Genomic DNA, 41332 nt, shown 5'->3' on the forward strand with positions numbered 1-41332 from the left:
ACCGCCACCGGCTTCTGGCCGCTGTACCGCTTCGATCCGCGCCGCAGCGCCGAGGGCAAGGCCGCATTGGCGCTGGACTCCCGGCCGCCGAACAGCAGCCTGTCGGAAACGCTGCTGAAAGAACAGCGTTTCCGCCGCCTGAACTCACAGCAGCCGGAAGTGGCCAGCGCGCTGTATCAGGCCGCCGAGAAAGAGCTGAAGGAGAAATACGACTTCCTCAGCCTGCTGGCCGGCAAGGCGGAAAAATCCGCCGCAGAGTAATCCCTTCAGGGCGCGAGTGATTCGCGCCCTGTTCTTTTACCGCCGGCGTAAGCCGCAGCAATAAAACCCGCTGGCATTCCTGCTCGCAATCCGTACCATACAGGCCTCGCGTCGGGCGCGTGGAAGCTGGATGATGAATAATGATCAAAATTGGCCGGTTGAATGGTAAACTCGCGGTCTACAACGCCATGCCCCTAGTGCCCCCCATTGAGAATGAGCACGATTTAAATGTCAGAAAAGCAATCCGTTAGCCAAAAAGAGCAGTACAACCTGAATAAATTGCAAAAGCGCCTGCGCCGCAACGTGGGCGAAGCGATCGCCGATTTCAATATGATTGAAGAAGGCGACCGCATCATGGTCTGCCTGTCCGGCGGTAAAGACAGCTACACCATGCTTGAGATCCTGCGCAACCTGCAGCAGAGCGCGCCGATTAACTTCTCGTTAATCGCGGTGAACCTCGATCAGAAACAGCCCGGCTTCCCGGAGCATATTCTGCCCGCCTACCTGGAAAGCCTGGGGGTGGAGTACAAGATCGTCGAAGAGAACACCTACAGCATCGTCAAAGACAAGATCCCGGAAGGCAAAACCACCTGTTCACTGTGCTCGCGCCTGCGTCGCGGCATTTTGTACCGCACCGCCACCGAACTGGGTGCCACCAAGATCGCGCTGGGCCACCACCGCGACGACATTTTGCAAACGCTGTTCCTCAACATGTTCTACGGCGGCAAAATGAAAGGCATGCCGCCCAAGCTGATGAGCGACGACGGCAAACACGTGGTCATCCGCCCGCTGGCCTATTGCCGCGAGAAAGACATCGAGCGTTTCTCTATCGCCAAAGCCTTCCCGATCATTCCGTGCAACCTGTGCGGCTCGCAGCCTAATTTGCAGCGCCAGGTGATCGGCGACATGCTGCGCGACTGGGACAAGCGTTACCCTGGCCGATTGGAAACCATGTTCAGCGCCATGCAAAACGTGGTGCCTTCGCACCTGAGCGATATCAATCTGTTCGATTTCAAAGGCATTCACCACGGTAGCGCCGTGGTAGACGGCGGCGATTTGGCCTTCGATCGCGAAGACATCCCGATGCAACCGGTCGGCTGGCAGCCGGAAGACTCAGACGACGCGGTGCCAGCGCCAGAGCGGTTGAACGTGCTGGAAATCAAATAAGCCCCTCTCGCCGCTTGCCCTCTGCAAGCGGCGACATTCCCCGCTCTCGACGATCTCGATCCTGTTCACAGTTTGCGCAAAATTTACTGGGCAGTGCCGTTTTTACCCTATACTGTTTATTTATACAGTCAATTGGAGAGCGCGCAATGAATATTACCCCCTGCCTGTCCCACGTCTCGCTAGGCTCCAACGATTTCGAGGCCGCCGCGGCCTTTTACGATCGTGCGCTGGCCGCCTTGGGTTGCCGACGCGTGTTGGAACATCCCGGCGCCATCGGTTACGGCCGCGACTACCCGGAGTTTTGGCTGCAGATGCCGATTGACGGCCGGCCTGCCGCGCCCGGCAACGGCACGCACGTCGGCTTTTTCGCGACCAGCAAGCAACAGGTGGATGAATTCCATCGTCAGGCGCTGCTGGCCGGCGCCGTCGATGAAGGCGCGCCCGGTTCGCGGCCGCACTACGGTGAGGCTTACTACGGCTGCTTTGTTCGGGATTTGGATGGGCACAAGATTGAAGCCAGCTTCTGGGATGAAAGCGCGGCCTGAAACAGAGTAAAAGCCGAATAAAAAAATGCCGGTGATTAAACCGGCATTGTACGAATCAAATGTGCTATGCAGTAATTCAAAAATAAGAAAGTAAGACAATTATGGAGCGCAACGCCCATCGCTTGACGTTGCATTCACCTGCGAGAGAGATCATGCCCCATTTCCCCCGGCTAAATGTTGATATTGCTCAATGTTAACCGGGTTTTCGTCATTTTTGCCTACAGCCAGCGGCTGCGCTTCAGCCACCAGGCGACGCCGCCCACCAGGGCCAGCAGCATCAGGCAAAAAGTGCCGAAGCCAAACGGCGCACTGTTGCCCGGAATGCCGCCGAGGTTGACGCCAAACAGCCCGGTCAGGAAGGTGGTCGGCAGAAATACCATCGCTAACAATGACATGGTGTAAGTGCGGCGGTTCATCGCGTCGGCCATCACCGTGGTGATTTCGTCGGACAAGATGGCGGTGCGCGCGATGCTGCCGTCCAGATCGTCCAATCCCCGCCCCAAGCGATCGGCGATGTCCTGCATGCGGCGGCGATCGTCGTCGCTCATCCACGGCAGGCGATCGCTGGCCAGCCGAGCGAAGACGTCGCGCTGGGGCGCCATGTAACGGCGCAGCACGATCAGCTGTTTACGGATCAATGCCAACTGGCCGCGCTCCGGCACCTGCTGCTCCAGCAAGGCGTCCTCCAGATCGATAATCTTGTCGTGCAGATCCTCGATAAATTCACTGGTGTGATCGGTCAACGCATCGGAAATCTCCACCAGCCAGCTGCCGCTGTTGGTCGGCCCGGCGCCGCTCTGCAGATCGTTCACCACCTGATCGATGGAGTACACCTTGCGGTGCCGGGTGGAGATAATCAGTTTATCGGTGATGTACACGCGGATGGTGACCAGTTGATCCGGCCGGGAGTTGGCGTTGAAGTTAATGCTGCGCAGGGTGATCATGGTGCCTTCACCCTGGCGGCTGACGCGCGGCCGCGAGCTTTCGCCTGAGAGCGCCTCGCGCACCGAATCCGGCAGCAGCGGCGTGGTGCTCAGCCATTCGGCGCTGGCCGGGTGCGCATAATCGAGATGCAGCCAGCACGGCGCGTCGCAGGTGATCTTGTCATCCTGCTCGATCGGCGTTACGCCCCCCTTGCCGTCCAGCTGGTAGGCATAAACCGCATCAGCGACCTGCAGCTCGCTCCCCTCAATCACATCCATTCATTTATCCCCTCAGTCTTGCTTATGTTGCTGAGTCTAGCGTTAACACCTTGGAGATCAAAGGCCAAGCTGTAACGCCAGTTTTCACGCCGGACAAAAAGCGTGCTCTATACTTCAGGCGAAGCCACATTTGCGACCGGGTGAGGAACGACGATGGCGGGAAGTAGTGAATCAGGCGCAAGACATTTTGCATTGAACCTGGCTGTGCTGCGGTGCCTGTTCTGTACCATGGCGGCGCTGCTGCTGTTCGCCAGCCAACCGCTGCGCGCGGAGCAGGCGCTGGAACGCATGTCTACCCCTTTACGGGTCGCGACGGCCGGCGGCAATTTTTCTTACTATGTCGCCCAGAAGCACAGCGCCCAGCCGCGTAACGCACTGGTGGTAATGCACGGTCATCCACGCGACGCCGTTAAAACGCTGCAAGCGGCGATCGACGCCGCGCAAGCGGCAGGAGCGGGAGGTGATACTTTACTGGCCGCCCCGCTGTTCCAGGTGCCGGAAAAACTCGCCGTCCACTGCCATTCCGCCGGTCTGCCCCAGCCGCAAGGCGGCGACGCCCTGTGGCGCTGCGGCTCCTGGATCGAGGGCGGTTTGGATAATGCCGGGAAGACCGGTTCATTCAACGCCATGGATAACCTGCTGGCCGATATGAAACGGCGCTGGCCGTCGCTGCAGACGATCACCGTGGCCGGTTTCTCTGCCGGCGCCCAGTTCGTGCAACATTATGTCGGCTTTGCCCATCCGCCAGGCGGGGTGCGGCTGCGCTATGTGGTGGCCGATCCTGGCAGCTGGCTCTATTTTGATAATCTGCGCCCCCAGCCAACATATGGGGGGAGCTGCGGCAGTGAAACAGCCTGCCGCTTCCGTTGGCAAACGCAGAACGCCGACCAGTGTCCACAGGCCAACCGGTGGAAATACGGCCTGGAATCGCTTCCCGCTCACCTGCAGCGCACTGCCGATGCGGCCCGCGGGCGCTATGCCGCTGCGGATATCTCCTACCTGGCCGCCGCCGGTGATACCGGCACCGCGCCGGGCGCCTACTATCGGATACTCGACAAATCCTGCGCCGCCCAGCTGCAGGGCCCCTATCGATTGCAACGTGCCCTGGCCTATGCCGACTATGACCGGCGTTACCTGGCACCGGATAAGCCGCATCGGTTAACGATCGTTCCCGGCTGCGGGCACAACGTCGCCTGCGTCTTTCCCGCCCCGGCGGCCAGGCAGGCGCTTTTCCCCATTAATGCAGACTAATAATAACGGCAATGAAATAAACCTTTGCCGACAAATCAGGCAATATCGCCGATAAAGCGCTGGCAATGCCGTTATTATTATGACTTAACATATTGCTATCATTTTTAATTCAAAATGATAATAATAAATCAACACAAAGCTGTTTCAGCGCAAATTTTAGGGGCATATACTTTTCTCACTACGAGGAGGTAGTTATGTTACGCGACCATTTAAAACTAAACGCCAGCGATACGCTGGAAAAAATCAGTAATATCCATTTGCAAAACCAGGGCCAGGAAGAGATCAGTGAGTTTGTGGTGAAGAACGCCGCCGGCCTGCAGATTGGCAAGGTCTCCGTCCACGATCGTTTCAGCACCCGACGCTCGTACCCCACCAGCTACCGCATCACCCAGACCGACATGAGCGGCCGCGTGGTGGTGGATGCCATGCGGGACTGTCTATAAGCGTAACCTCTCTCTGAAATAACGAACTAATCATATGATGATGGCAACCCTGTTTATTATTAAACGGGGTTTATCGCGTGGGAAAATTAATTATCGTCTTCGTTGCATCGTCGATACAATAAAGCCCCCGCATTAGGCGGGGGCGATAAATAAATCGACTCAGTGTTTGATGATATACATCGTCTGGCTGTAGGCCACGTCTTCCGGGTTGGTGATCGGGTAGCCTTTTACCCACGGTTTGATCAGGCGGCCGTTGGTGTACTGGTAAATCGGCGCGATCGGCGCCTGGTCGGCAATGATCTGCTCCATCTTGTTGTAATCGGCGGTCACCGCCGCCGGATTGGTTTCCCGCCCCGCCTGCGCCAGCAGCTTGTCGTAGTCCGCGTTCTTGAACTTGGCGATGTTGCCGCTGTGGGTCGAGGTCAGCAGTGACAGGAAGGTCGACGCTTCGTTATAGTCACCCACCCAGGAGGCGCGGATCACGTCGAAATTGCCGGTGTTGCGGCTGTCGATATAGGTTTTCCACTCCTGGTTTTGCAACTTGACGTCAATGCCGAGCTTCTTCTTCCACATCGAGGCCACGGCGATGGCGATCTTCTGGTGGCTTTCCGAGGTGTTATACAGCAACGTCAACTTCAGCGGGTTGTTCGGGCCGTAGCCGGCAGCCAGCAGCAACGCCTTGGCCTGCGCGTCCAGCTCCGCCTGCGATTGCTCTTGCAGCAAACTCGCCTCCGGTTTGAACCCGGCGGTCACGTCCGGCGTGAAGTGATAGGCCGGTTTTTCGCCGGTGCCCAGCACTTTTTCCGCGATAATCTTGCGATCGATGGCGTAGGACAAGGCCTGGCGCACCCGCACGTCGTTGGTCGGCGCGCGCTGGGTGTTGAACGCGTAGTAATAGGTGCCGAGCTGATCCGGTGTGTACACCTGCCCCGGAATGTCTTTCAGCAGCTTCTGATACATGTTTTTCGGGAAGGATTCGGTGATATCGATGTCACCTGCCAGGTAACGCTTGGTGGCGTTGGATTCCTGGTTGATGGGTACGAAGGTCACTTTGGTCAGCACGGTATGCGCATGATCCCAGTAATGATCGTTAGGCGTCAGCACCAGCTTCTCGTTCACCACCCGCTCCTGCAGTTTGAACGCGCCGTTGCCCACCAGATTGCCGACCTTGGTCCAGTCGTTGCCATATTTTTCCACCACCGCCTTATTCACCGGGAACAGGCTGAAGTTGGCCGTCAGGCTGACGAAATAAGGCACCGGCTTGTCCAGCTGCACTTTGAGCGTGTAGTCGTCCGGCGCCGACACGCCCAAGCGATCGGCCGGCAATTTGCCGCTGATGATCTGCTCGGCGTTCTGGATCCCCGCCAGCTGCGCGAACCAGGCGAACGGCGACAGGTTTTTCGGCTCTACCAGCCGCTGCCAGCTGTAGACGAAATCCTTCGCCGTGACAGGGTCACCGTTTGACCACCGCGCGTCTTTACGCAGATGGAAAATGTAAGTCTGGTTGTCGCTGGTCTGCCAGCGCGTGGCGACGCCGGGGATCACTTTCCCGTTGGCGTCCTGATTGACCAGCCCTTCGAACAGAGCGCGCGCCAGCTGGGCCTCCGGCAGGCCAACCGCTTTGATCGGATCGAGCGAGGCCGGTTCGTCTTTAATGTGGCGCACGATTTCCTGTTTGGCCGCCAGCGCGGTGCCCGGGGGAACCTGCGCCGCCATGGCGCTGCTCATACAGGCGCCGATCGCCGCCGCGCAAAGCGCCAAACGAAAACCTCGTTGCATTTTTCTTCCCGTCATTATGATGTTCCCCCCGTTAACCATCTGAATTTTTTATCATATAGCACAAGATCCGTCCGGCCTAGCGCTCACGGCCGAGAAGTTGCAAAAAGTGCGATTCAGGCGATAAAAAAACCCGTGCGGCGCAGGGCGGCACGGGCGGTGTTTGCAGCAGCGACCGCTAGTCGTACAGGTGGATGCTGTTGATGCGGTAGCTGAACTCTTCGCCTTCTTCTTCATCGAACACGGTGAAAAAGCCTTTCTCGGCCAGCGGACGGGCCGAAATATCGGTTTTTTGCAGCTGGCGCGCGTCGGCGTCGTCGTAGCCGTAATCAAGGTAGAAGACATCTTTCTGGTAATCGATATGCAGGGTGAACGGATAATTCGATTCGTCCCCGCGCCCGTCGTCGTTTTTCACCACGCCGAACCACTCCCCCTGACGGATCTGGTTTTCAGCGTCCACGCCGCACAGCAGCGTGATGGTGTCATTTTCATTTTCGCTATAGCTGGCGATGATTCTGGCTACTGGCATGTTAAATCCTCTTGCGGGTGATTGGCTTAGCACTGCCGTTAGTATAACAACAGCGTCAGGCCAGGTGCGGTTTAATTGGCGTTTTCGCCGCCCCCCGCGTCACAGATCGCGCAAACGCCGCACAATTGCGATGGGAAAGATGCCTCAAAGCGTAATACACTGAATAAAATGACAATGACTCTCGGCCTTTTACTCAGGGACAACACCATGACCGAACATCGACCGCGCAGTGAACGTGGCCAGTTGGCCGTCGCAGGAGAGAACTACGGCAGCTCGCTGCTGGGCGCGCCGCTGCTCTATTTCCCGGCGGCGGTCAGCGGCCCGGAGACCGGCCTTATCATCGCCGGCACCCACGGCGATGAGAGCGCCGCCATCGTGACCCTGTCCTGCGCGCTGCGCAGCATCGCCCCCGAGCGGCTGCGGCACCACGTGGTGCTGGCGGTCAACCCCGACGGCTGCCAACTGGGGCTGCGCGCCAATGCCAACGGCGTCGATCTGAACCGCAACTTCCCGGCCGCCAACTGGCGCTCCGGCGACACCGTCTACCGCTGGAACAGCGCGGCGCCGGTGCGCGACGTCAAGCTCTCCACCGGCGGGCGCCCCGGTTCCGAACCGGAAACTCAGGCGCTGTGTCACCTGATCCATCGCCTGAAGCCGCACTGGGTGGTGTCGTTCCATGAGCCGCTGGCCTGCATCGAAGATCCCGCCAGCTCGCGGCTCGGCGTTTGGCTAGCGCACAAGTTCGAGCTGCCGCTGGTGACCAGCGTCGGTTATGAAACGCCCGGTTCGTTCGGCAGCTGGTGCGCGGATCTGTCGCTGCCGTGCATCACCGCCGAATTCCCGCCGATCTCCGCCGATGCCGCCAGCGAGCGCTACATTGACGCGATGACCGAGCTGCTGACCTACCCGAATTAATCCCTACGGGGCGATATCGACGATCGCCCCGCATTCGAACGCCAGGCCCGGTTCGACGTCCCGCGCCAGCCAGGTCGGGCCGTCCAGATCGACGAAGCGCGCCGCCGGCGCCAGCGGCAAGGCGGCGGATATCGCCCGCGACGTACACAACATGCAGCCGAGCATGATGGCGAACCCTTGTTCGCGCGCGGCCTGCGCCAGCGCCAACGCCTCGGTCAAGCCGCCGGTTTTGTCCAGTTTGATGTTGACCATCTGATAGCGCTGCGCCAGCCGAGGTAGATCGGCGCGGGTGTGGCAGCTTTCATCGGCGCAGATCGGCAGCGGATGAATAAAGTGCTCCAGCGCGGCATCGTCACCGGCCGGAAGCGGCTGCTCCAGCATCGCCACACCGAGATCGGCCAGCAGCTGGCAGCGCGCCGCCAGCCCTTCCGCCTGCCAAGATTCATTGGCGTCGACGATCAGCGTCGCCTGGGGTACCGCGGCGCGGATCGCGACCAATCGTTCGCTGATATAGTGATCGTCGAGTTTGATCTTCAGCAGCGTAGCGCCCTGCTGCTCCAGTTCACGCGCGGCGAAGGCCATCGCTTCCGGCGTGCCGATGCTGACGGTCTGCGCCATACGGATATGCGCCGGGGCCGTCACGCCGCTGAGATGCCACAGGCTCTGCCCGTGAAGGCGGCACTCGAGATCCCACAGCGCCGAATCCAGCGCGTTGCGGGCGGCGCCCGCCGGCATCTGCACCCGCAGCTGTTCGCGGGTCATGCCTTGTGCGATCGCCGGCGCCATCTCCGCCAGCTGCGCCATCACCGACTCCTCGCTTTCGCCGTAGCGCGGGTACGGCGTGCACTCACCGATGCCGCGCACGTCCTGCTGTTCGATTTCGACCACCACCACCCGGGCTTCGGTGCGGCTGCCGCGCGCAATCACGAAGGCGGTATGCAGCGGCCAGGCTTCCGGGTAAAAACGCATGTCTCTCATAACGGCTCCTGAGCGAAAACTGCGCATTCAGCCAGGCTGATGCGCCGGTGATGTTTTATAGAACAGCCTAATATATACAACTATTTAGCAAACTTTGATATCCAATCCGCCCCGGTTGTCATAAACTGGCGCCAGGGTGTGAACCTGATGTTAAATGCCGTTGCCGGTGCGCCGTTTCATCAGGTTCATACCCTTTGTATAAACACCTGTAAAAGGAATCTAGCAATGACTCAGACAGTACATTTTCAAGGCAATCCGGTCAGCGTAGCGGGCAAACTGCCACAGCAGGGCGAACAGGCCAAGGCCTTCTCACTGGTTGCCAAAGACCTGTCAGACGTAGCGCTGAGCAGCTTCGCGGGTAAACGCAAAGTCCTGAACATCTTCCCAAGCATCGATACCGGCGTCTGCGCGACTTCGGTGCGTAAATTCAACCAGCTGGCCAGCGGCCTGGATAACACCGTGGTACTGTGCATCTCCGCCGATCTGCCGTTCGCGCAGTCTCGCTTCTGCGGCGCGGAAGGCCTGAGCAACGTGGTTACTCTGTCCACCCTGCGCGGCGCCGAGTTCAAGCAGGCGTACGGCGTTGAAATCGCCGAAGGCCCGTTGGCGGGCCTGACCGCGCGTGCGGTCGTGGTGCTGGATGGCCAGGACAACGTGCTGTACAGCGAGCTGGTGAACGAAATCACCACCGAGCCGGACTACGACGCAGCGCTGGCTGCGCTGAAATAACAAAGCCGGCGAGCGCCGGCTTTGGAAACCCGTTAAAGGCGCCACAAGGCGCCTTTCTTATTCCTCGCCCTCGGCGCCACCCTTGCGGCTGCTTAGGCCATACTCGCGCAGCTTGTTGGCGATGGCGGTATGGGAAACGCCCAGGCGCTTCGCCAGCTTGCGGGTGCTGGGATAGGTGCGATACAGGCGCGTCAGCACCGAGCGCTCGAAACGTTTGCTGATGTCGTCCAGCGAGCCGTCCAGCACCTCGTCGCCCAGCGACATTTCCACCTCGAACTCCGGCAACACGATATCCTGCGGCCGCAGCTCGTAGCCTTCGGTTTGCGTCAGCGCGCGGTAGATGGCGTTTTTCAGCTGGCGCACATTGCCCGGCCAGCCGTACTTGCTGAGGAAGCCGCCCAGATCGCTCGCCAGCTTGGGCCGCGCCACACCCTGCTCATCGGCGAAGCGCGCCACGAACAGCTCGGTCAGCGGCATGATGTCCTGCGGACGCTCGCGCAGCGGCGGGATGGTGATGGTCAGCACGTTGAGGCGGTAATAGAGGTCTTCGCGGAATTCACCGCGCTGCACCAGCTCGGTGAGGTTTTTCTGGGTGGCGCAGATCACGCGCACGTCAACGTGCACCTCATGCTCTTCACCGACGCGGCGGAAGGTGCCGTCGTTGAGGAAACGCAGCAGTTTGGTCTGCATGCGCGGCGACATTTCGCCGATCTCATCCAGCAGCACCGAACCGCCATTGGCCTGCTCGAAGAAGCCTTTCTTGCCTTCCAGCGCGTTGGGATAAGCGCCCGGCGCATGGCCGAACAGCTCGCTCTCCACCACGTCATCCGGCAGTGCAGCGCAGTTCAGCGCCAGGAACGGCTGTTTGCCGCGCGGGCTGCGCAAATGGCAGGCGCGGGCCAAAATATCCTTGCCGGTACCGGTATCGCCGACGATCAGGAGCGGCGCATCGAGCATCGCCAACTTGCGCGCCTGCTCCAGCACGTGGCGCATCTTGGCGCTTACCGCGACGATGTGGTCGAATTCGGTATCGTCGTTCACCGACAGATTTTGCAGCTGGCGGCCCATGCGCGCGGTGGACTTCAGCATCACCACCGCGCCGACCGCGGCCGGCTGCTGCTGTTCGTCTTCCAGATAGATGGGCGTGATGTCCATCAGGAAGTCCTGGCTGCGAATCACCACCCGTTCGGAGTGCGGCGCCGTATGCTCGCTCTCCAGCCAGCGGCTGAAGTTATAGCCGCCGATCAGCGCCCCGGCGGTCTGGTTGCGGATCTTGTCTTCGTTCAGGCTGAACAGCGCCTGTGCCGCCGGGTTGGCCAGCTCGACCTTGCCCTTCATATCGATAGAGAACACCGGTTCCGGCATCGATTCCAGCAGCGCACGCAGCGCGCGATGCTCGCGTTCGGAAGGCATAAAGCTGACGGTGCGCACGTCGGTTACGCCGGCGATGCGGCGGATCTCCGCCATCAGCGCGCGGAAAGTATCGAAATCCAGCTGGGAGAAATTGAGGTAAATGCGGCCGATGGGATCGATCTCGATGCCACGTAAGTCAATGCTGCGCGATACCAAAAGATCGAGTAATTCTCGAGTGAGACCGAGGCGGTCTTCGCAAAATACTTCCAAACGCATCAGTGTTGGCCTTATCTCTGCAGGTGCGGGGATCGTTGACAATGATGATACTCCCTCGCACCGGGCGGTAGAAGCGATCTGTCAGCAAAAGTTGACAGAACTCTGATTTATTGCCGTGGTTGCTGATTTTAAACGCAAGCGGATAACAGCATCGGCGTCATTTTAGCCTACAAACAGAGAGTTATCACAACCAGAATTAATTTTGCAGAGATTTATCATGCACTCACAGGGGGATCGACTGTCGTCAAGTCTCGATTACGTTCGGCGTCGGCGCCGTTGAGAAAACGGCGCTCCTGAGAGCGCCGTCGTGGGGTCATTTGGCCTTGCCGTCGCTCTTTTTCAGCGTGTCTTTCAACTGGCCGATCAGCTGGCTGCGGAAATCGCCAAGCTTCGGCTTTTCCCCTTCCAGCCACGGCAGCGGGCGGCACAGTTCCATCGCCTTGATGCCCAGCCGTGCGGTCAACAACCCGGCGCCGATGCCCTGCGCCGCGCGCGCCGACAGCCGCGCCGCCAGATCCTGCGACATCCAGTCCATGCCCACTTCGCGCACCAGCTCGGAAGCGCCGGCGAAAGCGATGTTCAACAGCACCAGCCGGAACAGACGAATGCGGCTGAAGTAGCCCAGCTCGATGCCGTACAGCGCGGCGATGCGGTTGATCAAACGGATGTTGCGCCAGGCGATAAACGCCATATCCACCAGCGCCAACGGGCTGACGGCGATCATCAGCGTCGACTCGGCGGCGGAGCGGCTGATTTCGCGCCGCGCCTGGTTATCGAGCACCGGCTGCACCAGTTTGGCGTACAGCTCCACCACTTCACGATCGTTCTGCGTTTCATGCAGCGACGCCTGCCAGCGCTGTAGCGCCGGATGCCCCTGATCCAGCCCGGCCTGACGCGCCAGCTTCTCGCAGAATTCGCGCCCTTGCCCCAGCCCGTGGCTATGCAACAGCTCGCGCGCCACGTCGCGCTCTTCCGCGCGCTGGCGCAGCCGATACAAACGCCGCCACTCGGTGACCACCGAACCGACGCCGGCGAACACGATAAGGCCGCCGGCCACGCCGCCGCCCATGGCGATCCAGTCCTGCTGCACCCAGGCGGTATGCACCCACTGCACGCCCTGCGCCACCACGCTGACGCCGAACAGCGCCAGGCCGGCGGTGACCATTTTGCGCCACAGGCTGCGTTTAGGTTTCAGCGCGGCATTGATGATGCCTTCGGCGCGCCCTTCTTCCTCTTCCTGCTGCAGCTCCGGCGCCGCCGGGAAAAAGCTTTCTGCCTGTTCGGCATCGAAAGCGACGCCGGCGCGCAACGCCGGCTCCTGCGGCGGCTGCAGCGGCTCGTCAAAATCGATACGCGGTTTGATCGGCTCGCTCATCGCAATTTGTCTCCCAATAAAAACTCCATCACCGCATCCAGACGAATGTGCGGCAACGGGGTGTCCACGCTCATGGCGCGCGGACGGAACTCATCGAAGTGGAACCCCTGGCTCTGCCAGAACGCCGGCCCCGGCAGGCGGGCGGGCACTTCGCCGGGGAACACCGTCAGCGGCGCGCCGTCGCTCAGGCGGTTGCCCTTCAGCGCCGGAATGCGTTGCCCCTGATGATCGACGATGCCGCTCTCGGTCGCCTGCACCGAGGCCAGGCCGACGCAATCCATGCTGATGCCCTCGAACGCCGCGTTCTGCCACGCCTCTTGCACCAGCTGTTGCAGCAGCGACACCAGATTGGCGTGCTGATCGGCGGTGATATGGTCCGCCTTGGTGGCGGCGAACATCAGTTTGTCGATGGTCGGCGAGAACAAGCGGCGAAACAGCGTGCGCTTTCCGTAATGGAAGCTCTGCATCAGTTGGGTCAACGCCAGACGCATGTCGTTGAACGCCTGCGGGCCGCTGTTGAGCGGCTGCAGGCAGTCGACCAGCACGATTTGCCGATCGAAACGGACGAAGTGTTCTTTGTAGAAGTTTTTGACGATCGACTGGCAGTAGTAGTTGAAGCGAGCGCGCAACATGCCGATGTTGGTGTGTTTGTCGGCCTGCGCCAGCTTCGATTCGCCGATCGCGGCCACATCGGGCCATGGGAAAAACTGCAGCGCCGGCGCGCCGGCCATATCGCCCGGCAGCACGAAACGCCCCGGTTGAATGAAGTGCAGCCCTTCGCTTTTGCAGCGTAGCAGGTAATCGGTGTAGGCCTGAGCGATCGCCGCCAGGCGGTTTTCATCGGCCGGGGCCAGCGGATCGCAGGCCTTGCACAGCTCAAGCCAGGGCTTGGCCCATTCGGCGCGTTCGCCCTGCAGCAGCCCGGTCATCTGGCGCGACCAGGCCAGGTAGTCCTGCTCGAGCATCGGCAGATCCAGCAACCATTCGCCGGGATAATCGACGATCTCCAGGTACAGCGTGGAGGTGTCTTTAAAGTGGCGCAGCAGTGAGTCGTTGGAGCGATAACGCAACGCCAGACGAATTTCGCTGACGCCGCGCGTCGGCGTCGGCCAGGCCGGCGGCGTGCCGTACAGCTGCGCCAGCCCTTCGTCATAGGTGAAACGCTGGATGCCGAGATCGCGCTGCGGGATGCGTTTGACGCCCAGCAGGCGCTCTTCACGCACCGGTGAAAACAGCGGCATGCGCGCGCCGCTGTGCACATGCAACAGTTGGTTGACGAAGGCGGTGATAAAGGCGGTTTTGCCGCTGCGGCTCAGGCCGGTCACCGCCAGGCGCAGATGGCGATCCATTCCGCGGTTGACCAGCGAGGTTAACTCATTTTGCAGTCGTTTCATTGCTCTCCTTGACGTAACGCCCGAATGCCTTGTTCAGGCCTTTACGGAACAGCGGTTCCAGCACCAGCGCCAGCACGAAGCGCACCGGTTTGCGGCCGACGGTCTTCAACAGCCAGCCGGCGGCGCCCGCAGGGCCATAGTTCAATAACGCTATGATGATGACTTTAGCCAATGTCTTCAACATTGCCGCCGCTCCTCGTTTAAATCCACCCGTTTTGGCGGTGTTCGCGACATCGATTTTATTCATGACAATGCCCTCCGGCACAAGACGATTAAGGTTACATTTATGGGATAACGGCGGCGAAGGTACCCGGCCTGTGCAGGCCGGGTATCGCAAGTAGGGTTACAGCTTGCGGAAACGGCTCTGTACGCCGAAGGTATCGGACGTCACGTAGCGCTCGACCTGGCGCAGCTGCTGCTCGCCGCTGCCCAGCTCATACTCCAGCTGATCGAGCAGCTGGCGCGGCGTCTTCTGATGCTCGCCTTCGAAACGGCTGGCCGGCGCTTCATCCAACACGAACACCAGCGCGATATAGGCCACCAGCGTGAAGAAGAACAGCCCGAAGAACAGCGACAGCACCACCATCACGCGGATCAGGCGCACCGGCACGTCGAAATAGTGGGCCAAACCGGCGCAGACGCCTTTCACCATGCCTTCTTCGGGAACGCGATAAAGCTTTTTACTGCCCAGCGTCGTGCTCATCAGGACTGTCTCCAGTTCGGGTGTTCCGTATCGAGGATCTCTTCCAACGCCTGAATGCGTTCACGCATGCGTTTGGCGTCTTCCGCCAGCTGCGCCAGGCGCTGCATTTCTTGCTGACTCAGCTGGATGCCGGTCTGTTGCCGATTGCTGTAATGCAGCCAAAGCCAAATCGGCGCGACAAACAGCACGAAAATTGTCAGCGGAATGGCAAGTAATAAAGCACTCATTGTTATTCCTTCTTATCGGGTCCTGGATAGGCGGCCACCTCCGGCGTGTGGCCGCGGTTCGCCTTACTCTGAGCGGTTCATTTTGGCTTTCAGCGCCGCCAGTTGCTCACTGATGGCGTCGTCGGCCTTCAGTTCGGCAAACTCTTGGTCCAGCGACTTCTTTTTACCGATGCTGATGCTTTCCGCCTCGGCTTCCATGTGGTCGATACGGCGCTCGAACTGTTCGAAACGCGCCATCGCCTCATCCAGCTTGCCGCTGTCGAGCTGGCGGCGCACGTCACGGGAAGAAGACGCGGCCTGATGACGCAGCGCCAGCGCCTGCTGCCGCGCGCGGGTTTCGGTCAGCTTGTTTTCCAGCTCGCCAATTTCGCTCTTCATGCGCGCCAGCGTTTCTTCTACGGTCGCCACTTCCTGCGTCAGCGTGGCGATCAGATCGGCCACCTTTTGTTTTTCGATCAGCGCCGCACGGGCCAAGTCTTCTTTATCTTTGCGCAGGGCCAGTTCGGCTTTTTCCTGCCAGTCGCTTACCTGGTTTTCACCCTGCTCAATGCGACGCAGCAGCTGCTTTTTCTCCGCCAGCGCGCGCGCCGACGTAGAGCGAACTTCAACCAGCGTGTCTTCCATCTCTTGGATCATCAACCGCACCAGCTTCTGCGGATCTTCCGCCTTGTCCAGCAGGGTGTTGATGTTGGCGTTCACGATGTCGGCAAAACGAGAAAAAATACCCATAATTCACTTCCTCTTGGTTCTGATGGCGTCTGAAGCGCCGCGTTAAGTCGTACAGCTTGCCCAAAGATATAATCAAAACCCGTGCCAACTTTTATATCATTGAAAAATAACGAATATTATTTTTTGACTCTCTGCGCGCTTGCTGTAGAGTGATTATTTTCACCAAACATTGGCGAATTTCATCATGAACGAACAGCCAGAGAATTTGTTGGGCGAGGCAAACGCCTTTGTCGAAGTCTTGGAGCAAGTCTCCCAGGTCGCCAAGCTGAACAAGCCGGTGCTGGTGATCGGCGAGCGCGGCACCGGCAAGGAGCTGATCGCCCACCGTCTGCACTACCTCTCCAACCGCTGGCAAGGGCCGTTCATCTCGCTTAACTGCGCGGCGCTGAATGAAAACCTGCTGGATTCCGAGCTGTTCGGTCACGAGGCCGGCGCGTTTACCGGCGCGCAAAAGCGCCATCTGGGGCGCTTCGAGCGCGCCGACGGCGGCACGCTGTTTCTCGATGAGCTGGCGACCGCGCCGATGCTGGTGCAGGAGAAATTGCTGCGGGTGATCGAATACGGCCAGCTGGAGCGCGTGGGCGGCAGCCAGCCGCTGCGGGTGGATGTGCGCCTGGTGTGCGCCACCAACGACGATCTGCCGGCGCTGGCGGCGGCGGGCAAATTCCGCGCCGATCTGCTGGATCGGCTGGCGTTCGACGTGGTGCAGCTGCCGCCGCTGCGCCAACGGCGGCCCGATATCATGCTGCTGGCCGAGCATTTCGCCATTCAAATGTGCCGCGAGCTGGCGCTGCCGCTGTTTCCCGGCTTTACCGAGCATGCCAGGCGAACGTTGCTCGAGTATGGCTGGCCGGGCAACGTGCGCGAACTGAAAAACGTGGTGGAACGCTCGGTTTATCGCCACGGCGACAGCGACAGCCCGCTGGACGACATCGTCATCAACCCGTTTGCACCACGCGAGGCCACGCCGGTCGCGCCCGTTCCTGAAGACGCCGGCGCGTTACCGCCGCTGCCGCTGGATTTGAAACACTGGCAGCTCGAGCAGGAGAAGGCATTGATCGAAGCGGCGCTGCAGCAGGGGCGCTTCAATCAGCGCAAGGCGGCGCAGCTGCTGGGGCTCACCTATCACCAGCTGCGCGGCATGCTGAAAAAGCATGCGCTGCTGCAAAACGGCGAAGCGGACGAGGAATAACAGGCAAAAAAAAAGCCAGCACCCGAGCTGGCTTAAAAAACACTGGAAGCAATGTGAGCAATGTCGTGCCTTCCACATCAGAGCCGCAAACTGTGGCCTTCCGTGAACTGCCAGGCGATGATAATAGTTATCAGTATCGTCTGTAAAGCACTTTGTTGAGAATTTTTCTCATTACCACACGAAGATTGCGCAATTACCACTCAGGGAACGGGTCTGCCATGTCCAGCCAATAGTCCACGCCGGCGGCCATTTCATCGTCGCTCAGCAGGCAGTCGTCCAGCAAACGCACGATCGTCGCCTGCTGCAAATGCTGGCCGATAAACACCAGTTCCTAGCGCATATCGCCGAACGGCTCCACCCATTTTTCCTGAATGTGCGCCCGCGCTTCGGGATCCTGCGGCCAAATATCTTGCGGAATGGCGCGCCAAAAGGTGCCCGCGAGGCCGTAGTGGGCGATGCCCCCTGCCTGGCTCCACTGCCCGGCCTGCCGCGGCCGCGTCGCCAGCCAGAAAAAGCCTTTCGAGCGCAGCAACTTGCCGCCGCCCCAATCGCCGTTGATCACGCGGTAAAACTTGTCCGGCGCAAACGGCCGCCGCGCCTGGTAGACGAAGCTGCTGATGCCGTAGTTTTCCGTTTCCGGTACGTGTTCGCCGCGCAGCTCTTTCAGCCAGCCGGGCGCCTGCTGCGCCTTTTCAAAGCTGAAGCTGCCGGTATTCAGCACCGCCTCCAGCGGCAGTTTGCCCGGCGCGATCGGCACAATGCGGGCATCGGGGTTCAGGCTGGCCAGCAGCGCCATCACTTCGCCTTGCTGGGATGGCGTCAACAGATCGGTCTTGCTGACCAGGATCACGTCGCAGAACTCAATTTGCTCAATCAGCAGATCCGCCACGCTGCGCAGATCGTCCTCGCCCAGGCTTTGGCCGGCCTCCTGCAGGCTTTGCGCCTGCTGGTACTGCTGGATGAAATTCACCCCGTCTACCACCGTCACCAGGGTATCCAGCCGGGCGAACTGCGACAGGCTTTCGCCCTTTTCGTCCTCAAAGGTAAAGGTTTCCGCCACCGGCAGCGGCTCAGAGATGCCGCTCGATTCGATCAGCAGGTAATCGAAACGTCCGTCCTGCGCCAGCTCACGCACCGAGACCAGCAGGTCTTCGCGCAGCGTGCAGCAAATGCAGCCGTTGCTCATCTCCACCAACTTCTCTTCCTGGCGATCGAGATGCACGGCATTTTCCACCAGCGCGGCGTCGATGTTCACCTCACTCATATCGTTGACGATCACCGCCACGCGCATACCCTGCCGGTTGTTCAGGATGTGGTTCAGCACCGTGGTTTTGCCGGCGCCGAGAAAGCCGGAAAGCACGGTCACGGGAAGTTGTTTCATGGGAGCCTCATTAAAATTCATTGCGTAATGCCTGGTAACCGCGCACCAGCTCAACGTTGGTGGCGGCCACTTCTTCCGAAAACTGCAGCGCGCCGCGATCGACCTGGCGATAGCGCGACAGGTCGCTGTCCGGCCCTACGCGCTCGGTCGAGGGGATATAGCGGTTTTCAGGCAGCGTCACGCCGTCCACCACCGCGTTGTAACGCACCACGCAGCCGGACTGGATGTGGCAATTGAACAGCACGCTGTTGAAACCGATAAACACCCGATCGTCGATGCGACACGGGCCGTGGACGATGGCGCGGTGGGCGATCGAGCTGTAACGGCCAATGGTGACCGCCGCCCCGCTCTTGGAGTGGATCACCACGCCGTCCTGAATATTGGAGTGCGAGCCGATGACGATCGGCTCCATGTCGCCGGCGGCGTTCAACTCGTCGGCGCGGATCACCGCATAAGGGCCGACGTAAACGAAATCTTCGACGATCACCCGGCCGCAAATAATGGCGGTGGGATCGATGTAGGCCAGCGGCGAGACCTGCGGCAGATGGCCGCTGGGATTTTTACGCAACATGATTTTCTCCCCGCCAGCTCAACTCCGCCACCGCATTGTGGGCATGCAGGCTCTCCTGATGCTCGACGCGCAGCGAGAAAGCGCGGTAATCGCACTGGCTGCGCAGCATGCGATACAGACGGCGCGCCGCATCTTCGCAAAACATCAGGTTCTGACCGTTGGCCAGCGCGAAGGCCTGCTCGTCGCAGCGTTTCACCAGCGTTTGTACCGGCGTGCCTAGCGCGTGTTCGATGCGGTCGATCAATTTCACCGGTTCGAACGCCCGTTCATTCTCGGGCGTCACGGTGACCCAGGCCCAGCTGCGCTGGCTGTGAGGGGTGGCCGGCATTCCCTGCTCCAACAGCCACTCGCTCACCTGGCGTTGGCTGACCCGCTCCGCCGCCTGTTCAAAATCAAACTGAAACTGTTGCTGCGCCAACTGACGGCTGAGCGCCGCCGAACTCGGGCAGGTAGAGGAGTAAGGCACACCGACGGTCAGCGCCAGCGTCAGCGTGTTCCTCAGGGTCGCCTCGATGCGCAGCGGGTAAGCCTTCCAGCCGCGCTGCGGCGACAGCAACGCCGGGCGCGACAACAGCAGCTCGCCGCCGATCGCCAGTTTGGCGCGATCGCTGTGTTCCGGCTGCGAATCCAGAAAGGCCTGCAGCGTTCGGCCGATGCGCTGCGGCGTCAGCTCGCCCTGCGTCAATTCATCCAGCGCCAGATACAGGCGCGACATGTGAATACCGCGTTCGCCCGCCGCTTCGGCGCGCAGGTTGATGCCGGCGTCGACTTTGGCCATCAGTGGCTTGCCGGCCAGCTCCAGCGGCAGTGCGATCCCTTGCATCCCGACCCAATCGAGCCCGACATCACTCATTTCGCCGCGCCATGCCTGAGCGTCCGGCAGCGAACGGCGTGGTGGAAGTGCAACTTCGTTCATACATCCCCTTGCGTTATTGTGACTTTGCCGGGGAACGGTATCATGATTTTGTTATGTTATAACATATCAAATCAGATTTTTTTCACGCCGTTGGGCGGCCTGATTAATCAAGTAGCAGAAAACTCAGCGATTTTGCTCAATGGATTGGGCTGCCGGTCAGAGTGCGATACACTAACGCTATTGCTGATTAACCCATGAGCCCCTATGCGTGGTTTACCCCTTTGGATAGTGTCGTTGTGCTTTACCGGCTCCGCCTTGGCCGCGACAACACCGCCCGCGCCCGCCGCGGCGCCGCTGCCGGACATTCGCCAGAGCGGCTTTGTCTATTGCGTCAGCGGCATACTGAATACCTTTAACCCGCAAATGGCCAGCAGCGGCCTGACGGTGGATACCCTGGCCGCCCAGCTGTACGATCGCCTGCTGGATGTCGATCCCTACACCTACCGGCTGATCCCCGAGCTGGCGCAAAGCTGGGAAGTGTTGGACAACGGCGCCACCTACCGCTTCCATCTGCGCAAGGACGTGCCGTTCCAGACCACCGCCTGGTTCACGCCCACCCGCAAGATGAACGCCGACGACGTGGTGTTCAGCTTCGCGCGCGTATTTGACCAAAAACACCCGTATCACGACGTCAACGGCGGCGAATACCCCTATTTCGACAGCCTGCAGTTCGGTGATTCGGTGCAGAGCGTGAGAAAGCTCGACGACTACACGGTGGAGATCCGCCTGCAGTCGCCGGACGCCTCGTTCCTGTGGCACCTAGCGACCCACTACGCGCCGGTGCTGTCCGCTGAATACGCCGACACGCTGACGCGCGAAGGCCACCAGGAGCTGATCGACCGCGAGCCGGTCGGCAGCGGCCCGTTCCTGCTCAATGAATACCGCTCGGGGCAATATATTCGCCTGGCGCGCAACGCCGCCTACTGGAAAGGCCTGCCGCGCATGCCGCAGGTGGTGATCGATCTGGGCGCAGGCGGCACCGGCCGCCTTTCCAAGCTGCTGACCGGCGAATGCGACGTGCTGGCCTATCCGGCGGCCAGCCAGCTGTCTATCCTGCGCGACGATCCGCGCCTGCGCCTGACGCTGCGCCCGGGGATGAACATCGCCTACCTGGCGTTCAACACCCGCAAACCGCCGCTCGACAACCTCAACGTGCGCCAGGCGATCTCGCTGGCGATCAACAACCAGCGGTTGATGCAGTCGATCTATTACGGCACGGCGGAAACCGCCGCCTCAATCCTGCCGCGCGCCTCCTGGGCCTATGACAACGACGCGCACGTCACCGAGTACGATCCGGCCAAATCGCGCGAAATGCTGCGGCAGGCCGGCGTCGGCCAACTGAACCTGAAGCTGTGGGTGCCGACCGCCTCGCAATCTTACAACCCGAGCCCGCTGAAAACCGCCGAGCTGATCCAGGCCGATCTCGGCCAGGTGGGCATCAACGTCACCATCGTGCCGGTAGAGGGGCGCTTCCAGGAGGCGCGCCTGATGGAGATGAACCACGATCTGACCCTGACCGGCTGGGCCACCGACAGCAACGACCCGGACAGCTTCTTCCGGCCGCTGCTGAGCTGCGCGGCAATCCGTTCGCAAACCAACTATGCTCACTGGTGTGACCCGGGCTTCGACGAGGTGTTGCAGAACGCGCTGTTGTCGCAGCAGCTGTCTCAGCGCATCGACAACTACCGTAAGGCGCAGAAGATCCTCGAGCAGCAACTGCCGGTGCTGCCGCTGGCCTCTTCCCTGCGGCTGCAGGCCTACCGCTACGACATCAAGGGATTGGTGCTAAGCCCGTTCGGCAACGCCTCGTTCGCCGGGGTGTACCGTGAATCCGCGCCGGAGGTGAAAAAGTGATTATCTTTACCCTGCGCCGCATTCTGCTGCTGCTGATCACGCTGTTCTTCCTGACGCTGGTCAGCTTCAGCCTGAGCTATTTCACGCCGCGCGCGCCGCTGAACGGCGCCGCCCTGCTGGACGCCTATCAGTTCTACTTCGTCAGCCTGCTGCACTGGGACTTCGGCGTCTCCAGCATCAACGGCCAGGCGATCAGCGAACAGCTGCGCGAAGTGTTCCCGGCTACCATGGAACTGTGCCTGCTGGCCTTCGCCCTGGCGCTGTTTATCGGCATTCCGCTGGGCATCATCGCCGGCGTGCTGCGCGGCAAATGGCAGGACACCGCCATCAGCACCTTCGCGCTGCTGGGCTTTTCGATGCCGGTGTTCTGGCTGGCACTGCTGCTGATGCTGTTCTTCTCGCTGCACCTGGGCTGGCTGCCGGTTTCCGGCCGTTTCGACCTGCTGTATCAGGTGAAGCCGATCACCGGTTTCGCGCTGATTGACGCCTGGCTGTCGGACTCGCCATACCGCGCCGAGATGATCGGCAGCGCCCTGCGCCACATGATCCTGCCGATCGCCGCGCTGGCGGTGGCGCCCACCACCGAAGTGGTGCGCCTGATGCGCATCAGCACCGACGACGTGCTGAGCCAAAACTACATCAAGGCCGCCGCCACCCGCGGCCTGTCGCGCTTCACCATCATTCGCCGCCACGTGTTGCACAATGCGCTGCCGCCGATCGTGCCCAAGCTGGGGCTGCAGTTCTCCACCATGCTCACGCTGGCGATGATCACCGAAGTGGTGTTCAGCTGGCCGGGCCTCGGCCGGTGGCTGATCAACGCCATTCGCCAGCAGGACTATGCGGCGATCTCCGCCGGCGTCATGGTGGTCGGCACGCTGGTGATCACCATTAACGTCCTGGCCGACATTCTGGGTGCGGCAACCAACCCGCTGAAACATAAGGAATGGTATGCCCTTCGATAACGTATACCGCGAGAAAAAGATGCCGAGCCCGCTGCGCTACACCTGGCGGATTTTCTACGGCGACGCGCTGGCGATGATCGGTTTTTACGGCGTGATCGCCCTGCTGCTGCTGTCGCTGTTCGGTAGCCTGCTGGCGCCCTACGCTCTGGATCAGCAGTTCCTCGGTTATCAGCTGCTGCCGCCTTCCTGGTCACGCTACGGCAACGTGTCGTTCTTTCTCGGCACCGACGATCTCGGGCGCGACATCCTCAGCCGGCTACTGACCGGCACTGCCGCCACCTTCGGCTCGGCGCTGGCGGTGACGCTGGCTGCGGCGTTCTGCGGGGTGATCCTCGGCGTGTTCGCCGGCGTCACTCACGGGCTGCGCTCGGCGGTACTCAACCACATTCTCGATACCCTGCTGTCCATTCCCTCGCTGCTTCTGGCGATCGTGGTGGTGGCGTTTATCGGTCCCAAACTTGAACACGCCATGCTGGCGGTATGGCTCGCCTTGCTGCCGCGCATGGTGCGCACCATCTACAGCGCGGTGCACGACGAGCTGGATAAAGAATACGTGGTGGCGGCGCGGCTTGATGGCGCTTCCACGCTGCAGATCCTGTGGTACGCAGTGATGCCGAACATTGCAGCGGTGCTGGTGACCGAGTTCACCCGCGCGCTGTCGATGGCCATTTTGGATATTGCCGCGCTCGGCTTCCTCGATCTCGGCGCGCAGCTGCCTTCGCCGGAATGGGGAGCGATGCTCGGCGATTCGCTCGAGCTGGTGTACGTCGCGCCCTGGACGGTGATGCTGCCCGGCGCGGCCATCCTCGTCAGCGTGCTGCTGGTTAACCTGTTAGGCGACGGTATGCGCCGCGCAATCAATGCCGGGGTGGAATAATGCCGTTACTCGATATCCGCAATCTAACGATTGAATTTATGACCGCCGAAGGGCCGGTCAAGGCGGTCGATCGCGTCAGCATGACGCTGACCGAGGGCGAGGTGCGCGGCCTGGTGGGCGAATCGGGTTCCGGCAAGAGCCTGATCGCCAAAGCCATCTGCGGCGTAACCAAAGACAACTGGCGCGTCACCGCCGACCGTTTCCGCTTCGACGACATCGATCTGCTGCAGCTGAGCCCGCGCGAGCGGCGCAGGCTGGTGGGCCACAACGTCTCGATGATTTTCCAGGAGCCGCAGTCCTGTCTGGATCCTTCCGAAAGCATCGGCCGCCAGCTGGCGCAGGCCATTCCGGGCTGGACCTACAAGGGCCGCTGGTGGCAGCGCTTCAACTGGCGCAAACGCCGCGCCATCGAACTGCTGCACCGCGTCGGCATTAAGGATCACGACGACATCATGGGCAGCTTCCCGTACGAGCTGACCGAAGGTGAGTGCCAGAAAGTGATGATCGCCATCGCGCTGGCAAACCAGCCGCGCCTGCTGATCGCCGATGAGCCGACCAACGCCATGGAGCCAACCACCCAGGCGCAGATTTTCCGCCTGTTGGCGCGCCTCAACCAGAACAACAACACCACCATTTTGCTGATCAGCCACGATTTGCAGATGATGAGCAAGTGGGCCGACCGGGTGAACGTGCTGTACTGCGGGCAAACGGTGGAAAGCGCCCAGTGCGAAGAGCTGCTGGCGGCGCCGCACCACCCTTACACCCAGGCGCTGATCCGCGCTATGCCGGACTTCGGCCGCTCGCTGCCGCACAAGAGCCGGTTGAACACGCTGCCGGGTGCCATTCCTTCGCTGGAACACCTGCCGATCGGCTGCCGCTTGGGGCCGCGCTGCCCTTACGCACAGAAGAAGTGCATCGAAACACCACGCCTGCGCCCGGTCAAAAACCACTTCTTTGCCTGCCACTTCCCGCTGAACATGGAGGAGCAATAACATGGAAACGCTGTTGGAAGTGCGCAACCTGAGCAAAACCTACCGCTACCGCACCGGTCTGTTCCGCCGCCAGCACGTCGAGGCGGTGAAATCGGTCAGCTTTACCCTGCGCGAAGGCCAGACGCTGGCGGTAATCGGCGAGAACGGCTCCGGCAAATCCACGCTGGCGAAGATGCTCTCCGGCATGGTGGAACCGACCGCAGGCGAACTGCTGATCGACGATCATCCGCTGGAATTCGGCGATTATCGCTATCGCAGCCAGCGCATTCGCATGATTTTTCAGGATCCGAGCACCTCGCTCAATCCGCGCCAGCGCATCGGCCAGCTGCTGGACGCGCCGCTGCGGCTGAACACCAGTCTGGAACCCGCCGAGCGCGAGCAGCGCATCAACCAGACATTACGCCAGGTCGGCATGCTGCCGGATCACGCCTACTACTATCCGCACATGCTGGCTTCCGGGCAGAAACAGCGCGTCGCGCTGGCGCGTGCGCTGATCCTGCAGCCGAAAGTGATCGTCGCCGATGAGGCGCTGGCCTCGCTGGACATGTCGATGCGCTCGCAAATCATCAACCTGATGCTGGAGCTGCAGGAAAAACACGGTATTTCCTATATCTATGTCACCCAGCACCTCGGCATGATGAAGCATATCAGCGACCAGGTGCTGGTGATGCACGAAGGGGAAATCGTCGAGCGCGGCAGCACCGCCGAGGTATTGGCGGCGCCGCTGCACGAATTGACCAAGCGACTTATCGCCAGCCACTTCGGCGAGGCGCTGACCGCCGACGCCTGGCGACGTGACGGCGGGCGTTTCTGAGCCACGGCTGTACATGCAAACCCGCTGCGGCGGGTTTTTTATTGCCGCGCGTGCCTGCCGCTTAGCGAGAAAACGCACATACAAATTACATTCTTGTTATATATCCTTATATTTTATTCCTTTCAGTTATTGATTAGTCCGTAACATTATTTTATCTCGCCAGGGCGATCGGTGAGGATATCCCCTACGTTGAGCCTCTCATACGACAGGATATCGCACTGATGAACAGCCTTCGCCATCGCCGCCTCACGCAGTTTCTGCTCACGCTGGCCGCCGGTTTCTCTGTTTACGGCCACGCGCTGTGCTGCGATGAGCTGCGCTAAATCTGCCTTTCGCCCCGCCTGCGGGCATGTTGACTCTTTGTCCAGCCGCCGCTGCCGCACGCACCGGTGGCTGTTGCTCATGATTAAGGATTGACCCTATGGAACGACTCCGTCGACAACATAATGCCCAGTGGTATCACGAAACCCAAAGCAGCGTGCGGGGCGATGCGCCGCTGGAGCCGCAGGCGGCTACCCTGCGCGATCGTTTTTTGCTGGGGCTGGGCGCCTTCGCCGATGAAGCGTTAAACGCTGCGCTCGGCGCCCGCGCCGGGGTATTCAACGCCTCGCTGGCCGGTTACCACGCCCTGTTTCCCGACCAAGTGTCGCTATCACGGTACGTGACATTGTCACCCTATGATCGCCTCAGCACCGCGCTGACCGTCGCTCAGGTGACCGGCGTGCAATCGCTCTGTAGCCACTACGCCGCCCGCCTCTCCCCGCTGCACAGCCCGGACGCCTCCCGGGAAAGCAATATCCGCCTCGCCCAGATCACCCAATACGCCCGCCAGCTCGCCAGCCAGCCCACGCTGATTTGCCGCAGAGCGCTGCAGCAGCTTGGCGACGTCGGGCTGAGCCCGGCGGATATCGTCACCTTTTCGCAAATCATCGGTTTTGTCAGCTACCAAGCGCGCGTGGTGGCGGGCGTAGCGGCGTTGGCCGGCCGACCGGCGGTGGTGGTGCCCGGCTTCCCGAACGTCGAAGACGCCGATGGCGTCGCTTTCAGTGCCGAAGAGTTAAGCTGGACTGCGCGCCTGCCGCCAATCGACACGGAAGCCGCCGCCGCCGAACAGCTTGACGTGCTGGATCAGAGCCACCCGCAGGCGCGCGCCGAATCTTATTACCTGCTGCTGGCGCACGATGCCGCCGCACTGCGTGAGCGCAACGGCGTGTTTAACGGCATCAATGCCGAAGGGTACGGGTTGTCGAGCCGATTGAAAGCGCTGGCAACGCTGGCGGTCTCGCGCATCAACGGCAGCCGCTACTGCGCGGCTACGGTGGCGCATGAATTGCAGGATGACGGATTGGTACAGGCGCTGTTCGCCGGGCTGCCTCAGGGATTGGCATCTACCGAGGACACGGTCAAACGCGCGGTGATCCACACCGCCGCCGAGCTGACGCGCGCACCGGAGAAATTTACCCCGCAGAGCGTGCAGCCGTTGTTCAACAGCGGCCTGAATCAGGCACAGGCGCTGGAAGTGATCCTCACCGCCGCGCTCTACGCCTGGGAAAATCGGCTGCGCCAAACGCTGGGCGATGCCGAATCTTTCATCGCCGCCGACTGAAGACCGCTACGCGGCCTGATTACCGGCCGTGATACGCCGCGTTTTAGACATTCTGCTGACGCAGCCACTCGCTGGCGGCGTCGAAGAATTTTTGCGCCAACGGCGTGGCGCGCTCTGCCATATCGACCACCACCGCCGCATGACGCGGCATGGCGCCGATGGCCACCGGACGGCGCTGCAACGCCGGCATCAGCGGCGATTGCAGCTGGCCGCGCGGAAACAGCCCGCAGCCCAGGCCGACGAAAATCCCCTCCAGCAGTTGGAAGATCGAGGCAGTTTCCAGCCGCGTGTGCAGCGTCAACCCGGCGTCGCGGAAGTGTTGATCGAGATAGCGGCGGAAATAACGCGTCGGCTCGGCCAGGCACAGCGGCAAAGCGGCCACCGCTTCCAGCGGCAACGGCGTATCGCCCACCAGCTTCGGAAAGTGTTGCGGATGAAATACCAGCTCGACGCCGGTTTCCACCAGCGGTTGCGATTGGAAGTGCAGCTCCTTTAAGGTCGACAGCTCGAAAAAACCGATGCCGATGTCGACGGTATGCGCCGTCAGCGCCTCCAGCAGCTGATCGGCGCTCAGCACCGCCAGCCGGTAATCGAGATGCGGGTAACGCTCGCTGACCGCCTTGAGCATTTCCGATACCGAGATACTGCACTGCGGCACCACGCCAAGGCGCAGCGTGCCGTGCAAGCCGTGCTTGAGCGACTCCACCTCCAGCTTCAGCCCCTGGTAAACCGAGACGATCTCACGCGCCCACGCCAGCACCCGCTCGCCTTCGGCGGTAAAACCGCCGAAATGGTTGCCGCGGTTAATCAGCGAAACACCCAGCTCTTTTTCCAGATTTTTCAATCGCATGGATAGCGTCGGCTGGCTAACGAAGCTGGCCTCCGCCGCCCGGCCGAAGTGACGTTCTCGTTCTAAATTACACAAATAAATCAGTTGTTTAATATCCATAGCGCGGCTCAATGATCGGCATTCGCACCAGTATACCACCGGGCACCGTCGTCCGCCCGGCGAGTCAGAGCTTCAGCTTCACATAATCCACCAGGCGCGAGAACACGCCGCCCTGCGGCACCGCCTGCAGCGCCACCAGCGGCAAGGTTTTCACCACCTGGCCATTGTCGCTGATGCGGATCTCGCCAACGGTCTGCCCTTTGCCAATCGGCGCTTCCAGCCGTGCGGCATTGATCACGTACTGCGCCTTCAGCTTGTCCGCCTCGCTTTTCGGCAGGCTGAGCGACTGCTCTTGCGCGCTACCGACCGGTAACCGGTGATTCTCGCCGTACCAGACCGGCTCTTCCCCCAGACTCTGGCCGGCGCTGAACAGGTGTACGGTGGCAAAGTCGCGCAGCCCCCAAGTCAACAGCTTACGCGCCTGCTCCTCACGCCCTTTAGCGCTTTTGCCGCCCATCACCACGGCGATCAGGCGGCGATCCCCTTCGGTGGCGGAGGCGATGATGTTGAAGCCGGCCGAGGCGGTGTGCCCGGTTTTCAGCCCATCGACGTGCAGCGTCTTATCCCACAGCAGGCCATTGCGGTTCTGCTGCGTGATGCCATTCCAGGTCAGCGACTTCTCGCTGTACATATGGTATTCCGCCGGTTCACTCATAATGATGGCGCGCGCAATCACCGCCAGATCGCCGGCGGTGGTGAACTGCCCCGGCGCATCCAGCCCGTGTACCGTTTCGAAATGGGTGTTCTGCAGGCCCAGCTGCGCGCTCTTCTCGTTCATCAGCTTGACGAAGTTGGCCTGGCTACCCGCCACATAATCCGCCATCGCTACGCAGGCGTCGTTGCCGGAATCGATGATGATACCGCGGCTGAGATCGCGTACCGTGACCCTGTCACCTGGCTTCAGGAACATCAACGAAGATCCTTTGAACACCGGGTTGCCCTGCGCCCAGGCGTCTTTCCCCACGGTGACGACATCGTCGAGGCCAATCTTGTGCTGATCGAGCGCGTGGTCGATCACCAACCCGGTCATGAGTTTGGTCAGGCTGGCCGGGTTGCGCCGTTCGTCGGCATTGCCGGCGGCCAACACCTGGCCGGTGGTGTAATCCATCAAAACGTAAGAGGCGGCGTCTATCGCCGGCGGGGTCATGGTAGGAAAATTGGGCGTCGTTTCCGCCGCCTGCGCCGCTAAAGGCAGCAATATGCCGCCGATTACCACTGATACTGAACGCTTCACGCTGTGTTCCTCAGGCCCGCAGGCTGAATAAAATGCCAATATAATCCGCGAGATAGACTGCATGAATTCACTTTCAGACGAAACCATTACTCTTTTGCAGCGGGTGTCTTTATGCAACCATTTGTTTACGGCACCGCCCGCCGGCGATAGATGCGCTCTATGCCGCCATTGCCCCATTCGATTAGACGCCACCCCGCAGCGCCCCTAAACTTGTGACATAAATACGCAAGACGCATAAAAAAGCGTTTACTTTTTAGCTACAACCACCTGCGAAGTGTCACCATGAAATTCAAACCGTCAATCAAGCCTTATACCGGCCCGGCGGGCGGCTGGGGTTCGCTTGAAGCCACCACCCGCTTTGTCCTCGACAGTAAACAAACGCTAAAAAACATGCGCAACCTGATGCGCGTCAACAAAGCTCGCGGCTTCGACTGCCCCGGTTGCGCCTGGGGCGACGACAATCACAGCACCTTCAGCTTCTGCGAAAACGGCGCCAAAGCGGTCAGTTGGGAAGCGACGCGCAGCGCCGTGGAGCCTGAGTTCTTCGCCGCCCACAGCGTCAGCACGCTGCAGCAGCAGAGCGACTATTTCCTCGAGTATCAGGGTCGCCTCACCCATCCGATGCGCTACAACGCCGAAACCGACCACTATGAACCTATCCATTGGCCGGACGCGCTGGCGCTGATCGCCAAACACATCAACGGCATGGACAACCCGAACCAGATCGAGCTGTATACCTCGGGCCGTGCCAGCAACGAAGCGTCGTACCTTTATCAGCTGTTCGGCCGCATGCTCGGCACCAGCAACTTCCCCGACTGCTCCAATATGTGCCACGAGGCGAGCGGCGTCGGGCTGAAGCAGAGCATCGGCGTCGGCAAAGGCACCATCCGCATCGATGACTTCGAAAAGGCCGACGCCATCTTCGTGTTTGGCCAAAACCCCGGCACCAACCACCCGCGCATGCTGCACAGCCTGAAGAACGCCGCCCGACGCGGCGCGCGTATCGTCAGCTTCAACACCCTGCGCGAGCGCGGGCTGGAAAGGTTCGCCGATCCGCAGGATCCGGTACAGATGCTGACGCCAAAATCCTCGCCGATAAGCTCTTCCTATTACCAACCGAATCTGGGCGGCGATATGGCGGCGGTGCGCGGCATGGTGAAAGCCCTGCTGGAAACCCACCGTCAGCGTCTGGCCGCCGGCGAGTCCGCCCTGTTCGACCTGGCGTTTATCGAACGGCACAGCGTCGGCGTGGAGGCTTACCTGGCGCAGGTAGACGCCACCGAGTGGCAGACCATTACCGCGCAGTCGGGCCTGAGCGAGGCGCAGCTGCACCAGGCGGCGGCCACCTATCAGGGCGCCGAACGGGTGATCTGCACCTGGGCGATGGGCGTGACTCAGCATAAACACTCTATTGCGACGGTGCGTGAAATCACCAACCTGCAGCTGCTGTTCGGGCAGTTGGGCAAACCGGGCGCCGGCCTGTGCCCGGTACGCGGTCACAGCAACGTCCAGGGTAACCGCACCATGGGGATCGACGAGAAGTCGCCGAAGGCGCTGCTCGACAGCCTGGAGCGCCACTTTAACTTCACCGCCAATCGCGCGCTGGGCCACAACACGGTGGAAGCGATCGAAGCGATGCTGCGCGGCGAAGTGAAAGTGCTGATCGCGCTGGGCGGCAACCTGGCCGCCGCGGCACCGGACACCGAACGCACCGCCCGTGCCCTGCGCAACTGCGATTTGACGGTGCATATCAGCACCAAGCTTAACCGCAGCCACCTGGTGACCGGCAAAGACGCGCTGATCCTGCCGACGCTCGGCCGCACCGAGCTGGACATACAGGCCAGCGGCTCGCAGTACATTACGGTCGAGGATTCATTCAGCATGGTCCACGCCTCGGAAGGCATCGGCAAGCCGCTGGCGGAGACCCAACGTTCGGAGACGGCGATCGTCTGCGGCATCGCCGACGCGGTGCTGGGCACCCAGCAGCTGGATTGGCTGGAATTGGCCGACGACTATTCGCTGATCCGCGATCACATCGCCGCCACCATTCCCGGCTTCGAAGATTTCAACCGGCGCTGCGACCAGCCCGGCGGTTTCTACCTCGGCAATGCCGCCGCCGAACTGCGCTTCGCCACGCCGAGCGGCAAGGCAGAGTTCAGCGCCGCCGCGCTGCCGACCACCCTGTTCCCACAGCTGGGCAGCGAGAAAGCACCGTTCACCCTGCAAACGCTGCGCTCGCACGATCAGTACAACACCACCATCTATGGTCTGGATGACCGCTACCGCGGCGTTTACGGTCAACGCGAAGTGCTGTTCATCCATCCGGAGGATCTGGCGGTGCTGGGCCTGCAGGATGGCGAACGGGTAGAGATAGAAACCCTGTGGAACGACGGCGTGGTGCGCAAAGTGGACGGGTTCAAGCTGGTGAGTTACGACATTCCGCGTGGCAACCTGGCGGCCTACTACCCGGAAACCAACCCGCTGGTGCCGCTGGCCAGCTTCGGCGACGGCACCGGTACCCCGACCTCGAAGTCGATTCCGGTGGTGATCCGCCGCAGCGAACAGCAACCTTCGCTGCGCATCGCCTGAAAATGCGCGCCCGGTTCACGCCGGGCGCGCCAATATCCCCAGGATGGTCTGCAATTCGTCCGACAGCTGATGCCGTCGCCAGACGAAATACAGGTCGCTCAGCCCCTCTTCGCCCATTTCCACCACCTTCAGCCCCGGCGCCGGCAAGATCAGCGGCAGCAACGAACCGGGGACGCAGGCGACACCACAACCGGCCTGTACGCAGGCCGCCATCGCGGCATAAGACTCCATTTCCAGCGTCATGCGCGGTTTCAGCCCACGCGAGGCCAGCCAGTGATCCACCTTCAGACGAAACGAACATTCGCGGCTGAACGTGTAAAACTCCAGCGGCGCCAGCGTGGCGGCGTCGGGTTCCCCGGCATCAGCCGGCATCAGCAATACCAGCCGTTCATCGAATGCTTTTTGGCTGGCGAGCAGCGGATGTTCAATCGGGCCGTCGGTGATCGCCAGGTCGAGATCGCTGTCGATCAGCATGCGTTCCAGCACCAGCGAGTCGCGGCTCAGCACGTTGATGTGCAGATTAGGCTGTAAACGGCGCAGCCGGGCAATGCGCGCCGGTAAGTGGCTGACCAGCGAAAAATCCAGCGCCCCGAGGTTCAGCAGCCCATGTTGGTGTTCTCCGGCGAACAGCTGCTTGCTGCGCTCCGCCTGCGCCACAATGTCGCGCGCCTGCTGATAGAACAGCCGCCCTTTGGGATTGACGTACAGCCGATTCTTGTCGCGGAAAAACAGTTCGCCGCCCAGCGACTCCTCCAGTTCGCGCAGCCGCAGCGTGACGTTGGAAGGCACGCAGTGCAGCTCGCGCGCGGCGGCGGCGATGGTTTTGTGCTCCACCACGGTACAGAAAAACTTCAGCTGGCTCAGCTTCATCTATCATTCACTTTTAGTTAGTGTTTTAGTTAAAAACAATCACTTTAGATTAGCATCGATTTCACCTACAGTCTGCCGACACCCTGAGGAGGATCTCTGATGCCACTGAATGATCTACTGACGCTGCCCGGCGTGGCGGCCCAACCGGACGCGGTAACCGACGGTTACGTGTTCAACCACACCATGATCCGCGTGAAGGATCTGACCAAAGCGCTGGATTTCTACACCCGCGTGCTGGGCTTTACCCCGGTCTATCTGGAAACGTTCGAAGAAGCCGCTTTTACCATCTGCTACCTGACGCGCAGCCCGCGTGAACAGATCCCGCAGGACGACGATGAGCGCAAACGCTGGGCGCTGAGCCAGCCGGGCATTCTCGAGCTGACCCATAACCACGGCACCGAAAATCAGGCCGATTTCCATTACCACAACGGCAACGGTGAGCCGCGCGGCTTTGGCCACCTGTGCGTCACGGTGCCGGACGTGCGCGCCGCCTGCGAGCGGTTTGAGCGCCTCGGCGTCACCTTCCAAAAGCGCCTGCATGAAGGCCGTATGAACTACGTGGCGTTCATTCGCGATCCGGACGATTACTGGATTGAAATCCTGCAGCCGACGCCGCTGCGGGACTGATCGCCACCCGCCCTTCACCCCGGCCTTCGCGCCGGGGTTTTCCATCGATAGCACTCCGATTGACCATTCTTGCGCAAAATCGCGTGGCAACGCGGGGTTCCGTGACGTTAGGCTTGCTCGCAGCGGGTGATTCGCGTAAAACTGTCAGCCGCAAATCTTGCCACTCACAACCCATTCACTGGACGATATGTTTCAAGATAACCCGCTGCTGGCGCAGCTTAAACAGCAACTTCACTCTCAGACCCCGCGCGTTGAAGGCGTAGTGAAAGGGACTGAGAAAGGCTTTGGCTTTCTTGAAGTAGACGGTCAAAAAAGTTACTTCATTCCGCCGCCGTACATGAAGAAAGTCATGCACGGGGATCGCATTATCGCCACCCTGCACACCGAGAAAGAGCGCGAAATCGCCGAGCCGGAAACCCTGGTCGAGCCGTTCCTGTCGCGCTTTGTCGGCCGCGTGCAAAAGCGCGACGACCGTCTGTCCATCGTGCCCGATCATCCGTTGCTGAAAGATGCGATTCCGTGCCGCCCGGTGCGTGAATTGACCCACAACTTCCAGGCCGGCGACTGGGCGGTGGCGGAAATGCGCCGTCACCCGCTGAAAGGCGATCGCGGCTTCAACGCCGATCTGACCCACTTTATCACCGAAGGTGAAGACCATTTCGCCCCATGGTGGGTGACGCTGGCGCGTCACAACCTGGAGAAAGAAGCGCCGGAGATGCAGGCTCTCAGCGAGCCGGCCGCTGCGCTGGTGCGTGAAGACCTGACCGCGCTCGAATTCGTCACCATCGACAGCGCCAGCACCGAAGACATGGACGATGCGCTGTATGTGACCGACAACGGCGACGGTTCGCTGCAGTTGACCATCGCCATCGCCGATCCGACCGCCTACGTCGAACAAGGCAGCAAGCTGGACGATATCGCCCGTGTGCGCGCCTTCACCAACTACCTGCCGGGCTTCAACATCCCGATGCTGCCGCGCGATCTGTCGGACAACCTGTGCTCGCTGCGCCCTAACGAGCGCCGCCAGGTGCTGGCTTGCCGCGTAACCATCGCCGCCGACGGCGCGCTGGGCGAGGATATTCAGTTCTTCGCCGCCGAGATCGAATCCAAAGCCAAGCTGGTATACGACGAAGTCTCCGACTGGCTGGAAGGCATTGCCGGCTGGCAGCCGCCGAGCGACGCCGTCGCGCAACAAATCACCCTGCTGAAGCGCGTTTGCGACGCGCGCAACGCCTGGCGCCATCAGCATGCGCTGGTGTTCAAAGACCGCCCGGACTACCGCTTCGTGCTGGGTGAAAAAGGCGACGTGCTCGAGATCGTTACCGAGCAACGCCGCAGCGCCAACCGCATCGTTGAAGAGTGCATGATCGCCGCCAACGTCTGCGCCGCCATCGTGCTGCGCGATCGCCTGGGCTTCGGCGTGTACAACGTGCACACCGGTTTCGATCCTGCTCTGGTCGAGCAAGCGGTCACCGTATTGCAGGCCAACGGCGTGGAAGCCGAGGCCGAGAAGCTGCTGACCCTCGACGGTTTCTGCGAACTGCGCCGCCACCTGGATGCGCAGCCGACCCAGTTCCTCGACAGCCGCATCCGCCGCTTCCAGACCTTCGCCGAGATCAGCACCACGCCGGGGCCACACTTCGGTCTGGGTCTGGAGGCTTACGCCACCTGGACATCGCCGATCCGTAAATACGGCGATATGGTCAACCATCGCTTGCTGAAGGCGATCATCAACCAGCAGCCGGCAGAAAAACCGCAGGATGACGTGACGGTGCAGCTGGCGGAACGCCGCCGCCTGAACCGCATGGCGGAGCGCGACGTCGGCGACTGGCTGTACGCCCGCTTCCTGCAGGACAAGGCCGGTACCGATACCCGCTTCAACGCCGAGATCATCGACGTGACCCGCGGCGGCCTGCGCGTGCGCCTGCTGGACAACGGTGCGGTTGCCTTCATCCCGGCACCGTTTATTCACGCGGTGCGCGACGAGATGCAGTGCAGCCAGGAAACCGGCACCGTGCAGATCAAGGGTGAAGTGGTTTACCGCCAGAGCGACACCTTGCAGGTCACCATCGCCGAAGTGCGCATGGAAACCCGCAGCGTGATCGCCCGTCCGGCGGCCTGAACGCCAGCCTGAAACGGCCGCAACGCAAAGCGCCGACGGTGAAAACCGCCGGCGTTTTTTTTCGACTAGTGCAGCGGCTCACCGCCGGTTTCACGCAGCAGCGGCAGCACCGCCAGCGAAGCCAGCGTCGCCAGCATCAGATAGACGGCGGGCGCCAGCAGCGAACCGCTCAGCGCGATCGACTGCGAAGCTATGTACTGGGCGAAGCCGCCGAAGATCGCCACCCCAAGGCTGTAGACCAAGGCAAACCCCAACGCCCGAATGCGCTGCGGGAACAGCTCCGAAATCATCAGCATGGTCGGCACCGAACCGAGCGTGGTCAACCCGACCAGCACCGCGACAATCAGCAGCAGCACCGCCGGATGCGGTACCGCGCTCAGACACCAAAACGCCGGTAGGGCCACGATCAGAATCGCGATCCGCGACCCACGGATCAGCGGCAAACGGCCGTAACGATCGCACCAGTGCCCGACCAGCAGACTGCCGCCGAAGGTGACGAGGCCCGCCAGCAGCATCGCGGCATAGCCGTAGGCCTGCGCCATCCCCAGGTATTTCACCGCGTAGGTGCCGAGATAATACATCGAGATGTAAGTGGCGACGGTGGCGCCGATGGTCAACATCACGCCGAGCACCACCGCCCGCGAGTACTTGCGCAACTGCGCAGGCGGCTCGTGAGCCCGCGACACCGACGGCCGATCGCTCTCCAACCCGAGGCGCAGCCAGCAACCGAGCGGCGCCAGCGCCACGCCGATAAAGAAAGGAATGCGCCATCCCCACTCGGCCATGGCGTTCGGTTCGCCGGAAAGCACCGGCAAGGCCGCGCTGAGCGCCAGCGCGGTGACGCCGCCGACCACGGTAGCGATGCCCTGCGTCGCCAGCGACCAGCTGGAATAGAAGCCGCGCCGGTTGGGCGGCGCCGACTCCACCAGCAACGACATCGATGCCCCCACCTCGCCGCCCGCCGCCACACCCTGGATCAGGCGCGCCGCCACCAGCGTGACGGTTCCCCAATAGCCGGCGCTGGCGTAGGTCGGCGCAAAGCCGATCATCGCCGTGCCCAGGCTCATCAAGGAAATCGTCAGGATCATCGCCGGCTTGCGGCCATGGCGATCGGCATAGGCGCCAATCAGAATGCCGCCCAGCGGCCGCATGAAGAAGCTGACGCCGAACGTGGCAAACGCCAACAGCAACGCCAGATGCGGATCGCTGGACGGCGGAAAGAATAATACGCTGATGTAAATAACGAAGAAGTTATAAATACCGAAATCGAAAAACTCCAGCGCATTGCCGAAGGAGGCGGCGAATATGACCTTTTTGCCGCTGGCCTTCGGGGCCGATATTATTACCGCCTGGGTTTCAGCCATATTTTCACTCATCATTACCTTCCCTGTTATTATTTTCGAGTTTATTTTAAATACGCTTCCGCCAACGCTCCCCAATACTGGCTGCCGGCCGCCAGGCAGCCGTCGTTAAAGTCATATCCCGGGTTATGCACCATGCAGCTGCCTTCGCCATCGCCGTTGCCGATGATCAGGTAGCAGCCCTGCGGATGCGCATCGAGCATGAAGGCGAAATCTTCACTGCCCATCAGCGGCCGGGCGCCGTAGTGTGCGCGGTCATCGCCGAACTGCTGCTGCGCCACGCGGTGGGCGAAACGGGTCATCGCTTCGTCGTTGACCAGTACCGGTGTGCCGTTAACGTGTTCCACCACCGCGTGAGCGCCGAAGCTTGCCGCCTGCGCCTCGATCAGCGCCGGAATGCGCGCCAGCAAGGTGGCGCGCGCCTGGCGATCCAGCGAGCGCACGCTGAGCTTCATCTCCGCGCTGTCCGGGATCACGTTGGCCGCCTCACCGGCCTTGATGCTGCCGACGGTGATCACCGCCGCCTCCAGCGGATCGATATTGCGCGAAACGATGCTCTGCAGCGCGACGGTGATATGCGAAGCCACCAGCACCGGATCGACCGTCAGCTGCGGAATGGCACCGTGGCCGCCGTGCCCCTGCACCCGCACGTTGAACTGATCCATCGAGGCCATAAACGGGCCGTGCTGGAAGAAGAACTCGCCGAGCGGCATCCCCGGCATGTTGTGCATGGCGAAGATGGCGTCGCAGGGGAAGCGCTCGAACAGCCCCTGTTCGACCATGCGCGCGCCGCCGTTCAGCATCTCTTCCGCCGGTTGGAAAATCAGGTGCAGCGTGCCGTTGAAGTTGCGCGTTTGCGCCAGGTAACGAGCGGCACCGAGCAGCATGGTGGTGTGGCCGTCATGGCCACAGGCGTGCATGCAGTTGGCCACGCTGCTGCTCCAGGGCTTGCCGTTGTTCTCCTCGATCGGCAAGGCGTCCATATCGGCACGCAATCCTAGGCGTTTAACGCCGTCGCCCACCCGCAGCGTGCCCACCACGCCGGTGCCCGCCAATCCGCGGTGCACCTCATAGCCCCACGAATTCAGATAATCCGCCACCAGATCGCTGGTGCGAAACTCTTCGAAACCCAGTTCAGGGTGTTGATGAATATCGTGCCGAATGGCCGTGAGCTGCGGTAAATACCCTTCGATGATTTTATTTATCATAATTAAATTCCTTTCGTGACTTTATAATTTATTTTATGAATGATTAAACCTGCGGGTTGAAATAAAGGTATAACACGGCACGGATGATTTTATTTCGGCACGCCTCGACAGATAAAATAATAATTCGCCAGACGCCGTGCCCGAATAAAAAACGACGATGATTCGCTGTACGCACCGTGAAAATGCAGAATGAATAACTGCCGAGGATTGCGTGGGCGGCAGCCTGCGCCAACGCGGTTTCATCACGTTGTTTTTTATAGGGAAGTAAATCATTTGATACTGTGGGAAGAGAAGGGATTTTACGGGAACTCATGGGAAATCCTAGAGTTACCGATTTTGGGAATTTGATACCACTTTTGAAAAGTAGGCCGAACGGCATTTCTTTTGATACTACTGCTGACTTACTTCAATAGCCTTAATAAACCGTTGCTATGGTTTGAGTTACGTTTGAAACAAGCTGTGCATCTTCATTATACTTGGTGTTAAACATCTTACAAAAGGTTTCATTTCACAGCCTGCTTGCGTTTGACGTTGGCGCTATTTCCTATTGTCATTTCACACTCTTCAGATGCCCCTTTTTTCGCATTATGTAAGGCCATCAAGCGTTCTTTCTCTTCTTGAGGTAGGCTTGTTAGAGCCACATCAAGAGACCCCGTTGAATCTATTGCTGTTAGTATACCTTGTACTCCCAGCTGGTGAATTGCTCTTATGAGCTTTTCCGCTTCCTGCCGTCCTATCGTGTCAAAGATCAAACCCCACATATCTCGCATCGGATCCAGTGGCGGAGTTTTTGGGCTATTTGTAGTCGAATGAGCTTTATCTAGCCCTGTTGCCAGCCATTCCAAACTAACCCCTTCCGCGTTTGCTATCTGCATAACTACTTTCAGAGCGGGCTCTGTGCCTTTGTTTAAGTAGTTATTGATTGTAGATGTCGGTAGAGACCAAGCGGCGGCGGCGGCACGGATGCTTCTGTCGCCAATGAGTATTTCTAGTCGGTCACGAAAATTTTCTTTGCTATTGGCATGAAAAGCAAATTCGTTTTCTTTTTTTTTCATCGTTTTCCTTTCCTGTTAACTATTTGAATTTACGGAATTTAAATACTTGAAAGATGCGCGATAGGCTAAATAAGCAAAGAAAACAGCTTAATTTGCTTTACTTGGACTACTTATGGATCAATACTTATGCCATCGGATTAGCCTCTCGGGTTATCCGCGCAGTTAACTTTTTAGGGTAATCGAATGATGAACGGAAATGAAGTCGTAAACGGCGATATGCACAGAATTGATATCGTTGCTGAGCTACATAAGCGACGCGTGACGTTGCGTGAACTGTCGAAGAATGCAGGGCTGAAACCGGACACGCTCAAAAATGCCTTGTACCGGAGCTACCCAAAAGGCGAGCGCATCATCGCCGATGCACTAAATATGGATCCGGCCCGCATCTGGCCCAGCCGTTACGAATAGGACGTCGAGCTTATGTTTGTCACTGTGAATGATGTGGTTGGCCTGCCGGGGCTTCCTGGAACGGTGCAAGGGGTACGCTGGACGCTTAATAAACGGGCATCCAATCGCCCAAATCTTGTACGTCGCCGCGAAGGCACCAAGGCATTCGAATATCACATCGATTGCCTGCCAGAGCCAGCCCAGCAGGTCGTTCGTAAGCGCTATTTCAAGCAGCTGATGGCCGAGCAGCCGGCTGAAACCGCCGTTGTGGTGCCAAAGCACGTTAAAAGGGATCCGAATCAGGTCTCCGTTATCGAGCTATGCCGCAAATCCCCGGCGTTGATGGATGATTTGCTGCAGCGGTTGACCGAACACCAGCGGCAGGTTGCTGATGCGCGCGCCATGATCGCCCAACAGGTGCTGTCGCTGGGCCAGCAACCCGGTTTCAGTTGCGCAAAAGCCATTCGTCAGATTGTCGAACATGCGCGCAGAGGGGAACTGCCGCCGGCACTGCAACAGGCCGCGCAGCTTGCCAACGCTAAAAAGGGCAGTAGCCGCGCCCTGAGTGAGATCACCGTCAAACGTTGGGTCGCGGCCTTCAATCAGACCAACAATGCGGCCGAAGTGTTGATCGCGCTGGCCCCCGGTAAACGTAAACCAATTAACGTCGAAGAGATCGCCTGGTTGCCGGACTACCTGCGCCATTATTGCCAGCCCAACGGCATCTGCATGAAAGAGGCCTGGGATAATTTCAGCGCTGAATGGTGTGAAACTTACAAAGATGATCCGGTCATGATTGCGGTCATGCCCTCCTACGACACCGTCTGCCGCGTAATGGCGAAAGTGCCGGAGATCGTTAAGCAACGCGGCCGCAAGACCGGCAGCGAATATCGTCAGATTGAAGATTTTGTTCGCCGCGACTGGTGCACGTTGCCCGTTAACTACGTGTGGATCGGTGACGGCCACGGCATGAAGATGAAAGTGGCCCATCCCGATCACGGCCAACCGTTCTCGCCGGAGGTGACGTTTATCCTGGACGGCAGCTGCCGCTATATCACCGGCTGGAGTCTGTCGCTGTCCGAGAACGTGATCGCCGTGACCGACGCGCTGCGCCACGGTATCGCGGGGAATGGCAAACCATTTCTCTACTATTCGGACAACGGCGCCGGTGAAACCAACCTGACCCTGGATGCGGATGTTACCGGTATTCTGCGGCGTCTGGAGATTGACCACCCGACCGGTATCGCCGGCAACCCGCAGGGCCGCGGCATCATCGAACGCCTGAACAGAACGCTGCCGATGCGCATCGCCCGCCGCTTTGCTACCTATTACGGCACCGGCGCTGACCGCGAAACCGTGCGCAAGACCGGTAAGGCGCTTAAATCCGCGTTGAATGCTCAGTCAAAGGGCAATGAACTGACCGTTTCGCAGCAGAATACCCTGCGCAAGCTCCCCTCCTGGGACATGCTGATTGATGAAATTAAATCCGGTGTCGAGTGGTACAACAACCGGCCGCATAGCGAACTGCCCAAGCGTGCGGATGGCCGGCATTACAGCCCGGCAGAGTTTCGCCGCTGGAAACTGGAGAATGAAGATACCGAGCTGGAATGGCTGACGCCGTTTGAACTGCGCGACATGTTTATGCCGCAGGTGGAACGCACCGTAGCGCGCTGCGAGATACGCTTCCTCAACAACATTTACTACGCGCCGGAGCTGGCCGACGAGCACGGCCGCAAGGTGCTTATCAGTTACGACATTCACGATGCGCGAAAGGTTATCGTGCGGCGCCTGGACGGCTCTTATCTCTGCGAAGCCGTGTGGGATGGCAATAAACAGCTGGCCTTCCCGGTCACGGCGGAATACCACAACCGCCAGCAGCGCATCAAAGGGATGCGCAAACGTGGCGAAGAGA

39 protein-coding genes and 1 pseudogene (1 of these 40 running past the window's edge) are annotated in these 41332 nt (G+C 60.3%); 19 read left to right on the plus strand and 21 right to left on the minus strand.

What is annotated here, in order from left to right; translation table 11 throughout:
• The 3 genes from nifJ to AC4PR2_RS18040 all read left to right on the plus strand — a co-directional run.
• Window positions 1-261 carry the 3' portion of a pyruvate:ferredoxin (flavodoxin) oxidoreductase gene (gene nifJ, locus AC4PR2_RS18030; protein ID WP_336948141.1) on the plus strand. It extends 3273 nt beyond the left edge of the window, so 261 of the gene's 3534 nt are visible here — the last part of the coding sequence; the start codon falls outside the window, past its left edge; its stop codon occupies window positions 259-261.
• Window positions 262-489: 228 nt separating this feature from the next.
• Entirely contained in the window at window positions 490-1428 is a 939-nt protein-coding gene (gene ttcA / locus AC4PR2_RS18035; RefSeq protein WP_060418604.1) for a tRNA 2-thiocytidine(32) synthetase TtcA, read from the plus strand.
• Window positions 1429-1574: 146 nt separating this feature from the next.
• Complete coding sequence (locus AC4PR2_RS18040) at window positions 1575-1973, plus strand: VOC family protein (RefSeq protein ID WP_197804133.1); 399 nt, start codon at window positions 1575-1577, stop codon at window positions 1971-1973.
• Window positions 1974-2191: 218 nt separating this feature from the next.
• Here AC4PR2_RS18040 and zntB read toward each other — a convergent pair whose 3' ends face one another.
• Window positions 2192-3175, minus strand: a complete 984-nt coding sequence (gene zntB, locus AC4PR2_RS18045; protein WP_064290024.1) for a zinc transporter ZntB — start codon at window positions 3173-3175, stop codon at window positions 2192-2194.
• 228 nt (window positions 3176-3403) lie between these two features.
• Here zntB and AC4PR2_RS18050 point away from each other — a divergent pair, with 228 nt between their 5' ends.
• The gene (locus AC4PR2_RS18050) at window positions 3404-4426 is read left to right on the plus strand and encodes a hypothetical protein (protein WP_419426528.1); all 1023 of its coding nucleotides are present in this window, start codon (window positions 3404-3406) and stop codon (window positions 4424-4426) included.
• 194 nt (window positions 4427-4620) lie between these two features.
• Window positions 4621-4869 carry a hypothetical protein gene (locus AC4PR2_RS18055; RefSeq protein WP_492175334.1) on the plus strand — a complete coding sequence of 83 codons (249 nt, stop codon included), beginning with the start codon at window positions 4621-4623 and terminating at the stop codon, window positions 4867-4869.
• A gap of 159 nt (window positions 4870-5028) precedes the next feature.
• Here AC4PR2_RS18055 and AC4PR2_RS18060 read toward each other — a convergent pair whose 3' ends face one another.
• Complete coding sequence (locus tag AC4PR2_RS18060; protein WP_492175335.1) at window positions 5029-6663, minus strand: peptide ABC transporter substrate-binding protein; 1635 nt, start codon at window positions 6661-6663, stop codon at window positions 5029-5031.
• Between the two features lie 160 nt (window positions 6664-6823).
• Window positions 6824-7174, minus strand: coding sequence for a hypothetical protein (locus tag AC4PR2_RS18065; protein ID WP_025302994.1), 351 nt, complete (start codon window positions 7172-7174; stop codon window positions 6824-6826).
• A 207-nt stretch (window positions 7175-7381) separates the two neighbouring features.
• Between AC4PR2_RS18065 and mpaA the strand changes: the two genes are divergently transcribed.
• A complete protein-coding gene (gene mpaA / locus AC4PR2_RS18070; protein WP_060418590.1) occupies window positions 7382-8089 on the plus strand; it encodes a murein tripeptide amidase MpaA in 708 nt (235 codons plus the stop codon).
• Window positions 8090-8092: 3 nt separating this feature from the next.
• Here mpaA and ycjG read toward each other — a convergent pair whose 3' ends face one another.
• Window positions 8093-9067 (minus strand): L-Ala-D/L-Glu epimerase, encoded by a 975-nt coding sequence (gene ycjG, locus AC4PR2_RS18075; RefSeq protein WP_060418587.1) that lies wholly within the window; start codon window positions 9065-9067, stop codon window positions 8093-8095.
• A 225-nt stretch (window positions 9068-9292) separates the two neighbouring features.
• Here ycjG and tpx point away from each other — a divergent pair, with 225 nt between their 5' ends.
• Window positions 9293-9796 (plus strand): thiol peroxidase, encoded by a 504-nt coding sequence (gene tpx / locus AC4PR2_RS18080; RefSeq protein ID WP_004930536.1) that lies wholly within the window; start codon window positions 9293-9295, stop codon window positions 9794-9796.
• Window positions 9797-9853: 57 nt separating this feature from the next.
• Here the strand turns inward: tpx and tyrR are convergent, their stop codons facing one another.
• The 7 genes from tyrR to pspA form a co-directional block, all read right to left on the minus strand.
• On the minus strand, window positions 9854-11425 hold the full coding sequence (gene tyrR / locus AC4PR2_RS18085) for a transcriptional regulator TyrR (protein WP_038880356.1): 1572 nt from the start codon (window positions 11423-11425) through the stop codon (window positions 9854-9856).
• A gap of 313 nt (window positions 11426-11738) precedes the next feature.
• On the minus strand, window positions 11739-12800 hold the full coding sequence (locus AC4PR2_RS18090; RefSeq protein ID WP_004930545.1) for a YcjF family protein: 1062 nt from the start codon (window positions 12798-12800) through the stop codon (window positions 11739-11741).
• Window positions 12797-14194, minus strand: coding sequence for a YcjX family GTP-binding protein (locus tag AC4PR2_RS18095; protein ID WP_033632929.1), 1398 nt, complete (start codon window positions 14192-14194; stop codon window positions 12797-12799). The genes AC4PR2_RS18090 and AC4PR2_RS18095 overlap by 4 nt, the downstream gene beginning before the upstream one ends.
• Window positions 14175-14441 carry a phage shock protein PspD gene (gene pspD / locus AC4PR2_RS18100; RefSeq protein WP_072035771.1) on the minus strand — a complete coding sequence of 89 codons (267 nt, stop codon included), beginning with the start codon at window positions 14439-14441 and terminating at the stop codon, window positions 14175-14177. Before pspD ends, AC4PR2_RS18095 begins: the two co-directional genes overlap by 20 nt.
• A 96-nt stretch (window positions 14442-14537) precedes the next feature.
• A complete protein-coding gene (gene pspC, locus AC4PR2_RS18105) occupies window positions 14538-14897 on the minus strand; it encodes an envelope stress response membrane protein PspC (protein ID WP_004930552.1) in 360 nt (119 codons plus the stop codon).
• Window positions 14897-15124, minus strand: coding sequence for an envelope stress response membrane protein PspB (gene pspB / locus AC4PR2_RS18110; protein ID WP_039565931.1), 228 nt, complete (start codon window positions 15122-15124; stop codon window positions 14897-14899). The genes pspC and pspB overlap by 1 nt, the downstream gene beginning before the upstream one ends.
• 63 nt (window positions 15125-15187) lie before the next feature.
• Entirely contained in the window at window positions 15188-15853 is a 666-nt protein-coding gene (gene pspA / locus AC4PR2_RS18115; protein ID WP_025303000.1) for a phage shock protein PspA, read from the minus strand.
• 184 nt (window positions 15854-16037) lie between these two features.
• Here pspA and pspF point away from each other — a divergent pair, with 184 nt between their 5' ends.
• On the plus strand, window positions 16038-17045 hold the full coding sequence (pspF, locus tag AC4PR2_RS18120; protein WP_060419675.1) for a phage shock protein operon transcriptional activator: 1008 nt from the start codon (window positions 16038-16040) through the stop codon (window positions 17043-17045).
• Between the two features lie 193 nt (window positions 17046-17238).
• On the opposite strand, the pseudogene zigA reads toward pspF, so the two are convergent.
• From zigA to folE2, 3 genes and pseudogenes are all read right to left on the minus strand, one after another.
• Window positions 17239-18426: pseudogene (gene zigA, locus AC4PR2_RS18125) on the minus strand (zinc metallochaperone GTPase ZigA).
• 10 nt (window positions 18427-18436) lie between these two features.
• On the minus strand, window positions 18437-18997 hold the full coding sequence (locus AC4PR2_RS18130; RefSeq protein WP_025303003.1) for an LbetaH domain-containing protein: 561 nt from the start codon (window positions 18995-18997) through the stop codon (window positions 18437-18439).
• Window positions 18987-19913 carry a GTP cyclohydrolase FolE2 gene (folE2, locus tag AC4PR2_RS18135; RefSeq protein WP_197804138.1) on the minus strand — a complete coding sequence of 309 codons (927 nt, stop codon included), beginning with the start codon at window positions 19911-19913 and terminating at the stop codon, window positions 18987-18989. Before folE2 ends, AC4PR2_RS18130 begins: the two co-directional genes overlap by 11 nt.
• A 204-nt stretch (window positions 19914-20117) precedes the next feature.
• On the opposite strand from folE2, the gene sapA reads away from it, so the two are divergent.
• The 6 genes from sapA (at window position 20118) to AC4PR2_RS18165 (ending at window position 27018) form a co-directional block, all read left to right on the plus strand.
• The gene (gene sapA / locus AC4PR2_RS18140; RefSeq protein WP_060418574.1) at window positions 20118-21767 is read left to right on the plus strand and encodes an ABC transporter substrate-binding protein SapA; all 1650 of its coding nucleotides are present in this window, start codon (window positions 20118-20120) and stop codon (window positions 21765-21767) included.
• Window positions 21764-22729 (plus strand): putrescine export ABC transporter permease SapB, encoded by a 966-nt coding sequence (gene sapB, locus AC4PR2_RS18145; RefSeq protein ID WP_004930575.1) that lies wholly within the window; start codon window positions 21764-21766, stop codon window positions 22727-22729. Before sapA ends, sapB begins: the two co-directional genes overlap by 4 nt.
• Entirely contained in the window at window positions 22716-23606 is an 891-nt protein-coding gene (gene sapC / locus AC4PR2_RS18150) for a putrescine export ABC transporter permease SapC (protein ID WP_060418571.1), read from the plus strand. Before sapB ends, sapC begins: the two co-directional genes overlap by 14 nt.
• The gene (sapD, locus tag AC4PR2_RS18155) at window positions 23606-24598 is read left to right on the plus strand and encodes a putrescine export ABC transporter ATP-binding protein SapD (RefSeq protein ID WP_019452674.1); all 993 of its coding nucleotides are present in this window, start codon (window positions 23606-23608) and stop codon (window positions 24596-24598) included. The genes sapC and sapD overlap by 1 nt, the downstream gene beginning before the upstream one ends.
• 1 nt (window position 24599) lies before the next feature.
• Entirely contained in the window at window positions 24600-25412 is an 813-nt protein-coding gene (sapF, locus tag AC4PR2_RS18160) for a putrescine export ABC transporter ATP-binding protein SapF (RefSeq protein ID WP_033648455.1), read from the plus strand.
• A 421-nt stretch (window positions 25413-25833) separates the two neighbouring features.
• The gene (locus AC4PR2_RS18165) at window positions 25834-27018 is read left to right on the plus strand and encodes a CMD domain-containing protein (protein ID WP_330112811.1); all 1185 of its coding nucleotides are present in this window, start codon (window positions 25834-25836) and stop codon (window positions 27016-27018) included.
• 43 nt (window positions 27019-27061) lie between these two features.
• Here AC4PR2_RS18165 and AC4PR2_RS18170 read toward each other — a convergent pair whose 3' ends face one another.
• Complete coding sequence (locus AC4PR2_RS18170; RefSeq protein WP_025303008.1) at window positions 27062-27967, minus strand: LysR family transcriptional regulator; 906 nt, start codon at window positions 27965-27967, stop codon at window positions 27062-27064.
• Window positions 27968-28031: 64 nt separating this feature from the next.
• Window positions 28032-29201 carry a serine-type D-Ala-D-Ala carboxypeptidase DacD gene (gene dacD, locus AC4PR2_RS18175; RefSeq protein ID WP_060430144.1) on the minus strand — a complete coding sequence of 390 codons (1170 nt, stop codon included), beginning with the start codon at window positions 29199-29201 and terminating at the stop codon, window positions 28032-28034.
• A 282-nt stretch (window positions 29202-29483) separates the two neighbouring features.
• On the opposite strand from dacD, the gene AC4PR2_RS18180 reads away from it, so the two are divergent.
• On the plus strand, window positions 29484-31790 hold the full coding sequence (locus AC4PR2_RS18180; protein ID WP_330112812.1) for an FdhF/YdeP family oxidoreductase: 2307 nt from the start codon (window positions 29484-29486) through the stop codon (window positions 31788-31790).
• A 15-nt stretch (window positions 31791-31805) separates the two neighbouring features.
• Here AC4PR2_RS18180 and AC4PR2_RS18185 read toward each other — a convergent pair whose 3' ends face one another.
• Entirely contained in the window at window positions 31806-32660 is an 855-nt protein-coding gene (locus AC4PR2_RS18185; RefSeq protein WP_330112813.1) for a LysR family transcriptional regulator, read from the minus strand.
• Between the two features lie 99 nt (window positions 32661-32759).
• On the opposite strand from AC4PR2_RS18185, the gene gloA reads away from it, so the two are divergent.
• Both gloA and AC4PR2_RS18195 read left to right on the plus strand, forming a co-directional pair.
• Window positions 32760-33287 (plus strand): lactoylglutathione lyase, encoded by a 528-nt coding sequence (gene gloA / locus AC4PR2_RS18190; protein WP_015378023.1) that lies wholly within the window; start codon window positions 32760-32762, stop codon window positions 33285-33287.
• A gap of 187 nt (window positions 33288-33474) precedes the next feature.
• Complete coding sequence (locus AC4PR2_RS18195) at window positions 33475-35409, plus strand: exoribonuclease II (protein WP_187322469.1); 1935 nt, start codon at window positions 33475-33477, stop codon at window positions 35407-35409.
• Between the two features lie 65 nt (window positions 35410-35474).
• Here AC4PR2_RS18195 and AC4PR2_RS18200 read toward each other — a convergent pair whose 3' ends face one another.
• The 4 genes from AC4PR2_RS18200 to AC4PR2_RS18215 form a co-directional block, all read right to left on the minus strand.
• The gene (locus AC4PR2_RS18200; protein ID WP_330113585.1) at window positions 35475-36785 is read right to left on the minus strand and encodes an MFS transporter; all 1311 of its coding nucleotides are present in this window, start codon (window positions 36783-36785) and stop codon (window positions 35475-35477) included.
• 29 nt (window positions 36786-36814) lie between these two features.
• Window positions 36815-37978, minus strand: coding sequence for a M20 aminoacylase family protein (locus AC4PR2_RS18205; protein WP_330112814.1), 1164 nt, complete (start codon window positions 37976-37978; stop codon window positions 36815-36817).
• A 43-nt stretch (window positions 37979-38021) separates the two neighbouring features.
• Window positions 38022-38291: a hypothetical protein gene (locus AC4PR2_RS18210; protein ID WP_492175336.1), complete on the minus strand. Its 270-nt coding sequence runs from the start codon at window positions 38289-38291 to the stop codon at window positions 38022-38024.
• A gap of 190 nt (window positions 38292-38481) precedes the next feature.
• Complete coding sequence (locus tag AC4PR2_RS18215; RefSeq protein ID WP_492175337.1) at window positions 38482-39033, minus strand: helix-turn-helix domain-containing protein; 552 nt, start codon at window positions 39031-39033, stop codon at window positions 38482-38484.
• 186 nt (window positions 39034-39219) lie between these two features.
• Between AC4PR2_RS18215 and AC4PR2_RS18220 the strand changes: the two genes are divergently transcribed.
• On the plus strand, window positions 39220-39441 hold the full coding sequence (locus tag AC4PR2_RS18220; protein ID WP_492175339.1) for a helix-turn-helix domain-containing protein: 222 nt from the start codon (window positions 39220-39222) through the stop codon (window positions 39439-39441).
• 12 nt (window positions 39442-39453) lie between these two features.
• A partial coding sequence (locus AC4PR2_RS18225; RefSeq protein WP_492175338.1) for a transposase occupies window positions 39454-41332 on the plus strand: 1879 nt, incomplete at its 3' end.

This window comes from Serratia sp. A07 (assembly GCF_058725505.1).

Excerpts from the sequence above, each read along its gene's own strand:
- ttcA (WP_060418604.1), top strand. The coding sequence starts at position 490 with ATGTCAGAAAAGCAATCCGTTAGCCAAAAAGAGCAGTACAACCTGAAT.
- AC4PR2_RS18040 (WP_197804133.1), top strand. The coding sequence starts at position 1,575 with ATGAATATTACCCCCTGCCTGTCCCACGTCTCGCTAGGCTCCAACGAT.
- zntB (WP_064290024.1), bottom strand. The coding sequence starts at position 3,175 with ATGGATGTGATTGAGGGGAGCGAGCTGCAGGTCGCTGATGCGGTTTAT.
- AC4PR2_RS18050 (WP_419426528.1), top strand. The coding sequence starts at position 3,404 with ATGGCGGCGCTGCTGCTGTTCGCCAGCCAACCGCTGCGCGCGGAGCAG.
- AC4PR2_RS18055 (WP_492175334.1), top strand. The coding sequence starts at position 4,621 with ATGTTACGCGACCATTTAAAACTAAACGCCAGCGATACGCTGGAAAAA.
- AC4PR2_RS18060 (WP_492175335.1), bottom strand. The coding sequence starts at position 6,663 with ATGACGGGAAGAAAAATGCAACGAGGTTTTCGTTTGGCGCTTTGCGCG.
- AC4PR2_RS18065 (WP_025302994.1), bottom strand. The coding sequence starts at position 7,174 with ATGCCAGTAGCCAGAATCATCGCCAGCTATAGCGAAAATGAAAATGAC.
- mpaA (WP_060418590.1), top strand. The coding sequence starts at position 7,382 with ATGACCGAACATCGACCGCGCAGTGAACGTGGCCAGTTGGCCGTCGCA.
- ycjG (WP_060418587.1), bottom strand. The coding sequence starts at position 9,067 with ATGAGAGACATGCGTTTTTACCCGGAAGCCTGGCCGCTGCATACCGCC.
- tpx (WP_004930536.1), top strand. The coding sequence starts at position 9,293 with ATGACTCAGACAGTACATTTTCAAGGCAATCCGGTCAGCGTAGCGGGC.
- tyrR (WP_038880356.1), bottom strand. The coding sequence starts at position 11,425 with ATGCGTTTGGAAGTATTTTGCGAAGACCGCCTCGGTCTCACTCGAGAA.
- AC4PR2_RS18090 (WP_004930545.1), bottom strand. The coding sequence starts at position 12,800 with ATGAGCGAGCCGATCAAACCGCGTATCGATTTTGACGAGCCGCTGCAG.
- AC4PR2_RS18095 (WP_033632929.1), bottom strand. The coding sequence starts at position 14,194 with ATGAAACGACTGCAAAATGAGTTAACCTCGCTGGTCAACCGCGGAATG.
- pspD (WP_072035771.1), bottom strand. The coding sequence starts at position 14,441 with ATGAATAAAATCGATGTCGCGAACACCGCCAAAACGGGTGGATTTAAA.
- pspC (WP_004930552.1), bottom strand. The coding sequence starts at position 14,897 with ATGAGCACGACGCTGGGCAGTAAAAAGCTTTATCGCGTTCCCGAAGAA.
- pspB (WP_039565931.1), bottom strand. The coding sequence starts at position 15,124 with ATGAGTGCTTTATTACTTGCCATTCCGCTGACAATTTTCGTGCTGTTT.
- pspA (WP_025303000.1), bottom strand. The coding sequence starts at position 15,853 with ATGGGTATTTTTTCTCGTTTTGCCGACATCGTGAACGCCAACATCAAC.
- pspF (WP_060419675.1), top strand. The coding sequence starts at position 16,038 with ATGAACGAACAGCCAGAGAATTTGTTGGGCGAGGCAAACGCCTTTGTC.
- AC4PR2_RS18130 (WP_025303003.1), bottom strand. The coding sequence starts at position 18,997 with ATGTTGCGTAAAAATCCCAGCGGCCATCTGCCGCAGGTCTCGCCGCTG.
- folE2 (WP_197804138.1), bottom strand. The coding sequence starts at position 19,913 with ATGAACGAAGTTGCACTTCCACCACGCCGTTCGCTGCCGGACGCTCAG.
- sapA (WP_060418574.1), top strand. The coding sequence starts at position 20,118 with ATGCGTGGTTTACCCCTTTGGATAGTGTCGTTGTGCTTTACCGGCTCC.
- sapC (WP_060418571.1), top strand. The coding sequence starts at position 22,716 with ATGCCCTTCGATAACGTATACCGCGAGAAAAAGATGCCGAGCCCGCTG.
- sapD (WP_019452674.1), top strand. The coding sequence starts at position 23,606 with ATGCCGTTACTCGATATCCGCAATCTAACGATTGAATTTATGACCGCC.
- sapF (WP_033648455.1), top strand. The coding sequence starts at position 24,600 with ATGGAAACGCTGTTGGAAGTGCGCAACCTGAGCAAAACCTACCGCTAC.
- AC4PR2_RS18165 (WP_330112811.1), top strand. The coding sequence starts at position 25,834 with ATGGAACGACTCCGTCGACAACATAATGCCCAGTGGTATCACGAAACC.
- AC4PR2_RS18170 (WP_025303008.1), bottom strand. The coding sequence starts at position 27,967 with ATGGATATTAAACAACTGATTTATTTGTGTAATTTAGAACGAGAACGT.
- AC4PR2_RS18180 (WP_330112812.1), top strand. The coding sequence starts at position 29,484 with ATGAAATTCAAACCGTCAATCAAGCCTTATACCGGCCCGGCGGGCGGC.
- AC4PR2_RS18185 (WP_330112813.1), bottom strand. The coding sequence starts at position 32,660 with ATGAAGCTGAGCCAGCTGAAGTTTTTCTGTACCGTGGTGGAGCACAAA.
- gloA (WP_015378023.1), top strand. The coding sequence starts at position 32,760 with ATGCCACTGAATGATCTACTGACGCTGCCCGGCGTGGCGGCCCAACCG.
- AC4PR2_RS18195 (WP_187322469.1), top strand. The coding sequence starts at position 33,475 with ATGTTTCAAGATAACCCGCTGCTGGCGCAGCTTAAACAGCAACTTCAC.
- AC4PR2_RS18200 (WP_330113585.1), bottom strand. The coding sequence starts at position 36,785 with ATGAGTGAAAATATGGCTGAAACCCAGGCGGTAATAATATCGGCCCCG.
- AC4PR2_RS18205 (WP_330112814.1), bottom strand. The coding sequence starts at position 37,978 with ATGATAAATAAAATCATCGAAGGGTATTTACCGCAGCTCACGGCCATT.
- AC4PR2_RS18210 (WP_492175336.1), bottom strand. The coding sequence starts at position 38,291 with ATGAGTTCCCGTAAAATCCCTTCTCTTCCCACAGTATCAAATGATTTA.
- AC4PR2_RS18215 (WP_492175337.1), bottom strand. The coding sequence starts at position 39,033 with ATGAAAAAAAAAGAAAACGAATTTGCTTTTCATGCCAATAGCAAAGAA.
- AC4PR2_RS18220 (WP_492175339.1), top strand. The coding sequence starts at position 39,220 with ATGAACGGAAATGAAGTCGTAAACGGCGATATGCACAGAATTGATATC.